Raw genomic sequence first — 56545 nt, 5'->3', positions numbered from 1 at the left:
GCCGAACTGCGGGGAGTGCTGGAGGAACGGGGAGCGGGGCTTCCTGCGGGCTAGGCATCGCGGGTTCTGGTTGCGGGGTTGATTCCGGCACGGCGGAGCGGAACACGCGACTCCGGGCGAGCTGCCAGCGTGGCATCGCAGGCTTTGTCTCAGACGGAGGTTCGCGAGCCGCGCTTTCCAGCAGCAGTCCAGGCCTCTCCGCTTCTGCGACGTGCCCGGTGCGACGCCGCGCAAGCCGGGTGCGGAACCCCGGCGGAGTCCGGTGCCCGGCTCGTCAGCGCAGGGGCCAGATCCTGCGACGTGCCAGGCACAACGCCGCGCAAGCCGGGTGCGGAACCCCAGCGGAGTCCCGTACCCGGCTCGTCACTGCAGGGGTCAGATCTTCCCGGCCGCCGCGGCGATGTCGGAGGCGAACGTGCTCACCTCGGTGTACACGCCGGGTGCGTGGGCCCTGGCGCAGCCGTCGCCCCAGCTGACGATGCCCACCTGGATCCATTCGCCCGCTCCGTCGCGGCGGAACATCGGGCCGCCGGAGTCGCCCTGGCAGGTGTCGACTCCGCCGGTGTCCAGCTTGCCCGCGCACAGTTCCGCGTCCGGCTTCAGGTCGGCGTAGTCGCCGCCCTGGGACTGGCACGTCGAGTCGTCCACGAAGGGGACCTCGGCCTTCAGCAGGTAGCGCTGCTGCGCGCCGCCTTCCTGGGCCGCGCCCCAGCCGACGATGGTGAAGGTGCCGGAGTTGTTGTCGGCGTTCTTCGCGATCGGCAGCGTCGGGATTCCGCTCACCGGGCTCGCCAGCTTGATCAGCGCCCAGTCGCCGCCGGTGGAGTCGTACGTCGGGGAGCGGTAGACGTAGGTCGAGCGCACCTTTTTCGCGCTCGAGCTCTGCAGATCGACCACGCCGAGCGTCGCGGTGATCGACGAGTCCGCTCCGGTGCGGTCGACGCAGTGCGCGGCGGTCAGCACGATCTGGTCGGTGTACAGCGCGCCGCCGCAGCCCATCGAAAGCCGGACCATCCACGGGAATTCCCCTTGGTCGGCGCGGGTCCCGCCGACGACCTGAGGCTCCGCACCCGGCGACGGCGGCGTCGACGCGACGGCGGGTGTCGCCAGTCCGGCGGCGGCCGCGAGTGCTGCCGCGCCTGCCAGTACTCGCGTGAGCATGCTGAAGTTTCGCTTGTCGGCCAAGGGGATTGTCCTTCCGGTGTCCACAGTGGAGCTTCCGCTCCCGGGGGCGGGGAGGTGTCGTGCGTGACGAATCGACTACACCAGAGCGGCGGTAAGTGGACAACCAACTTTCTTCGGATCTTTCGGATTCTTCACCGGATCCGGCAGATTTCGCCGCCGCAGACGACGCGAAAAAGCAGCCTTGACCTGGGGATGTAGGAGAATCGGAGTAACCCGCCGGAGACGGCGCGAGGGGGACTTTCGCGCACCGCCTGCTGCGCACGAGCCGGAATCCCGTGCGAGAAAGCCAAAACTCAGCGCGCAACCCCTCGGCGGCGCACCAAGTACGCCACCACTCCGAGCCCCAGCACCAAACACCCGCTGATCACCGAGGCGACCGGCAAACTGAACGCCAGCACCGCGCACCCCGCCAGCCCACCGGCCGCGACCACCTTCGGCGCTGCTCCCTCGTCCCGGCGCAGCGTCAACGCCGAAGCGTTCGCCACGGCGTAATAAGCCAGCACCGCGAACGACGAAAACCCAATCGCACCACGCAAATCCGTCGTCGTCGCCAATACCGCCACCACCACGCCCACCGCCAGTTCAGCCCGATGCGGCACCGAAAACCGAGGATGCACCGCGGCCAAGAACCGAGGCAGATGCCCGTCCCGCGCCATCGCGAGCGTCGTCCGCGAAACGCCCAGCACCAGCGCCAGCAACGATCCCAACGCGGCCACCACGGCACCGACTCGAACTACCGGCGACAGCGACGGCACGGCGGAAGCGAGCGGATCGGGACTCGCGCCGATCCCGGCTGGCCCCAACGTCACCAGCAGCACCACCGCTACCACGGCGTACACCACGAGCGTCAGTCCCAAAGCGAGCGGAATGGCCCGCGGAATCGTGCGGGCTGGATCACGGACTTCCTCGCCCAGCGTGGCTAGCCGGGCGTAACCGGCGAATGCGAAGAACAGCAATCCGGCGGCCTCGAGCACGCCGCCGCCGTGAAACGGAGTCCACGGCGAAACGTGCGGGCCGGAAAATCCGAAAACCGCGACCAAGGTAAGCACGAGGAGAGTGATGCAAACGATCACCCGGGTAGCCAAAGCGGACCGGTGCACGCCGAGATAGTTCACGCCAGTGACCAATCCGATCACGCCCACCGCGAGAATGCTCCGCCAAGGCTGGCCGAGCCCGGGCGCGGCGTAAGCGACGACGGTCAAGGTCATGGCCGCGCAGCTCGCCGTTTTCCCAGCGACGAAGCCCCAACCCGCTAAGTATCCCCAAAATTCACCCAGGCGAGCGCGTCCGTACACATACGTGCCACCGGATTCCGGGTACAGCGCGGCAAGCCGGGCGGAAGAAGTCGCGTTGCAGTAGGCGACCAGCGCGGCCACGGCGAGCGCGGGCAGCAATCCCGCACCCGCGGCGCGCGCGGCCGGGGCGAACGCGGCGAAAACGCCCGCGCCGATCATCGAACCGAGTCCGATGAATACGGCGTCGGCGAGGCCTAACCGGCGGGCCAAAGGCATTGCGGGGTCCTCCCGTGGGGTCAGTTCGCGAGACAGCGAACCACGCGCCGCGCGACTGGCATAGGCTCGGGTCTCGTGCCCACGTCTTCGCCGCTGTCCCGCCTGTCCGCCGACGGACCGGTCCGCGACGGCATCCCGGATCACGGCCGCGTGCCGCGCTACTACGCGGTGAAGGTCGAACTGCTGGCCGTCATCGCTGAACTGGGCGAGGGGAGCGCGCTGCCCACGGAACGCGAACTGTGCGAACGGTTCGAGGTATCCCGTGCGACGGTCCGGCAGGCGGTCGGCGAGCTGGTCCTCGAAGGCCGGCTGTCGCGACGGCAGGGGAGCGGCACGTACGTCGCCGCGCCGAAGCTGGTCCAGCCGCTCGCGCTTGTCAGCTACACCGAAGGCCTGCGCCGCCAAGGAATCCGGCCGGGGCGCACGGTGATCACGCTCGAACGCCGCGCCGCGGGCACCGGACTGGCCGCCGACCTGCGGATCGAACCGGCCGCCGAGGTGATCCACCTGGAACGCGTCCTGCTCGCCGACGACGAACGCGTCGGCCTCGAATCGACCTTCCTCCGCGCCGACAGGTTCCCCACGCTGCCGGAGGATTTCGACCCGGAGCAGTCGCTGTATGCGTATCTGCGCGACGAACTGGGTGTCGTCTTCGACGGGGCCGAGGAACGCGTGGAGACCGTCCTCGCGACGCCCCGCGAGGCGCTGCTCATCGGCACGAACCCGGCGCTGCCGATGCTGCTGATGCACCGCGTGTCGTGGGGCCCGGACGGCGAGCCGTTCGAGCGGGTCCGGTCGCTTTACCGCGGGGACCGGCTGAGTTTCGTCACGCGACTGAGCCGCGTCGAGTAGCTGTCACAGTCCGTTCCGCCGGTTCGTTCCCTCTGCATCGAACGGAGGGACAACCATGGACATCGCATTGTGGACCGCGCAGGCGGCTCTCGCCTTGCTCTTCGCTTTGTCCGGCGTGCTGAAGTCGGCGATGTCGCGCGAGCGGCTGCTCGAAACGGGGCAAACCGGGGTGGCGGCCTATCCGATGCCGGTCGTGCGCTTCACCGCGATCTGCGAACTCCTCGCGGCGGCCGGTCTGATCCTGCCCCGGCTGACCGGGATCGCCCCGGTGCTCACCGGGTGGGCGGCGGTCGGCCTGGCCGTGGTGATGATCGGGGCGATGGCGGGGCACGCGCGGCTGGCGGTCACGGAACACCGCCCGAAGGAGTACCGCAACGTCGCGGCGAATGTCGTGATCCTGGCGGTCTGCGTGTTCGTCGCAGTCGGCCGGCTCTGAAGATAACGGAACGGTAACTCATCTGGTCCAATATTCGAGGCTGCTTCACCTGGCGTTCCCCGTGCCGACAGGCTCCGTTGAGCGCGGGCGGCGACTGTTGCGGCCGTGCGAATCCTCATCGTTGGCGGCGGCGTGCTCGGCACCCAGCACGCCTGGCAGGCCGTGGAACGCGGCCACGAAGTCCTTCAGCTCGAACGCGAGCCGGAGGCGCGCGGAGCGTCGGTCCGCAACTTCGGGCTGGTCTGGGTCGGCGGGCGGGCTGCCGGTCCGGAGCTGGAGACGGCGGTGCGCGCCCGGGAACTGTGGGAGCGGATCGGCGAACGCGTGCCCGCGCTGGGTTTCCGGCCCAACGGCTCACTGACGGTCGTCCGGACCGACGCTGAGCTGGCTGTCGCGCAGGAGGTCGTCGCCGGGCCGGAGGCGGCGGAGCGCGGCTTCAAGCTCCTCGACGCGAAGGAAACCCGGGCGCTGAACCCGGCTTTGCGCGGCAACTTCACCGGCGCGCTGTGGTGCGAGCGCGACGCGGCGGTCGAACCGCGGACCGCGCAGCCTGCGCTCCGTGAAGCGCTCAAAGCGAGCGGGCGTTACGAGTGGCTGCCGGGCCGCGAGGTGCGGAACCTGACCGAAAACGGCGTCGTGGACGATCACGGTGAGCGCCACGAAGGCGACGTCGTGGTGTTCTGCACCGGCGCGTGGCTCGGCGGGCTGGTCCGCGAGATCGCGGGCGAGATCCCGGTGCGGCGGGTCCGGTTGCAGATGGCGCAGACCGAACCTCTCGACGAGCCGTTGCCCACCAGCGTCGCGGACGGCGACAGCTTCCGGTACTACCCGGCCTACCGCGGCGCCGCGCTCGACGTGATGAACGAAGGCCAGCCACAGGGCGAAATCGCCGCGCAGAACGCGATGCAGCTGCTCATGGTGCAGCGCCGCGACGGCTCGCTCACCATCGGCGACACGCACGAGTACGCGCAGCCGTTCTCCTTCGACGTCACCGAAGACCCGTACGAACACCTCGCCGAAGTGGCGGGTGCCCTGCTCGGCCGTCCGCTGCCGCGAATCCGCCGCCGTTGGGCAGGCGTCTACGCCCAGGCAACCGACTCGGCCGCGGTGGTGCACCGGGAACGGTTGTCCGGCAACGCTTTCCTCGTCACCGGTCCTGGCGGCCGGGGAATGACCTGCTCGCCCGCAATCGCCGAAGACACCGCAAAGGAGCTGGGCTGGTGACCACCGAACTCGTCGTGCTCGACATGGCCGGAACCACCGTCGCGGACGACGGACTGGTCGAACGCGCCTTCACCGCGGCGATCGCCGCCGCCGGAGTGTCCGAAGAGGACGAACAGTACGCCGGAATGCTCGACTACGTTCGGGAAACCATGGGTCAGTCGAAGATCACCGTGTTCCGCGCGCTGCTCGGCGACGAAGACCTCGCCCAGCGCGCGAACGCCGAATTCGAGGGCTCGTACGGACGGCTGGTCGCGGCCGGGGAGTGCAAGCCGATCCCCGGTGCCGAGGAAACCATCCGCGGCCTGCGGGAGAACGGCATCCGGGTCGCGTTGACCACCGGATTCGCGCCCACGACGCAGCGCGCGCTGCTGGACGCGCTCGGCTGGCACGACCTCGCCGACCTCGCGCTCGCTCCCGGCGACGGCGTGCGCGGCCGGCCGTATCCCGACCTGATCCTCGCCGTCGCGCTGAAACTGTAGGTCACCGACGTCCGCAACATCGCGGTGGTCGGCGACACCCCCACCGATGTCCGCACCGGTCTCGCCGCCGCCGCCGGAATCGCCGCCGGAGTGCTCACCGGCGCCAGCAACCGCGCCGACCTGGAAGCAGCAGGCGCGACCCACGTTCTCGACTCCGTCTCCGCCCTCCCCGCCGTACTCGAAGGAGCCACCCAGCCATGAGAATCCGGAAAGCGACCGTCGTCGCTCTCGTCGCGGCCCTCGCCGGCCTGCTGTCCGCGTGCGGCGGCACGGCGGGCGGCGCGTCCGGCGACCAGACCGTCACCGTGTACACCGCGGACGGGCTCGAGGACTGGTACAACGCCCGGTTCGCCGAGTTCAAGCAGCAGACCGGGATCACCGTCCAGGCCGTCACCGCCGGTTCCGCCGAGGTCGTTTCGCGTGTGGGCAAGGAAAAGGCCAACACCCAGGCCGACGTCCTCGTGACGCTCCCGCCGTTCGTCCAGCAGGCGGCGAAGGAAGGCCTGCTCGCGGCGTCCGCGCCGAAGGGCGTCGACCAGGTTCCGGCCGCGCAGAAGGACCCGCAGGGCCGCTACTACGCGATGATGAACAACTACCTGAGCTTCATCTACAATCCGCAGCAGGCAAACCCCGCCCCGAAGACCTGGAACGACCTTCTCGACCCGAAGTACAAGGGCAAGCTCCAGTACTCGACGCCGGGCGAAGCGGGCGACGGCACCGCGGTGCTGCTGCAGGCCCAGCACGTGTTCGGCGAGCAGGGCGCGCTCGACTACCTCGGTCGGCTGCAGGCGAACAATGTCGGGCCGTCGTCGTCCACCGGCAAGCTGCAGCCGAAGGTCGCGAAGGGCGAGATCCTGGTCGCCAACGGAGACCTGCAGATGAACCTCGCCGAGATCGACAAGAGCGGCGGGTTCTCGGTGTTCTTCCCGGCCGATGCGCAGGGCAAGCGGTCCACCTTCGCGCTGCCGTACTTCGCCGGTCTGGTCAACAACGCTCCGCACGCGGACAACGCGCGCAAGCTGCTCGACTTCCTGTTCTCGCCGGAAACCCAGGTGAAGGCCAGCGACGCGTACGGCATCCCGGCCCGCTCCGACGTCAAGCCGCAGGGCCCGAAGGCGGAGAAGATCACCGCCGCGATGTCCGGAGTGGACATTTGGACCCCGGACTGGAACTCCGTCCTCGGCCGTCTCGACGCCGACCTCACCGCGTACCGGAAGGCCACCGGACTGTGACTCCGGCAGTAGAGTTCCGCGGCGTATCCGTCCACTTCGGAGCGACGCAAGCGCTTGCCCCGCTGGATCTCTCGGTAGCGCGCGGCGAAACCCTCGCGCTGCTGGGGCCGTCCGGTTCCGGCAAGTCGACCGCGCTCAAGGCGCTCGCCGGGTTCCTTCGGCCGAGCGCCGGACGGGTGCTGCTCGACGGCCAGGACGTCACCGATCTGCCGCCGCATCGGCGCGGTCTCGGCGTGGTGGTGCAGAGCTACGCGCTGTTCCCGCACCAGCGGGTCGCCGACAATGTCGCGTTTGGACTGAAGGCGCGGAAGATGCGCCGGGGGGACGTGGTGAAGCGCGTCGGCGAGGTGCTGGAACTGGTCGGGATGAGCGAGTACGCGCGCCGGTATCCCCGTGAGCTGTCCGGCGGGCAGCAGCAGCGGGTCGCGCTGGCGCGGGCGCTCGCGATCCGGCCCAACGTGCTGTTGCTCGACGAGCCACTGTCCGCATTGGACGCCGCGCTGCGTGAGGACATGGTCGCGGAACTGCTGCGGCTGCGGGCCGAATTGCCGGACACGACGCTGATCTACGTCACTCACGACCAAAGCGAAGCGCTCGCGCTCGCCGACCGGATCGCGGTGCTGCGCGACTCCCGGCTGGTCGAACTCGGTCCGTGCGAACAGCTTTACCGCCGTCCGGCCACCGAGTTCACCGCGAGCTTCCTCGGCGCGGCGAACCTGATCCCGGTCGAACTGGTGCGTGCGGACGGGACTGTCGCGACGGTCCGGCTGGCCGGGCGCGAGCTGTCCGCCGAACCGTCCGGCACGCTTCAACCGGAGCGGCCGGTGGCGCTCGGCGTGCGTCCGCACCGGATTTCGGTCGGCGAACTCGGACCGGGCACCTTCCCGGCGCTGGTGCGCGGCGTGCAGTGGCGCGGTTCCGGATACCGGCTCGACCTGCGGCTTACCGACGAGGTGTGCGACATTCGCGCCGAGGTGCCGGACAGTCCGGTGCTGCCCGCGGTCGGCGACCGGGTCGGAGTGTCCATTCCGGACGGTTGCCCGTTGGTGGGGGTGGGCGGATGACCGGCCTCGCCCTCGGCACCGCCGCGGTCGCCCCGGCCCGCCGCAGCACGCGGCCCCGCCGGTACCGGATCGGCTGGCTGCTCCCGCCCGCGATCGTGGTCGCCGGGTTCTTCGGCTATCCGCTGGTGCTGGTGATCCTGCAGTCGTTCACCGCGCAGGACGGCAGTTTCGGGCTTTCGGTGTGGGCGCAAGTGCTGTCGTCGCCGGAATTCGGCCGCGCGGTGTGGCAGACAGTGTTGCTGGCCTTGGGTTCCACCGTCGGTTGCGTGCTGCTCGGCGGATTTCTCGCGCTGGTTGTCGCGTTCGTCCCGTTTCCCGGGGCGACGCTGCTCGCCCGCCTCGTGGACACGGTGCTGGCGTTCCCGTCGTTCCTGATCGCGCTGGCCTTCACCTTCCTTTACGGCGGCGCGGGAGTCTTCGGCACCGCCGGGTTTCTGTACTCGCCGTGGGGCGTCCTGCTCGCCGAGATCACCTTCTACACGCCGTTCGTGATGCGGCCCGCTCTTGCGGCGTTCAACCAGGTTCCGTCGGCTCAACTGGATGTCGCGGCGAGCCTCGGCGCGCGGCCGGGCCGGGTGCTGTGGCGCGTGGTGCTGCCGGAAGCGTTGCCGTCGCTCGCGTCCGGTGCGTGTCTGGTGCTGCTGTTGACGATGAACGAGTTCGGCATAGTGCTGTTCCTCGGCGCCAAGGGCGTCTCGACGTTGCCGATGCTGGTGTACGGCAAGGGAATCGTCACGTTCGACTTCCCGGCCGCATCCGTGGTCGCGGTGGTGAACGTGGTGCTGTCGCTGGTGCTCTACACGGTTTACCGGCGAGTCGTCAGGGGAGGAGGCCGTCGTGCTGCTGTGGACGCGGCGTAGCCGGTTGCTGGTGTGGCTGGTGTTCGGCGTGGTTTTCCTCGGGGTGGTGGCCGCGCCGCTGGTGATGATCGTGCTGGCGTCGTTCGCCGGAAGTTGGACGGGCGTGCTGCCCAGCGGACTCACCGGAGCGCATTACGCCGACGCGCTGTCCGGCGAGACGTTCGCGAGCTTGTCGGTGAGCGTGCAGACCGGGGTGATCACGTCACTGGTCTCGGTGGTGCTCGGCACCTGGGCCGCGCTGGCCGTCGACCACGCGCCGCCGCGGCTGCGCCGGATCGCGGATTCGCTGTTCCACCTCCCGATCGCGGTGCCGTCGGTGGTGCTGGGGCTCGCGTTGCTGGTGGCGTTCAGCCGTCCGCCGGTGGCGTTCAACGGCACGCGCTGGATCGTCCTCGCCGGACACTTGATGATCCTGCTGCCCTTCGCGTACAGCACGGTTTCGGCCGCGCTGCAACGTGTTGATCCGCTGCTCGCGCAGGCCGCGGCGAGTCTCGGCGCGCGTCCGTTGCGAGTGCTGGTGCGCGTGCGGTTGCCAGTGCTGCTGCCCGCGATGTCGGCTTCGGCCGGTTTGGCGCTGGCGATGTCGATGGGCGAATTGGGCGCGACGATGATGCTGTACCCGCCCGACTGGCGGACGCTCCCGGCGACCATTTTCTCCCTCACTGACCGGGGACAGGTGTTTCTCGCGTCCGCGAGCACGGCGCTGTTGCTGGTGGTGACACTGGCCGGGGTGGTGCTGCTGGGGCTGGTGCGGGGGAAGGCTGCGGCCCGGTGAAATAGTTTCCCGCCCGGATGCAACCTTCCGGGGCGCGATTCCGTCCGCGTTGCATGCGGACTACAGGGAAAATCGTGGGAGCGAGCGCGCTGCTGCTGACGGTCGCGGCGTGCGGGGGCAACGGAACCGTGGCTGCGCCGGTTTCCTCGGGACCGCCAGCTAGTTCGACGTCGGTTTCCTCGCCGCCGTCTTCTTCGCCGTCGGTCTCCCCGCCGCCGGCTTCAGCGCCGCCGAAGAGCCGTCCGACGCAGGGCGTGCCGCCGGGGGACACTGCGCCTGCTGCCGGGCAGATCAACGCCTCGGCCCTTCCGGCTGGCTATCCGCACGATGTCACGCTCGCTGAGGGCGGCTCGGTCGTGGTGATCCACGCCGAGGAAGGCGGATGCGACAAGCTCAGCGCGAAGGCGGGGGAGCAGACGGCGACTCAGGTTGTCGTGCTGGTGACGCTCACCAAGGCGCCGCACGGGCAGATGTGTCCGATGCACATCCGGGAGATTTCGTTGCCGGTACGGCTCGCCGCGCCGCTGGGCGGGCGGGAATTGGTATTGAAGCCCGGTCCGTGAAGATCGGGTGCAACCCGGCGGGGCGGTCGGTCCGTCCAGGGATCATGAGGTACTCGACGAAGCTGATCGGAACGACACGACTGGCGGGCGCGGCACTGGTGCTCACGATGGCAGCCGCGTGCGGCAGTCCGACGAGCATGGCGAACGCACCAGCGTCCGGGACCGAGACTGCGCCGCCGAGCGGCAGTGCTTCGGCGCCGCCGTCGTCGCCGGGCAAGCCCCAGTTCAACCCGCCCGCGGGGGCGGTGCGGGTTCCGGACAAACAGGTGGACGGGGCTGCGTTGCCTAAGACGTTTCCCAAGGAGGTTTATTCGGACAGCGGGGGGAAGGTGCTCGTGGTGCGGGCTGAGGAAGGCGGGTGCGGGCATGCGCTTGGGTCCGCTGTGGAGCAGTCTGCGCAGCGGGTGGTGGTGGATTTGAGCGAGACCAAGGCGCAGACCGGGCAGATGTGCACGATGGATTTGCGGCATCCGGTGATTTCGGTGCCGTTGGGGGCGCCGTTGGGGGAGAGGACTGTGGTGTTGAAGCAGTCTCCGCCTCGGTGAGGTCGTGGGGTGAGGGGTCGGACGGCTTCGTCGGGGGGTCGTTCGGCTCGTCGCCTGGCGGCGACATTGCGCCTTGAGGTTGGCCACCACCCCTCAGCCTGATTGTGACTACGGCGCGGAGGTGCTTGTCAAGGCGGGAAAGATGCCTTGACAAGCACCTCCGCGCCGTGTTTTTGGCTGTGTATCGGGGTTGGGGGGGTGTGGCTGCCTTGATCGTTGGGGTGCATCGGGTGCGGGAGGGGGTGGACTTCCTTCGGAAGTCCACAGTGGACTTGTTTGTGTGCGTCGATGGCAGGGGGAGGGGTGCGGCCTTAGGCTGCGTGAATGGGTACTCGCCAGGTTTCGCGCAGTGCTGTTGTTGCTGCGGCGCCGGAACGGATTTTCGCGTTGCTCGTCGATCCGGCGCAGCATCCGCTCATTGACGGGTCGGGCACGGTGCGGGCCAGTCAGGGGTCGGCGCCGGCGCGGTTGTCGTTGGGGGCGCGGTTCGGCATGGAGATGCGGATGGGGGCGCCGTACCGGATTCAGAACACCGTGGTCGAGTTCGAGGAGAATCGGCTGATTGCTTGGCGGCACTTCTCCGGGCATCGGTGGCGTTGGCTGCTCGAGCCGACCGAGGACGGGCGCACCGAGGTCACCGAGACCTTCGACTGGTCTACTGCTCGGTCGCCGCTGGCTATTCGGTTGCTCGGGTTTCCCAAGCGCAACGCCGAGGCCATCGAGAAAACTCTCGCCCGGTTGGGCGGGATGTTTCCCGGATGACCTCGGCGTCGGCCGGAATCAGCGGAAGCTGATCTGCAGGACCGGTTCGCTGGTTTCGGAGAAGAAGTCGTTGCCCTTGTCGTCGATGACGATGAACGCGGGGAACTCTTCGACCTCGATTTTCCAGACCGCTTCCATGCCGAGTTCGGCGTACTCGAGCACGTCGACCTTCTTGATGCAGTCCTTCGCCAGCCGCGCGGCCGGGCCGCCGATCGAGCCGAGGTAGAAGCCGCCGTGTTCCTTGCAGGCCGCGGTGACCTGCTTCGAGCGGTTGCCCTTCGCCAGCATCACGAGCGAACCGCCCGCGGCCTGGAACTGGGCGACGTACGAGTCCATCCGGCCCGCGGTCGTCGGGCCGAACGAGCCGGACGCGTAGCCGTCGGGGGTCTTCGCCGGGCCCGCGTAGTAGACCGGGTGGTCGCGGAGGTACTGCGGCATCTCCTCGCCGGCGTCGAGGCGCTCGGCGATCTTCGCGTGGGCGATGTCGCGCGCCACGACCAGCGGGCCGGTCAGCGACAGGCGCGTCTTCACCGGCAGTTGCGCCAGCTGGGCGCGGATCTGGTCCATCGGCTGGTTCAGATCGACCGACACGACCTCGTCGGACAGGTCTTCCTCGGTGACGTCCGGCAGGAAGCGGGCCGGATCGCGCTCGAGCTGTTCGATGAACACGCCCTCGCTCGTGATCTTCGCCTTCGCCTGGCGGTCGGCCGAGCAGGACACCGCGACGCCGACCGGGCAGCTCGCGCCGTGCCGGGGCAGGCGGATCACGCGGACGTCGTGGCAGAAGTACTTCCCGCCGAACTGGGCGCCGATGCCGAACTGGCGCGTCATCTCCAGCACCTGCTGCTCGAGGTCGCGGTCGCGGAACGCGTGGCCCAGCTCGGAACCCTCGGCGGGAAGGTTGTCCAGGTAGCGCGCGGAAGCCAGCTTCGCGACCTTGAGGTTGAACTCGGCCGACATGCCGCCGACGACGATCGCCAGGTGGTACGGCGGGCACGCGGCGGTGCCCAGGCTGCGCAGCTTCTCGTCCAGGAACCGGGCGAGCCGCTTCGGGTTCAGAACCGCCTTCGTTTCCTGGTACAGGAACGTTTTGTTGGCGCTGCCGCCGCCCTTGGCCATGAACAGGAACTCGTACGACGGGTCCGTCGCGTCGGTGTCCTTGTGGTACAGCTCGATCTGCGCCGGGAGGTTCGTGCCGGTGTTGCGCTCTTCCCAGAAGTTAATCGGGGCCATCTGCGAGTAGCGCAGGTTCAGCTGCTGGTAGGCGTCGAAAATGCCCTGAGACAGCGCGCGCTCGTCGTCGCCGCCGGACAGCACGCCCTCGGTGCGCTTGCCGATGACGATCGCGGTGCCGGTGTCCTGGCACATCGGCAGCACGCCGCCTGCCGAGATGGCCGCGTTGCGGAGCAGGTCCATCGCGACGAACCGGTCGTTGCCGCTGGCTTCGGGGTCGTCGACGATCGCGCGCAGCTGCTGCAAGTGTGACGTACGCAACAGGTGCTGGATGTCGGTGATCGCCGTGCGCGCGAGCGTCGTCAGCGCTTCCGGATCGACCTTCAGAAACTTCCGCCCGGCGGCTTCGACGGTCTCGACGCCGTCGGCGGTGACCAGCCGGTATTCGGTGGTGGTGTCCTTGCCGAGCGGCAGGACTTCGGTGTGCTGGAACGTGGTGGGCGGCACAGCGAGGCTCCTTTGCCCTGATCGGGATTGGCTCACGGTACTCAGCGGGTTCCGCCCGGTCGCACGGGCGCGGGGACGCTGTGGGATAGCGCACGCCAGCGGTGCTTCCCGCGGGTTTCGGGCAGGCATGGTCGGGAGGCCGGGCCCACCCCGACGGACCCGACCTCCCGGGGAAAGCGGACCGGATGCGCACACACCCGCCCCGCGTGACCAACGGGACCCCCGCCGGCGCGTTGACCGGACGCCGCACAGCGGGGGTCGCGAACGCTTGCTACCCACTGCCCAGAACCGCCAAACGCGAACGAGACGCGAATTCCACGAACGGGTGCGCGGAGTGGTGACGGGGTTGCGGTGGGTGTCAGGACGAATCGGGTCAAGGGGAGGAAACGGGGCACGGAAGGTGGAGGGTGCGCTCAGAAGGGGCTTAAGTGGCTGGTGAGGCTCAAGTGGCTGGTGGGGCTGGTGGTGTTGATGAGGCGATTTGTCGGCAATTCGACGTTGCCCTCGGCGGGGCAGCGGTCAGGGCGGCAGGCGGGGGAAATCGGGGCTGGGCACGACAAAACCCCCGGTCCGAAAGCCGAACCGAGGGTCTTGCGCAACCAGCGGCACGAACCGCTGCCCATCGAAACAATCTGTGGTCGAAGAGTCCCCGTCCCGCCTGACCGGGCCCCACCCGGTCCCCACGGAAAACCCTGACCGTGCCTGTCCGCGTGCTTGCCGCGGCCGGGCTCACCGGACCCCGCGCCCGGTCAGTCCGCCGCGCCAGCCCGAATGCTCGCTGACCGGCTTCTCCGCCCTCCCCGGAACCCGGAACCCGAGCCCGAAACCCCGGGTCCGGAGAGGGAAGAAAACTCAGCTGGCGTACGCCCGCAGCCGGTCGGCGCGCTCGCCCTGGCGCAGCTTCGCCATGACCTCGCGTTCGATCTGCCGCACGCGTTCGCGCGACAGGCCGAAGTGCTTGCCGATCTGGTCGAGCGTGCGCGGCTGGCCGTCGTCGAGGCCGTAGCGCAGGCGGATGACGTGCTGTTCGCGGTCGTCCAGCGTGGCCAAAACCCGACGGAGGTCGTCTTGCAGCAGGCCGGAGATCACGGCGCTCTCGGCGTCGGTCGCCTCCGAGTCTTCGATGAAGTCGCCCAGCGGGGCGTCTTCCTCGGTGCCCACCGGCATGTCGAGGCTCACCGGGTCGCGCGACTGGTCGAGCAGGTCCGAGATCTTGTGCACCGGAATGCCCGATTCGGCGCTCAGTTCCTCGTGCGTCGCGTCGCGGCCCAGCTGCTGGTGCAGGTCGCGGCGGATCCGGGCCAGCTTGTTCACCTGTTCGACCAGGTGGACCGGCAGCCGGATGGTGCGGCCCTGGTCCGCCATGCCTCGGGTGATGGCCTGGCGGATCCACCACGTGGCGTACGTGGAGAACTTGAACCCCTTGGAGTAGTCGAACTTCTCCACCGCGCGGATCAGGCCCAGGTTCCCCTCCTGGATCAGGTCGAGCAGCGGCATGCCCCGTCCGGTGTAGCGCTTCGCGAGCGACACCACGAGCCGGAGGTTGGCCTCCAGCAGGTGGTTCTTCGCGACGTGGCCGTCGCGGACCAGCGCGCGCAGTTCCTTGCGGCGCTGCGGCGTGAGGCCCTCGGCGGTGTCGAGCATGTGCTGGGCGAAGACCCCGGCTTCGATCCGCTTCGCCAGCTCGACCTCGTCGGCCGCGGTGAGCAGCGCGGTCTTGCCGATGCCGTTCAGGTACACGCGCACCAGGTCGGCGGCGGGGCTCTGGGCGTCGAGGTCGGCGTCGGTGAGCGCCCCCACGCTCACCCGCTCCTCGGTCTGCTGTGCTGGAATCCCGCGCTCGCGAATCCCGCGCGCTTCGCGTTCGAGAGTCTGGACTGACATTCTGCCTCCCCGGTCACGGGCTGAACGTGTCTCGCCGGCGCCTGCGGGACGGGGCCTGTGGAATCCCGTGTCCGCGGGCCCAGCCGGCTTGGCTGGACACTGGTCTCAACGCTCCGGGTAGGTGAAACGTTCCCGGCTCGCTGAAATGAGGACGGGCGTACCCGCCTCGCGGTTGCTCCACCAAAACTGAGGTTTTGCTGAGAACCGCTGCGCTCCGGGGAATGCGCTCGAATCGCGCTCCGTGCCTTCGATGTTACGCGGCCTTCTCCAATGTGGTCTAGACCTCAACGAGAACGGTGAACGGGCCGTCGTTCACGCTTTCCACCGCCATCTCCGCGCCGAACCGTCCGGTCGAGACGGTCGCGCCGCGGCCGCGCAGTTCCGCGACCACGGCGTCCACCAGGGGTTCGGCGATTTCCGGCCGGGCGGCGGCGGTCCACGACGGGCGGCGGCCCTTGCGGGTGTCGCCGTAGAGCGTGAACTGCGACACCACGAGCAGCGGCGCGCCGGTCGTCGCGCACGATTCCTCGTCGCGCAGCAACCGGAGCTCGTGCAGTTTGCGGGCCATCGTTTCGGCTTTCCCGGGATCGTCGTCCCGGTGCACGCCCAGCAGCACGAGCAGTCCGGGTTCCTTGATCTCTCCGGCAATCTCCCCCGCGACGGTCACGCTCGCGCGGGTGACCCGCGCCGCCACCGCCCTCACCGCGGCGAACCCGGCACGAGCATGCCGTGCCGCACAAGTTCGCGGACGATCGGCAAAGCGGCGGCGGTCAGTTCGGCCGAATCGAGGCCCTGCGCGGCGGACAGCAGGTCCAGCAGATCCGACAGCGGCAACGCGCCGCGGCAACCCGCGAGAAGGCGCGTGGTGAGTTCGTCGACCTCGTGCTGCCAACCGGGTCCGTCGGTGCGATGCAACCGCCGCACGGTTGTTTCCCAGCCCTCATCTCCGGGAGAGTCGACGCGTTCGAGCAGCACTGTCTCGGGTACCCGAAACGCTACGTCCAACACATTGTCGCCGTGCGTACGCAGCCACTCGACGCGGTCGAGCCAGTTCGCTGCTTCGGGGCCCAGCGGGTCGTCGTAAGCCTGTCGCAGATCTTCGCAGACAACAGTCGGCGTCTGACCGTTCGCGCGCCGCAGCGTCACAAAGCCGAATCCGATGCCCTGTACGTCGTTTTCGGTGAACCAGTCGAGCCACGCGGCGGCTTTCGCGCGGCCTTCGGGTGAGCGTGGGTCGATGCCTTCGTCGCGAAGCCAGGTGCCGACGTACAGCCCGGGGTCGGCGACGTCGCGCTGTACGAACCAGGCGTCGGTCTCAGGCGGCAGCCAGCGCGCGACGCGGTCGCCCCAGTCTTCGCCGCGACGGTGCAGCCACGACGCGAGGAGCTGACCCGTGCCGCCGTCGTTGAGGAAGCTCGGCAGCTGACGGACGACCAGCGCGCTCGCGTCGTCGCCGGCCAAGCCGGAGTCGCGGTACGTGTAGTCGACGCGCGGCGGACCGACCACGAATGGCGGATTGCACACGATCTGGTCGAAGCGGCGGCGCGCGACGGGCGCGAACCATTCGCCGCGCAGCAGTTCGACGTCAAGCTCGTTCAGCCGGAACGTGCCCGCGGCCAGCGCGAGCGCGCGGGCCGACACGTCGGTCGCGGTGACTCGCTGCGCGTGCCGGGTCGCGTGCAGCGCTTGGACGCCGTTGCCGGTGCCCAGGTCGAGCAGGGTGCCGACGGGGCGGCGGCTGGTCGCGCGGATCAGGCTCAGCGACGCGTGCCCGACGCCGAGCACGTGGTCCTCGGGCACGACGTGGCCGAGCATGTCGGCGTCGAGGTCGGAGACGACCCACCACGAACCGTCCTCGTCGCCGTGCGGGCGGATGTCGAGCGCGGCGCGGAACTCGTCCCCGGCCGTCCGCAGGATGCCCGCGGCCACCGCCTCGTCCGCGCTGAGCGGGGCGAACGCCGACGAGACGGCCTTCTCCGGCTCGGCGAGCCCGAGCAGGAACAGCCGGATGAAGACGCCGAGGTCGCCGGCGTCGAGGCTCGCGCGGCGGGCTGGTTCGGGCTCGCCGCGGCCGAGCGCCGTGTGCGCTGCGCCGCCGAGCGCGTCGACGACGCCGTCAGCGTCGTAGCCGGTGCGTCGGAACGCTTCGCGCAGCCGCGCGCAGACGTCGTCGGAAAGGTCAGGAAGAGGCGTGTTCGTGCTCACGGTGGGTAAGCCTGCCACGATGAGCATCGTGACCACCGAGACCACCGAGCGTGTCCTGGCTCCGCTTGAAGCGGCACTGCCGGAGCTTGAAGCGCTGTACGTCGATCTGCACCGTCATCCCGAGCTGGCGTTCACCGAAACCCGCACGGCAGCCGAGCTGGCCCGACGGCTGACTGAAGACGGCTTCGAGGTGCACACCGGCATCGGTCGCACCGGTGTAGTCGGCGTCCTGCGCAACGGCGAAGGACCGACTGTGCTGCTTCGTGCGGACATCGACGCGTTGCCGGTCGAGGAGCAGACGGGGCTCTCGTACGCGAGCACTGCGCGCGGCGTCGACTCCGAGGGTCGCGAAGTGCCGCTGATGCACGCCTGCGGGCACGACATGCACGCGACGTGGCTCTCCGGTGCCGCGCATCTTCTCGCGGCTTCGCGGGACGAGTGGTCCGGCACGCTGCTCGCGCTGTTCCAGCCTGGGGAAGAGGCCGGGGACGGGGCTGCCGGAATGGTCCGCGACGGTCTCTTCGACCGGGTCGGCCGTCCCGACGTGGTCTTCGGGCAGCACATCGTGCCTGGTCCGGCCGGGTGGGTGCTGACCCGGCCGGGCGTGATCATGGCGGCGACCGACACCTTGCGGATCACCCTGCACGGTCGCGGCGGGCACGGGTCGCGGCCGGAAACCACAGTCGATCCGGCGGTGCTGGCGGCGTCCGTGGTGCTCAAGCTGCAGACGATCGTGTCGCGCGAGATCGCGGCGACTGAGCCTGCCGTGGTGACTGTCGGCTCGATGCATGTCGGGACCGCAGCGAACGTGATTGCTGACCATGCCGTGCTCGAGGTCAATACCCGTGCCTTCGACGACGCCGTGTTGGTGCGGCTGCGCAAGGCGATCGAGCGGATCGTGAACGGTGAAGCCGCGGCCGCGGGGGCCCCTCAGCCGCCGACGGTGGAGGTCGTCGCGTCCTATCCGGTCACGGCGAACGACACTGCCGCGTCGGACGAGTTGACTGAGGTGTTTCGCGGGCACTTCGGTGCGGAGGCGACGATGCCCGCGCCGCTGGTCACCGGCAGTGAGGACTTCAGCGAATTCGGCCGGGCGGCCGGGGTGCCGTCGGTGTTCTGGCTGGTCGGAGGGTTCGACGCGCAGCAGGTGATCACGGCGATGACCGAGGGGCGGTTCGAGACCGACGTGCCCTCGAATCACTCGTCCAAGTTCGCCCCGGTGCTGCACCCGACACTGCGGACCGGGGTCGAGACGCTGGTCGTCGCCGCGTTGTCCCGGTTTGCCCGCCCGGGTGTCGCGGAAGGCCGGTGAGTGAGACGATGGAACACGGAGGTGGTGCTGTGAACGCACCCCACGGAGCCGATCCCCGCCCCGAACCTGTGTTGATCACCGAGGCCGAGCCGTCGCTGGACGATCAGCTGGCGGCGCGGAAGCGGAAGTACGTCATCATGATGGTGTGCCGGATTCCCTGTCTTATTTTGGCCGGGCTGACTTATCACACGTGGTGGCTGGCTATTTTGTTTTTGGTGATTTCCGTGCCGTTGCCTTGGATCGCTGTGCTGATCGCTAATGACCGGCCGCCTAAGAAGTCGGAGAAGGTCAATCGGTATGCGCGGGATGCTCGGCAGATTGAGGGGCGGAAGCATCGGGTGATTGACGGGTGATCGGCTCGTCGCCTGGCGGCGACATTGCTTTTGAGGGTTGCGTGGGGCACCCCGAAGCTTGATTGTGCTGACGGTCTGAGGGTGCTTGTCAAGGCGGGAAAGATGCCTTGACAAGCACCCTCAGACCGCAGATGAGCTTCGTATCGGGGTGCGGGGGTGGTGTGGGTGCCTCGCTGGTTTGGGTGCGTCGGCTGCCGGTTCTCAGGTGGGGCTAGCGCCCCAATGTGGCATTGGGCGCATGTGACGCACCCAATGTGGCGTTCGGTGCGTTTGACGCACCCAATGCCACATTGGGGCGCATCCCGGGCGGCGAGGGTGGGGCCGTGAGGGGGCCCTGACGGAATCTGGGGCTGTCAGGGGTCCCCTCGCGGGCCTTTGTTTTAGGGTTGCGGGCCGATTCGGCTTACTGCCAGTGCGCCTAGTTGGGTGCCTGTGCGTAGTACGTCCACTGTGGACTTTCCGGCTAGCCAGGTGGTGAGGACGCCTGCGTCGAAGGCGTCGCCTGCGCCGGTGGAGTCCACGCAGGTTGTTTCTACTGCTGGGACTGAGGAGACGCCGGTTGCGTCGATCCAGCTTGCGCCGTCCAGGCCTGCGGTTACTACTACTGCGCCTACGGTGTTCAGCAGTTCGGTGGCCGAGGAGGGGTCTGCGGAGCCGGTCAGGGCGACTAGTTCTTCGGTGTTCGGCATGAGCAGGTCGGTGCCGCGTACGTCGTCCAGGAAGGCTGACGGGTCGTGGATGTGGGCGGCTGCTTGGGGGTCCACGGAGGTGGTCAGCCCGGCTTTCTTCGCGGCGGCCAGTGCGGCTAGGCCTGCGGGGCGGGAAGACGGGTCCAGCAGGACATAGCCGGACAGGTGCAGGTGGGTGGAGCCGGCCAGGGCCTCGGGCGTGACGTCTTCGGGGGCGAAGCGTTTGTTCGCGCCTCGGTCGGCGAGCATGCTGCGTTGGCCTTCGCCGTCTACTAGGACTACTACGCAGCACGTCGGGGCTTCCGGATCGGTCGCGAAGGCGCAGCGGACTCCTGCGGCTTCCAGCTCGGCTCGGATCAGGCGGCCGCCCGAGTCGTTGCCGATTCGGGCGATCAGGGTGGTTTCTGCGCCCAGGGAGCGCAGCCACAGGGCGGTGTTCGCTCCGGCACCGCCGCCGGTGAAGCGGATTGCTGCTCGGGCGTCGCCGCCGTGGGGGAGGGGCTGGTCGTGTCGCGCGACGACGTCTAGGCCCGCGTCGCCGACTACTACGATTCCGGTCACGACAGGGCCACCGCCACCTCGGTCGCGAGTTTGGCGTTGGACAGCACCAAAGCCTCGTTCGCGTCGATGCTGACGCCTTCGCTGGCGGTGTGGAAGTGTTCGAGCAGCACGGGGGTCACGTCCGCGCCGTGTACGTCGCCGTCGGCCAGTTTTGCCAGGCCCTCGCGCAGCAGGCGGTCGTGCAGCGCACGGTCCATTTCGGACTCTTCCGGGATCGGGTTTGTCAACAATACGCCCGAATTCGCGTACCGGCGGTGCGCGGAGATGACCGCGGCGGCCTGTTTCGGGTCGTCCACGCGCCAGCCGACGGGGTGGCCGGACGAGCGGAGGTAGAACGCGGGGAAGTCGTCGGTGCGGTAGCCGAGGACGGGCACCGAGTTCGTTTCCAAAACTTCCAGGGTCGCGGGGATGTCCAGGACGGACTTCACGCCGGAGCACACGACCACGGTCGGCACCTTGGCGAGGACGCCGAGGTCGGCCGAGACGTCCCAGCTCTGTGCCGCGCCCAGGTGCACGCCGCCGAGGCCGCCGGTGGCGAAGACGCCGATCCCGGCTGCCGCGGCGAGCGCCGAGGTGCCGGCGACGGTCGTGGCGCCGGAGCGGCCGAGGCCGACTGCGGGGCCGAGGTCGCGCAGGGACAGCTTGTCCAGGCCGGCGTCGGGGGCGCAGACGCGCTCCAGTTCGGCGGGGGACAGGCCGATGACCGGCCGTCCGTCCAGTACGGCGATGGTGGCCGGAACGGCGCCGCCGTCTCGTACGGTTTGCTCGATACGGCGGCCGACGTCGAGGTTCCGTCCGTACGGGAGGCCGTGCGAAAGGATCGTGCTCTCGAGCGCGACGACGGGGTGACCGTCACGCAACGCCGAGGCGACTTCCTCGTGGACGAACAGGGGAGTGGTCTGGGTGGTCACGAACGGACATCATCTGTGATCGCCGCGCACGCTGCGGCATCGGGTCAGCTCTGCCTGCAGATTCTGCCGCGCGGCGGCTTCCCAGCGTGAGCGCGCGCTTTCGGTGAGGTACAGCGCGGGCCGCGCGAGGAGGCTTTCCAGCACCGCGGCGCGGCCGGTTGCCCAGGCATCGTCGGGATAGCGCGCGTACTCCTGGCGCACGTTGTCCACGTACGCGGCGTACACAGCGGGCGATGCGCCGAGGATGGCTAGGTCGGCGTCGAGGAGGGCTGCTGCGGCTAAGTCGCCTTCAGGGGCCTCGTGGGCGGCGGTGGCGAGGACGAGGGCTTCGGCTCGCTCGATGTGTGCGTCGGCAATCCCTGCGCGCGTGAGCCAGCGGCGAAGCCACTCCGCGCTGCGCTGCTCGTCTTCGCCGGGTACGGCGTCGTAGACCACGTCGTGTGCCCACGCGGCGAGTACGACGACAGCGCGTTCGTGGAAGGGCAGGTCGACCGCTAGCTGCTCCGCGTCGTGTGCGACGGCGGTGGCGTGGGCGAGGTCGTGGTAGCGGCGGCGCGGTTCGGTGTAGCGCGTTTCGAGGTCGGCCCAGGCGTCGTGGCCGACGCGGTGGTCGCCGCCGAGACGGGTGAGGCAGCTGTGCCAGCGGGGTGCGGACTCGTGCGGCATCCGGGCTCCTGAGGGGTCCCTTGGCAGGTCAGGCGAGCCTAGCCGGGCATTACCGCGGGCGCGGTGCTGAGGCATGATGGTGGGGTGAGCACCGAAACGCTGACCAAGCCGGAGACCGACAGCACCGAGTCGACCGACGACGACTCGCCGAAGATGTTCCACTACGTGCGCAAGAACAAGATCGCCGAGAGCGCGGTCATGGGCACGCACGTCGTGGCGCTCTGCGGCGAGGTCTTCCCGGTGACGAAGTCGCCCAAGCCGGGGTCCCCGGTCTGCCCCAAGTGCAAGAAGATCTACGAGGGCCTCCGTCCCGGCGGCGACGACTGAGCGCGCTTCCCGCGCGTCCCGGTGCGCGGGAACAAAGGTGAAAATCCTTCACTCGGTGGCTGTGCACCCGGGGAGGAACTGGTAGACCTGCAGTCCGGCCAGTCGCCTCCCCGCAGGAGTGTCCCCGCATGCGCGCAACCGGGATCGTGCTTTCCCTCGTCGTCCTGATGTCCGCCTTCAGCGCCGTCGCGGCGGGCGCCGCGGACGCGGTGACCGGATGGACCACCGTCGGCTCGGACCGGGCCCGTCCGCTCGACGAGAGCCAGGGCCTCGCCACTGTCGAGCGCTCGTCCGGCACCAGCATCCGCTACACCGGCATCGGCACCGTCGACCCGGGTCTGGCCTCGAAGGGCTGGAACCACATCGGCGACCCGGGGTCGGCGAAGGGCTGGTACGTCGAGCCCTATCAGCGCGACGACCGCGGCGCGAAGCTCTTCCGCGTCGAAGCCCCGGACGGCTCCCGCGCCGACTACCAGCACGCGCTGGAATCGTGGGAGGCCAACAACAACTCGTTCGCCGCGGTGTCGCCCGACGCGCGCTGGCTCGTGTCCGGCGAATGGGGCACGATGGACCGTCTGCTCGTCTACCCGATGCCCGGCGTCGCGGCCACCGACCCCGGCCAGAACCTGCCGTACGCCTCGGCGATCCGGCTCGACCACCAGGTACGCGACGTCCAGGGCTGCGATTTCGTCTCCGCGACCCGGCTCATGTGCTCCTCCGACGACCCGGACGGCAGCCTCTTCGGCACCACCAAACCGCTGCTGCAGGTCGATCTCTCCGGTTCGGTCTCCGGCTCCGATGTCACCGGGCACGTCACCTCGCTCGGCCAGCTGCCGCTGGAAAGCGGCTGCGGCGGCAACTTCGAGGTCGAGGGCATCGACTACGACGAACGCGACGGCGGCACCCTGCGCGTGGTCGTGATGTCGCCGAGCGTCTGCATCGCCTTCGACAGCAAGACGTGGCGGTTCCGCCAGGGCTGACCTCAGCCCTGCTGCGAGCGCGGTTCCGAGCCGGAAGAAGGCTCGGAGCCGCGCTGGTCCGGGGCACGCTCAGGCCGCGCGAGCTGCACGGTCTCCGATTCGGGGCGCTGCACCTCGGCGCCGTTCGGCTCGTCGTGGCCGGTCTCGGACTCGGCGGTGTCGTCTTCGGGGTGCCGTTTCGGCCGGCGCAACGGCATCGTCGTGCGGTCCCACAGGCGGCGGCCCTCCTCGGCCCGCATCCGCTCGTTCGCGCGTTCCATCTCCAGCCGCCGCCACTTGCGCCGCTGCCGCCGGGTCGCCTTCGCGGGCCAGAGCTCCTGGATCGCGCTGTTGAAATACGCGCCGCCGACCACCGCGAGGCCGATGAAGAACATCAGCAGCAGGAACGCGATCGGCGCGGCCAGCGCGCCGTAGGTGTAGCCGGTCTTGGTGATCCAGTTCAGGTAGATCCGCAGCCCGATGCTCGACACCAGGAACACCACGCCGGCCAGCATCGCGCCCGGCAGCCCCCGGTGCCAGGGCAGCCGGCGCGGCAGCGCGAGCTTGTACAGCGTCGTCAGCGCGAGCGCGATCATCACGCCCAGCACCGGGTAGTAGAGCGTGCCGACCCAGGACGAGACCGTCGGCCGCCAGTCGACCGGGAAGAACTCCGGCAGCAGGTCCGGCCCGATCGCCAGCAGCGGAAGCCCGATCACGAGCCCGATCAGCGCGCACAGGTACAGCAGCAGCGCGAAAATCCGCTGCCACACCTCGTTGCGGACGCCGTACTGGTCGTGCGCGACGGTGATGGCGTCGACGAACGACGACATCGCCGACGAACCCGCCCACAGCGAGATGACGAAGCCCACGGACACGATCTCGCCCTTGCCGACGGTGAGGATGCTGTTCACCGTCGGTTCGATGATCTCCTGCACGGCGTTGGCGCTGAAGATGGTGTGGCTGAAGGTGATGATCCGGTCGTGCACCGCGGTGACCACGTTCTGGCCGAACCACTCGCCGATGAACCCGACGCTGCCCAGCAGCCCGAGCAGCAGCGGCGGGAGCGACAGCGTCTGCCAGAACGCCGCCTCGGCGGCCTCGGAGAAGATGTTGCCGTCCCACGCTTTCGCGAGCGTGCGGGTGAGCAGCCGCCACGGCCCCCTGCGCACGGTCTTCTCCGGCACGCTCTTCTTCGGCACTGCCTTGCCGTCCGGCTCTGCCTCGCCGGCGTCCGGTGTCACCTCGCCCATGGTGTGTCCCAGCATGGTCCATGCGCGCGGTTTTGGCTCGTCACCCCCGCCGAGAGGGGGCGTGTCGGAGGACACCACCCGTGGCGGTGGCGGGCGCCCGGGGACTCGGAAGGTAAGCTGGCCGACGTGCCCTCATCGCGGCGCCCGGCGGCGAAGCCGGTGCCACAGTGGGGGTTTTCGCACGTCACGGCCGCGCGGAGCGGCCCGAGGAGGGGGTGAACCGAGTTTTGTCCGAGACGACCCAGCCGGTCCTCGGGGCGCCGCCCGCAGCGACGGACTCCACCGCGCGCCCGCTGCGCGCCTGGCAGCGCCGAGCGCTCACGAAGTACCTGTCGAGCAAGCCGAAGGACTTCCTCGCGGTCGCGACGCCGGGCGCGGGCAAGACCGTCTTCGGCCTCCGGATCGCCGCCGAACTGCTGTCGGACCGCACGGTCGAGGCGGTCACGATCGTCACCCCGACCGAGCACCTGAAGCACCAGTGGGCGGCCTCGGCCGCGGCGGCGGGCATCCCGATCGACTCGAACTTCCGCAACACCACCGGCGTCACGTCGTCGGACTACCGCGGCGTCGCGGTCACCTACGCGCAGGTCGCCGCGCACCCCACGCTGCACCGGGTGCGCACGGAGAACCGCAAGACCCTGGTGATCCTCGACGAGATCCACCACGCGGGCGACGCGAAGTCCTGGGGCGACGCGACCAGCGAGGCGTTCACGCCCGCGGTGCGCAGGCTCGCGCTCACCGGGACGCCGTTCCGCAGCGACGACTCGCCGATCCCGTTCGTCACCTACGAACCGGACGGCGGCGGGTTCCAGCGCAGCAAGGCCGATCACTCCTACGGCTACTCCGACGCCCTCGCCGACGGCGTGGTCCGGCCGGTCGTCTTCCTCGCCTACTCCGGCGAGGCGTCGTGGCGCACCAGCGCGGGCGAGGAGTTCACCGCGCGGCTCGGCGAGCCGCTCACCGCGGAGCAGAACGCGCGCGCTTGGCGCACGGCACTCGATCCGGCGGGCGAGTGGATCCCGGCGGTGCTGCAGGCCGCCGACACGCGGCTCAGCCAGGTACGGCAAGGAATCCCGGACGCGGGCGGCCTGGTGATCGCCACCGACCAGGAAACCGCGCGCGCCTACGCCAAGATCCTGGAGCGGATCTGCGGCGAAACGCCGACGCTGGTGCTGTCCGACGACCCGAAGGCGTCCGGGCGGATCAAGGAGTTCTCCGAGACCAAGGAACGCTGGATCGTCGCGGTCCGGATGGTGTCCGAAGGCGTCGACGTCCCGCGGCTGGCCGTCGGCGTGTACGCGACCAGCGCGTCCACCCCGCTGTTCTTCGCACAGGCCATCGGCCGCTACGTGCGGGCCCGGAAAAAAGGCGAGACGGCGAGCATCTTCCTGCCGAGCGTGCCGGTGCTGCTGGAACTGGCCAGCGAGCTGGAAGCGCAGCGCGACCACGTGCTCGGCAAACCGCACCGGGAGAAGGAAGGCTGGGACGACGAACTGCTCGCCCAGGCCAACCGCACCGAGGACGAACCGGGCGAGGAGGAGAAGGCGTTCACCTCGCTGCACGCCTCCGCCGAGCTCGACCAGGTCATCTACGACGGCAACTCGTTCGGCACCGCGGTCTTCTCCGGTTCCGACGAGGAGCAGGAGTACCTCGGCCTCCCCGGGCTGCTGGAGCCGGACCAGGTCCGCGCGCTGCTGCGCAAGCGGCAGGAAGAGCAGATCTCCGACGAGAAGCGGCGCAAGCCGAAGGACGAGCAGCCGGCCGCGCCGCCGGTCCGGTCGCAGTCGGTGAGCGAACGGCTCGGCGCGCTGCGCAAGGAGCTCAACGCGCTGGTCGGCGTGTACCACCACCGCACGAAGAAGCCGCACGGCGCGATCCACAACGAACTGCGCCGCCAGTGCGGCGGCCCGCCCACCGCGATGGCGACGGTGGAGCAGCTCGAAGAGCGCATCGTCACGCTGCGCTCCTGGTAGTTCTCCGGGCGAAACAGCGGGGCGCACGGCGGGTCCGTGCGCCCCTTCCCCAGGTAGAACGGTTCGTCCGGTTCGATCCGGGCGCCTGAACGGGCACCCCTGCCCTGTGGACCGGACAAGACCGGACAAGTTCTCGTTACGCTCGGTGCGTGGCAGGGATCACTCAGTCAGCGCAAGCCCTTGATGAGGGCTGCGTTGCCGAACCGTGTCCATTTGGTGTCGGTTACTCGATCCCGCCATCTTCCGCAGAGCCGCTCCGCGGCATATGTTGTCGGCCACAACATATCTGCGACGGTGCACGGGGACCCCTCCCGATCACCCCGCGAGCATGATCGGAGAAGGAACGAGGATGCGCACCAGAACACTTACCCTCCTCGCCGCGACGGTGAGCGCCGGCCTGGCGCTTTCGGCGTGCGGCGCCAACAACGCGGGCTCCGGCAACTCGGGGGACAGCAAGAGCTCCGCCTCCGCCCCGGCAGGCGGCGGCGCCAACGGCAAGGTCGGCGTGATCCTGCCGGAGACCGCCACTTCGGCCCGCTGGGAAGCCTTCGACAAGCCGATGCTGCAGGCCGCGCTCTCCGCGCAGGGCTTCAGCGCCGACATCCAGAACGCCCAGGGCGACAACCAGAAGTTCTCCACCCTCGCCGACGGCTTCATCAGCTCGGGCGTCAAGGTGCTGGTCATCGCCCCGTCCGACCCCGCGGTCGGCGCGGCGATCGAGGCCAAGGCCAAGAACGCCGGCATCCCGGTCATCGACTACGACCGCCCGAGCCTCGGCGGTTCGGCCGACTACTACGTCTCGTTCGACAACGAGAAGGTCGGCGAAATCCAGGCGCAGGGCCTCGCGGACGCGCTGAAGAGCAAGCCGGGAGCCAACGTCGTCCAGATCGAGGGCGCGCCGACGGACAACAACGCGACCCTGTTCGCCAACGGCCACGACAAGGTCCTCAAGCCGCTGTACGAGTCCAAGGCGCTGAACCTCGTGCAGAAGCAGCCCATCGACAACTGGGACGCCCAGGTCGGCGGCACGACGTTCGAGCAGATCTTCACCCGCGTCGGCGGCAAGGTCGACGGCGTCGTCGCGGCGAACGACGAGCTGGCGGGCGCGGTGATCACCGTGCTGAAGAAGAACGGCCTCAACGGGAAGGTCCCGGTCACCGGCCAGGACGCGACCGCGGCCGGTCTGCAGGCGATCCTGCGCGGCGACCAGACGCTGACGATCTTCAAGCCGATCAAGGAAGAGGCCGAGAACACCGCGAAGCTGGCCGCCGCGCTGGCCAAGGGCGACAAGGCCGCCGCCGACGCGATCGCCACCGGCAAGCTGCACGACCCGAAGAACAACCGCGACCTGAAGTCGGTGCTGCTGCAGCCGCAGCTGATCACGATCAAGGACATCAAGACCGTCGTCCAGCAGGGCTACGTCAAGGCGTCCGACATCTGCACCGGCGACCTCGCCGCCAAGTGCACCGAAAACGGCATCTCCTGACGCAGCAGTAACTCCCCGCCAGAGCAGCCGGGCCGGGACGCGTTCCCCCGACGCGCGTCCCGGCCCGGTATCCACGCGAGAGACAAGCGAATCCCATGAGCGAGCCCATTCTCGACATCACCGGCCTGAACAAGAGCTTCGGCCCGGTCCACGTCCTGCACGACGTGGACTTCGCCGTGCGGGCGGGCGAAGTGACCGCGCTCGTCGGCGACAACGGGGCCGGCAAGTCCACTTTGGTCAAATGCATCGCGGGCATCCACCCGTACGACACCGGAGCCGTGCGGTTCAACGGCGCGGACGCGCACATCCGCGGCCCCAAGGACGCCGCCGAACTCGGCATCGAGGTCGTCTACCAGGACCTCGCCCTCGCCGACAACCTCGACATCGTGCAGAACATGTTCCTCGGCCGCGAGCGCGGCAGCAGCTGGCTGCTCGACGAGGCCAGCATGGAGAAGGCCGCGCGCGAGACGCTGGCGTCGCTCGGCGTGCGCACGGTGAAATCCGTCCGCACCCCGGTTTCCTCGCTGTCGGGCGGTCAGCGCCAGACGGTCGCGATCGCGAAATCCGTGCTGTGGAACAGCAAAGTCGTCATCCTCGACGAACCGACCGCGGCGCTCGGCGTCGCGCAGACCAAGCAGGTGCTCGATCTGGTGCGCCGGCTGGCCGAACAGGGCCTCGGCGTGGTGCTGATCAGCCACAACATGGCCGACGTGTTCGAGGTCGCGGACCGGATCGCGGTGCTGTACCTCGGCCGGCTGGTCGCGGAGGTGCAGACCGGCGACGTGACGCACAGCCAGGTCGTCGAACTCATCACCGCGGGCCGATCGGGCGATCTCGGCCTGGCCCGTCCCGAAGCTGTCGCGCTGTGAGCGAGAAAGAACCCGCCATGACCGAAACTTCCGAGAAGCCGCAGACGCCGGACGCGCCCTCCGGGGCGATCGCCGACTTCGGCATCGACACGACCTCGCTGTCCACCGGCGAGGCGATCAAGGACTACTTCGCGCGGATGAAGGACGGGCAGCTCGGCTCGATTCCCGCCGTGCTCGGCGTGATCGTGCTCGCCGTCCTGTTCAGCGCGCTGTCCGGCGACTTCTTCACCCTGCAGAACATCGCCAACCTGCTCGAGCAGGGCGCGGGCCAGACCATCATCGCGATGGGCATCGTGTTCGTGCTGCTGCTGGGCGAGATCGACCTGTCCGCGGGCACCGCGTCCGGCGTCTGCGCGTCGCTGATGGCGCTGCACTATGTCCACAATGGAAACCTGCTGGGCTCCATGGGAACCGGCGTCTTCATCACGTTCATCGCGGTGCTCGTGCTCGCGGTGGTGCTGGCGCTGCTGCAGAAGATCTGGGCCGGGGCGGCGGTTTCGCTGGTCGGCATCGTGGTGATCATGGTCGGCGCGCCGGTCAACGCGTGGGTCGAAATGCTCATCGCGGTCTGCACCGGCACCGCGATCGGCTGCATCACCGGGTTCCTGGTGTCGAAGATCGGCATGCCGTCGTTCGTCGTCACGCTGGCGCTGTTCATCGTCTGGCAGGGCGTGATCCTGCAGTTCGTCGGCGAAGGCGGCACGCTGCCGATCAGCACGAGCGACACGCTCAACGCGGTCGCCAACGGCAACCTCTCGATCGTCGGCAGCTGGGTGCTTTTCGTGGTCGCGGCAGGCGGATACGCGGTGCTCGCGCTCGGGCAGCACTTCTCGCGGCTGAAGCGCGGGCTGGTGGTCCAGCCGACGCCGATCGTGCTGGCGAAGGTCGGCGCCATCGCGGTCGTCGCCGCGGTCGCGACCTATCTGCTCACCATCAACCGCGCGTCGAACGACCTCGTCGTGATCGCGGGCGTGCCGTACGTGGTGCCAATCGTCCTGGTCCTGCTGGTGGCGGGCACCTACGTGCTCAACCGCACGAAGTACGGCCGGCACCTGTACGCGGTGGGCGGCAACAAGGAAGCCGCGCGCCGCGCCGGCATCAACGTGCCGAAGCTGCGCACCAGCGTGTTCGTGATCAGCTCGTCGTTCGCGGCGATCGGCGCGATCGTGTACTCGTCGAAGGTCGGTTCGGTCAGCGGCCAGTCCGGCGGTCTGAACACCCTGCTGTTCGCGGTCGGCGCGGCGGTCATCGGCGGCACCTCGCTGTTCGGCGGCAAGGGCCGGATCATGGACGCGGTGATCGGCGGCGCGGTGCTGGCGATCGTGAACAACGGTCTCGGCCTGCTTCAGCAGAAGGCCGCGGTGGTCAACATCATCACCGGCCTGGTGCTGCTGCTGGCCGCTTCGGTGGACGCGTTGTCGCGACGGCGGGCTGAGGCGTCAGCACGCTGAGGGCAGATGGGAAGATGATCCGGTGAGCAGCCCGCCCGTCGCCCGCCCGGACGAGGTGCGCCGGCACAACCGCACGACTCTGTTGCGCCTGCTGCACGTCGGCGGGCCCAGTACGCGGGCTGCCCTGGCCACCGAACTGGGGCTCAACCGGAGCACCATCAAGACCCTCGTCGACGGTCTCGCCGAGGCAGGCGTGGTCGAGGAAAAAGTGCCGAGGCCAGGGCGAGGGGCGGGCCGCCCCTCGCTCCTGGTCCTGCCGCAGCCGCACGCCGCGGTGGTGCTCGCGGTCGATTTGCAGGTCGAACACGTGGCGATCGCGCTGGTCGGGCTCGGCGGGCAGATCCTCGGGCGCAACAGCTGGAACCTGCACACCCGGACGCGGACCGCGGACGAGGTGATCACGCACGTGATCGAGTCGACCCGGGTCCTGGCGAGCGACCTCGGCGTGGAACCGATCGCGGTCGGCGTGTCGGTGCCCGGGGTGGTGCGACGGGCCGACGGGCTGGTGCACGAAGCGCCCAACCTGCGGTGGACCGATGTGGCGCTCGGGGACCGGCTGTCGGCGGTGCTGCGAATTCCGGTGCTGGTGGCCAATGACGCCGAACTGGGCGCGGTTGCCGAGCATTTGCGCGGGGCGGCTCGGGGATCTTCGGACTCGGTGTACGTGTCCGCGGACGTCGGCGTCGGCGGCGGGGTGATTTCGCAGGGGTCTTCGCTGCGCGGCGGCGCTGGGTATGTCGGCGAGATCGGGCACATGGCGATCCGGCCTGGCGGGCGGGCTTGTTACTGCGGCAGCCGCGGATGCTGGGAGACCGAGATCGGCGAGGCCGCGCTGTGCCGGGCCCTGGGGTTGCCGGAGGACACGCCGCGCGGGGTGATTCTCGTTGAGCTGCGGGAGCTGGGGCTGGATGCTGTCGCGGCTTCTTCCCGGTTGGCTGAGTATGCGGAATGGCTGACGTTGGGGCTGGTCAACGTGGTCAACCTGCTGGGGCCGGAGCTGGTGGTGCTGGGGGATTTGCTGACTGTGCTGCCGGAATCGGTGATGCGGGCGGTTGCCGAGGAGGTTCGGGGGCGGAGTTTGGTGTCTCGGGCTGTTGGGGGGACTCGGATCGTGAGCTCGGCTTTGGGGGCGGATGTGAAGCTGCTGGGGGCTGCTGAGGTGGCTTTTGAGGTGGTTCTGGATACGGTTTGACGTCCTCTTCGGCTCGTCCTCTTCGGCTCGTCGCCTGGCGGCGACATTGCGCCCGTTGGTTGCGTGGGGCACCCCGAAGTTTGATTGTGCTGACGGTTCGGGGGTGCTTGTCAAGGCGGGAAAGATGCCTTGACAAGCACCCCCGAACCGCAGGGGAGCTTCGTATCGGGGTTGGGGGAGGGGCTGGGTGCCTCGATGTTTGGGTGCATCGGCTGCGGTAGAGAGGGGCTGGGTGTCTCGATAGCGGGTGCATCGGCTGCGGTGGAGGGCTGGGTGCCTCGCTCGTTGGGTGCACCGGCTGCGGTTTGGGCTGGGTGCCTTGATGCTTTGGGTGCATCGGCTGCGGGAGCGGATTGGTGCCTCCTCCACCGTCGGATGCACCAGCTTCGGTCTCGTGGGTGGTGGCGGCTAGCGGCCCCAATGCCACATTGGGTGCGTGGGATGCACCCAATGTGGCGTTCGGTGCGTGGGATGCACCCAATGTGGCGTTCGGTGCGTGGGATGCACCCAATGTGGCGTTCGGTGCGTGGGATGCACCCAATGTGGCGTTCGGTGCGTGGGATGCACCCAATGCCGCATTGGGGGCGCATCGCTGGCGGGGCTGCGGCGAGGGTGGTCCGTGAAGGGCTCCTTGAGGGAATCTAGGTCCGTGAAGGGGCCCCTCACCGCCGGTGGCTGGTCGTGAGGGCCACCCTGAGGGAATCAGAGTCAATGAGGGTTCCCCTCATTGACGTGGGGGAAGCGTCTCGGATGCGGAGCGTGCATTGCCCGGTTGACGGGGGCAGGAACGCGGCGAGGTGGGGGTCCGGCGCGGTGCGGAGGTCAGCACTTGCCGCCGTGGCGGGCGTGCGGGGCCAGTGCGGAGGCCTAGGACTCGCTCAGGCAGCCGAGTGGAGCCGGTTCGCGCCTCAAGTGCCTGACGCGGCCACAGCAAACCGAGTGCGTAACTCGGCCCGAAAAACGCCGGAGGCGGCAAGCGCGCTGCGCCTGCCGCCTCCGGGTAGCTGTTGTCGGGTGAGCGAACTTACTTCTGGATCTCCGCGGCCAGTTCCTTGAGCTTGGCCTCGTGCTCTCGGGCGTGGTGCCCGCAGAAGAGCAGCTCGCCTCCGGAGCTGAGGACAGCGCGTACCTGAGCTGCTGCTCCGCACCGGTCGCATCGGTCGGCTGCGGTCAATTCGGGGCGGGTGAGCGTCGGCGTTGTCATGGGGGTCTCCCTCCGTCCCGGCACCGGTCGCCCGGTGCCTCGATCCAGCTACGCCCACTTCGGTGTCGATGCCTTCGGCGGGGATCGCTTCCGGCTCCGCTGTGTTCGTGCTTCCACTCTTGCAGACGTTTGGCGGCCCGCAAGTGTTCCCGCGCCGGTGGGAGGTGCGTCACGCCGAATTAGCCCGGTTGCCGCAGCGGCGTCCCAACCCGTAGGACCAGACCACCCGGCGCTCGACGTTTTCCGTGGTCAGGCACCATGCGGGAGTGGGCATTGCACTCTCCTGGAAACGCGTGAACGCGATTCCGGCACCGGTCTTGTTCGTTCTCAGCGGAATTTCCATGTATGCCGGTGCGGCCATCGCGGTCGACCTTTTCGGGCACGCCACGCCCTCCGGGGTTGCGTGGCTGCGCTGTCTCGGTGCGGCCGTCGTGCTGCTGCTGTGGCGGCGGCCACCGAAAGCAGCCTGGCGGGGCAAGCGGCTGCTGCTCGCGGGCGCTTTCGGCGTCGTCACGGCGGGGATGAACGTGGTCTTTTACGAGGCCATCGCGCGATTGCCGCTGGGCACGGTCGTCGCGCTGGAGTTTGCCGGTCCGGTGGTCGTAGCGGCGATTGGGTCACGGACCCGGCGCGATTTGATCGCGCTGGTCCTGGTGGCGCTCGGGGTGGTCGCGATCGCGGACGTGCGGATCGCGGGCAGTCCCCTCGGCGTCGTGTTCGCGCTGGCCGCGGCGGCTGCTTGGGCTGGGTACATCGTGCTGGGCAAGCGGGTCGCGATCGGCGGGGACGGGCTGGATTCGCTCGCGGTCGGGTTCGTGGTGGCGACCGTCGTGCTGTCGCCGCTCGCGCTGGGCACCGGCGAAGTGTGGGGTTCGCCACGCATGCTGCTGCTCGGGATCGGCGTCGGCGTGTTGTCCACAGTTGTGCCGTATGCGCTCGACCAAGTGGTCCTGCGCCGTCTCGGGCAGGCGCGGTTCGCGGTGCTGCTCGCATTGCTGCCGGTGACAGCGGGGGTCGTCGGGTTCGTGGTGCTCGCGCAGGTGCCGAGCGTCGTCGAAGCGATCGGGACGCTCGCCGTCGTCGCGGGAGTGGCGTTGCGCAGCCGTGACGACGCCGGGCCGGTCACTGAGCCGCCTGGGTGAACATTCGCGGATGGCCCGGACGGCGCGGGCCCGCGATACTGATCCCGAGGAGGTTGCCATGACCAAGGCGGCGTCGGCGGCGGCGAAAGACCTGGCCGCGGCGGGGGTCGGTGGCGTCCACCTGGCCTGGGCGGACAACAACGGCATCCCGCGCTCGCGGGTGGTCCCGGTCGGCGGGCTGGCCGACGCGGCGGTCCGCGGCGTGGGCGCGACCTCGCTGTTCGCGGTCTTCGACAGCCACGACGCCATCACCTACGCCCATTCCGGTCTCGGCACTCCGTCGGGCGACATCCGGCTGGTGCCGGTCGTGGAACGCCTCCGTCGCCTTGCCGGGCAGCCTGCGCTGGCTTGGGCACCGGTGCGGCAGATCGCGGCGGACGGTTCGCCGTGGCCGTACTGCCAGCGTTCCGTGCTGGAGCGGCAGGTCGCCGAGGCAGCACAACGTGGTCTCGAGTTCCGGGCGGGGTACGAGCTGGAGTTTTCCGTAGCGCCAGCGGGCAGCGAGGACGTCGTGTCCGCGCCGGGACACCGCGGTCCGGCTTACAGTCCGCACGCGCTGATCGGCCTGGACGACTTCATTGCCGCGCTGCTGCACGATTTCTCCGCGAACGGCCTGCAGATCGGCCAGCTGCACGCGGAATACGGCGTGGCGCAGCTGGAATTGTCGCTTGCCGCCACGGATCCGGTCTCCGCGGCGGACGACCAGCTTCTGGCGCGCCAGACCATCCACGCGGCCGCGCACGCACACGGGCTGGTGGCGACTTTCGCGCCGATGATCGGCCTCGGAGCCGCGGGAAACGGCTGGCACTTGCACACTTCGGTCCGTCGCAAGGGCCGCAACCTCCTGGCTGGCGACGGGGTGCCGGAAGGCGAAGGCGCGGCGTACCTCGGCGGGCTGCTGCGGGATTTGCCCGCGCTGACGGCGATCACCGCGCCGAGCGTGCCGTCGACGATGCGGTTGCGGCCAGGGTTTTTCGCTGGTGCGTATGCGTTTTGGGGCGTCGAGAACCGCGAAGCGCCGCTGCGGTACGTCCCGGGCACAGCGCTGCTCGGGACGGAGCACGCGAATGTCGAGCTGAAGACGTCGGACGCGTCGGCCAATCCGTATCTCGCGCTGGCGGTAGTGCTCGCTGCCGGAATGGCCGGGATCGAGGATTCGGCGGTGCTGCCGGAGCCGATCGCAGAGGACCCGGGCGGCTGGAGCGAAGGGGAACGGAACACCGCGGGCGTGCTGCCGCTGCCGGCGAGTCCGTCCGAACAGGACACTGCGCTGCTGGCGAATCCGCGCGTGTCCGGGGCGCTGGGGGACGAGCTGCTCGGCGCGTTCCGCGCGGTGCGCGCCTCGGACGCGGCGTGGGCCGCCGAGCGGGCGCCTGAGGAGATCGTGGCGGCGCATCTGTGGCGGTACTGAACACGGGGCTTTCCGACGTCCACTGGCTTCCCGGCGGTGCGCGCCTGGTCGCCGAGGCCCGGGCGGAACTGCCGCAGAAAGACGGGTTGGCGGCGGCCTTCACCGGGCTCGTGACGCTGCGCGCGGCGGACATCGCGGTGCCGGACCAGGACGAGGTCGCGATCGCTGCCGGGACCGTGCGCGCATCGCCCAGTCGTCCGGCAGGTGCGTTGTCCCGCAACGACTTCCGCCTTCCGGTGCCGTTCGACGAGACAGCTGCGGGCACCTCGCTGGACGGCTTGGCCGCAGCCATCCGGACGCTGTCGGAAGAGAAGCTGGCGGTGGTACCGGCGCTGGGGGAGTGGAGCGCGGCGGCGGTCTCGGATTTGCTGCTGGGCCTGTGGGAATTGCCGCGAGTGGCGGTGCTGGCGCGGGTCGACCCGGCGGAACTGGGATCTCCGGACACGCCGGAACGAGCGCTGCTGGACTACCTCGACACCGGCATTCCTCCACTGTGGACGAACCGGTGGCGGCCGCCCGCGCCGCATCACGTGCTGATCGCCGGAGTACGGCTCGGCGCGGAGGGAACGCTGCTGTCCGTTGTGGACACTTACCGCGAACTGGGCGACGACGGCGTGCACGACCAGCCGGTGGAATGGATCGCGGCGGGGCTCGAATCGGTGCTGCTGGTCGCGGATTCCCGGTATGCGGAGGCGTTGGCGCAGGCGGTTTCCTACGCCGGGTTGCGCACCGGCGCGGCGTAGCGCTCCTGCGCGTCCAGCAGTTCTTCCCAGTGCTCGGCGACCCAGCCGTACACCGTCTTCATCGGCTCCAGCAGGCTGCGGCCCAGCGGCGTCAGCGCGTATTCGACGCCTGATGCCGGGTCGGCGTGCGCCGTGCGGGAGACGAGGCCGGAGCGTTCGAGGCCGCGCAAAGTCTGGGTCAGCACCTTCGGCGTGACGCGATGCAGCGGCACCCGCAGTTCGGAGAACCGGCGCGGCCCGTCCTCCAGGCAGCGGATGACCAGTGCGGACCACTTGTCCCCGAACCGGAACGGCACCAGCGCGGACGGGCACAGCTCCTCGAACAGGTCGGGAGGCAATGGCTGCCGAACGGTCATCGCGGTCTCCTCTCGAAGTATCCCGGAGGGAACCGGCCCCCTGGCTACCTTCCAGAGCATCGACACCCCAGGAGGTATTCCCACGATGAGCAAGATCGTTGTTTTCGGGGCGGGCGGCCGGGCCGGACGGCAGGCGGTCGCGGAGGCACAGCGGCGCGGGCACGACGTCACCGCGGTGGTCCGCGATCCCGCGCGCTACCGCGACTTGGCCGACGTCGTCGCAGGCGATGTCACCAGCGCGGCCGATGTTGCTGCCCTGGCCGCCGGGCACGACGCGGTCATCAACGCGGCCGCGGTCTACGGCGAGGGCACCGACCCGCACGCGTTCTTCACCAACTCTGCACACGCTCTCGTCGCCGGATTAGCGCAGGCCCGGCTGGTCGCGGTCGGGCTGTCCGTGCTGCTGCCCACCGCTGACGGAACCCGGGCGCTGGACTCGGGTCCGGCGGAGTTCCGGCCCTTCTGCCTGGCACACGCGGCGGGGCTCGAGGTGTTGCGCGCCGAAGGCGCCGGGCTGGACTGGGTGTACGTCAGCCCGGTCGGCGACTTCGACCACGATGGCGAGCGCACTGGCCGCTACGAAATCGGCGACCAGTTCGACTTCTCCGCCAAGATCTCGTACGCCGACTTCGCCGTGGCGCTGCTCGACGAGGTCGAGAACCCGCGGCACCACCGCGTGCACCTGGCAGTGGCCTGAACCTACTTGGCGAAGCGGGAGTGCTTGCGGCCGTAGAAGAAGTAGATCAGCAGGCCGATCACGAGCCACGCGGCGAACCGGATCCAGGTCATCACGTCGAGGTTCAGCATCAGGTAGAAGCACGCCACCGCGGCGATGATCGGCACCACCGGCGAGAATGGCACGGTGAACGGGCGCTTCAGGTCCGGGCGGCGCTTGCGCAGCACCGGCACCGCGACCGCGACGATGATCATCGCCGACAACGCCCCGATGCTGACCATGTCGGCCAGCGCCGAAATCGGCACGAACGCCGCCAGCACGGCGATCAGCGCGGCCCCGCCGATGGTCATCCGGTGCGGCGTGCCCCAGCGCGGGTGCGCCGTGCCGATCGCCTTTGGCAGCAGGCCGTCGCGGCCCATCGCGAAGCCGATGCGGCCGATCGTGACCAGTTCGACCATCATCACCGACGTCAGCCCGGTGACCGCGCCCAGCGAGATCAGCGCGCCGACCCAGTGCTGGCCGACCCGGTCGAACGCGTCCGCGAGCGGCGCGCCGGAGTCGATGTCGGTGTAGTGGACCATGCCGGTCAGCACGATCGAGACCCCGATGTAGAGCACCGCGCACACGGCCAGCGCGCCGAGGATGCCGACCCGGAGGTCCTTGCGCGGGTTGATGGTCTCCTCGCCGAGGTTGGCGAGCGCCTCGAACCCGGTGTAGGCGAAGAACACGACCGCCGCGGCGGTGACCATGCCGGCGATGCCGTACACCGACTGCTCGAGCCCGAGGACGGCCTGGACCACCGGCTGGTGCAACGCGTTCGCACTGCTCGACGGCGGCTGCGCGGGCGGGACGAACGGGGTGAGGTTCGCACCCTTCACGAAGAACACGCCGACGGCGAGGATGAGCACGCAGACCGCGACCTTGACGAGCACCAGCAGGTTCGTGAGCCACGAGGACTCCTTGATGCCGACCACGGCCACGACCGTCAGCACCGCGATGATCAGCACCGCGCCGACGTTGACCGTCGCGCTCTCGCCGAACCAGTCCGGCGACAGTCCGAGCAGGTTCGCGAGATAGCCGGACCAGCTGCGCGACACCACGGCCGCGCCGAGCGCGAACTCCAGCAGCAGGTCCCAGCCGATGATCCAGGCGAAGACCTCGCCGAGGGTGGCGAAGGCGTAGGTGTAGGCGCTGCCCGCGGTCGGCACGCTGGAGGCCAGCTCGGCGTAGCAGAGCGCGGCGAGGCCGGCGACCACCGCGCCGATCACGAACGAGAGCGTCACCGACGGCCCGGCGTGCGTTTTCGCCTCGACCCCGGCGAGGGTGAAGATCCCGGTGCCGATGATGATGCCGACGCCGAACCCGATCAGGTCGCGTCCCCTGAGCCGCCGCTTCAGCTCGCCGGATTCCTGTCGCTTGAGGACTTCGTCGACGTCGAGAGTTCTCCGCTCACCCATGGGGGAACGTTAGAAGGTGACGGCCCGACGCGCAGATCGGCTATCCGGGTGGAGTGAGGCCGTGGTCCTGGGCGAGCATCGTCGCCTGGACGCGCGAGCGCGGGCTGAGCTTGGCGAGCGCCCGGGAATCGTGGGTTTTCGCGGTGGCTTCGCCGGAGGCGCGGGTCCGCTATCCGGGCGGCTCGATGCCGTGGTCCTGGGCGAGGATCGCCGCCTGCACCCGGGACCGCAGGCCGAGCTTGGCCAGCACCCGGGAAACGTGCGTTTTCACCGTCGCCTCGCCGATGTACAGCCGGGCGCCGATCTCGGCGTTCGAGAGTCCCGCGCCGAGGCAGCCGAGCACCTCGCGTTCGCGTTCGGTGAGGTCGGCGAGACCGGTCGGGGCGGGCGACGGTCCGGCCGGGGTGCTGGCGAACGCGGTGATCAGCCGCTTCGTGACCTGCGGGGCGAGCACGCCCTCGCCCGCCGCGACCAGCCGGACTGCCTCGATCAGCCGCGGCGCCTCGACCGACTTCAGCAGGAACCCGGCGGCCCCGGCGCGCAGGGCGGCGTGCACGTACTCGTCGAGGTCGAAGGTGGTGAGGACGAGGACTTCGGCGAGCCCCTCGGCGATCAGCTGGCGGGTGGCGGTGATCCCGTCGGTGCCGGGCATCCGGACGTCCATCAGGACGACGTCCGGCCGCAGCGCGCGGGCCTGGCGCAGGGCTACCTCGCCGTCGGCGGCCTCGCCGACCACTTCGATGCCCTCGGCGTTGCCGAGGATGAGCGCGAGCCCGGCGCGGATGGCGCCGTGGTCGTCGGCGACGAGGACTCGGACGGTCATGACGGCTCTCCGGCAAGGGGAAGTTCGGCGTGGACAAGCCAGCGCGGCCCGGACGGTCCTGCTCGCAGGGTGCCGCCGACGGCGTGCGCGCGCTCGCGCATGCTCAGCAAACCGTGCCCGCCGCTGTCGGGCTGGGTCGGCGCGCCGAGCAGTTCGTTGCCGATTTCGACGGTCAGCGTGCTGTCGGCCACGCGAAGCCGCACCGTCACCCGGCCGCCCGGCGCGTGTTTGACCGCGTTCGTCAGCGACTCCTGCGCGATCCGGTACGCGGTGAGGTCGACCGCGGTCGGCAGTTCTTCGTCCACAGTGGAATCTACGGTGACCGTCATGCCAGCCGCGCGTGCCGATTCCACCAGCCTGGCCAGTTCGGCCAGCCGGGCCGGAGCGGTCACCTCGTCCTCGGCGGATTCCGAACGCAGCAGGCCGATCATCGCGCGCATTTCCTCCAGCGCACGCACGCTGTTCTCCCGCACCGCGACGAGCACGGTCTGCGCGGTCTTCGGATCGTCCGCCATGGACAGTGCTGCCTCCGACTGGATGGCGATAGCCGACAGATGCCCGGCAACGACGTCGTGCAGGTCGCGGGCCATCCGCGCGCGTTCGGCTGCCACCGCTGCCCGCCGGTCCAGCGCGGCGATTGTCGCGAGCTGTTCGGCGTTGGCACGTTCGCTCGCCGCGATATCGCTCTGCTGGCGCACATTCGCGCCCCACCACACCGGGACCAGCAGGAACGACAGCATGCTGAACGCGCCCAGCGCCGCCGCCCGCCAGCCCGCCACGGCCAGGAACACGAACAGCACGGTGAGCGTGACGGTGGCGGTCACGCCGACCAGCACCCGGGTCGTCCAGCGTGAACCGTGCAGCATCGCGGAGTACAGGAAGTCCGTGTACGCGATGACGATCGGCAGCGACAGGCCCAGCGCGACGTCGACGCCGACGATCCCGGTGGCGGCCAGCAGCCCCCACGGCACCGTCCGGCGCAGGAACGCGGCGAGGCACATCGCGCCGAGTTCGGCGAACCGGACCCAGAGCGGGAACGGGTCGCCGTTCGGCAGCAGCTGGTGGCCGCCGGTGAGGTACAGCATCGTGCCGCCGGCGAACACCGCGAGCGCGACGAGGCCGTTCTGCTGCCACGGCGGCAGTTCGCGCGGCCGGGGGAGGGCCGAGCGCAGGTCTCGCAGGCGCACCCGACCATGACAGCACACCGCGGCGGCCCGGTCGTCCTACGAAATGATGACCCCCCGATCGTGCCGTCCGCTGACGCGCGCGGACGCCCGAGCCCGCGACAGTGAAGCCATGGACGAGTTTCTGAACAGCCCGTTGACCGCGGCCATCGTGGCGTGCGAGATCGGGTTCTGGGTCTTCATCGCGGCCGGGCTGCTGACCCGGTACGCGCTGCGCAAGCAGAAGGCCAGCACCGTGCTGCTCGCGCTGGTGCCCGTGGTGGACCTGGTGCTGCTGGTGATCACGGTGATCGACCTGATGAACGGCGCGACGCCGAACGTGACGCACGGGCTGGCCGCGGTGTATCTGGGCTTCTCGGTGGTGTTCGGCCCGTCGATGGTGGAGTGGGCCGACGTCCGGTTCGCGCACCGCTTCGCCGGCGGTCCGCGGCCGGAGAAGCTGTACGGCCGCGCGAAGGCTCGCAAGGAATGGCGCGAATGGGGCAAATGCGTGCTGGCCTGCGCGATCAGCGCCGGGCTGTTGCTGCTCGCGATCGTGGTGGTCGGCAAATCGGGCCACGTCGAGCCGCTGTGGGGCTGGCTGCCGCGGCTGGGCACGGTCACCGGTCTGTGGTTCGTGTTCGGACCGCTGTGGCAGGAGATTTTCGGTTCCTCCGCGCCGAAAAAGGAGGTGTCGCGATGATCGAGCTGATCGGCGTTCTCCTGGTGGTGCAGGGCGCGGGCGGGCTGATCAACCGGATCGCCGGATCCGAGCACCCGAGCTGGTTCCTGCAGTTGCACGTGCTGCCGCCGCAGCTGCACGTGATCGCCAGCATCGTCCTGCTCGGCGCGGGCGTGGCGGTGCTGTTCGCGAACCGGGCGCGCAACCGCCGCCGCGGCTAAACTCGGGAGCATGGCGGCCGGTCCGGTTCTGCTGTTCGCCGTGGTCAGCGTGGCCCCCTCGGCGTTGTTCTGGGCTGCCCTCCGCGTTCCCGCGCTCTGCCGCTGGCTGCGTCGGCGACGTGCCGTTCCCGTGCCGTCCGCACCGCCGGTGGAGCAGGTGGCCGCGGACTTGCGCCGAGTACGCCGGACCCTCGCGCAGCTTCCCGCCGGAACGCCCGCCGCACGCCGGATCGGCACCCGGCAGGCGTACGACGAACTGCTCGTCACCGCCTGCCGCGAGATCGGCGTCGAACACCGGCTCGACGGCTTGCGCGAGGGTGCCGACCGGGATCTCGAACGGCTGCGGATCGAGGAATCGCTGAGCCGTAAAGGATTAGTGCTGTCCTGAGCGGAGTGGCAGGATGCCCCGGTGGACTTCCAGCCTCAAGACCGGCCCTCGGACGCGTTCCAGCAACCTCTCTCCACCGACCAGATCGAACTGCTGTGCCGCCGCGCGCTCGGCACCAGCGTGCGGTCCGCCGTCGAAATCGGATGGGGCGGCTACAACAACACCTACCGAGTGGAGCTGGCCGACGGCCCGGCGATCCTGCGCGTCGCCCCGGAACCGGAGCGGCAGACCCGGATCGAGCCCCAGTTCATGCGCAACGAATACCTTGCCGCGCCGTACTTCGCGCCGATCTCGCCGCTGATGCCGCGCACGCTCGCCGCCGATTTCACGCACCAGGTCATCGGCCGCGATTACGTGCTGCAGGCCGTTCTCCCCGGAGAGCCCGGCCCGGAAGTCCTCCGGGGCTTCGAGCCGGAGGAACGGGCGCCGTACTTCCGCCAGCTCGGCGAAATCACCCGCGCTATCCACGACGTGCGCGGCCCCGGCTTCGGTCTCGTGGCCGGGCCGCATTTCCCGACCTGGAGCGAAGCGCTGATCGCGTACTTCGAGGACAACGCCGCGGACGTCGAAGACCTCGGCCTCGACGGATCGGACCTGCGCGAGGTAGCCGCTTGGGCGAAGCGCGACGCCGCGCTGCTCGACGAGATCGCCGAACCGCGCCTGCTGCACGGGGATCTGTGGCACGTGAACGTGATGCTGACGCCGGAACTGGAGATCGTCGGGGTGTTCGACCACGACCGCAGCTGGTGGGGCGACCCGGCGGCGGACTGGACGATCCGCATGGCGTCAGCGAAAACCGGCTCGAGGCGGGACTGGTTCTGGGACACCTACGGCCAGCCGGACGCATCCCCGTCGGCGCGGAGGCGGGCGTTGTACTACGAAGCCCGCCATCTCGGTGCGGTCCGGTTGGAGCGGTATCGGCTGGGCAAGGAGGGGAAGGTCGAGGAGTCGTATCCGGAGGTGGCGGAGATCCTGACGGCGCTCGAGTCATCGGAGTAGCGGTTTCGCCATCGCCGCCGCCACACCGAGGATGACTGCGCCGGTAAGGAACGTCGAGGTGGTCGTTCCGTGGTCGACCAGGAGACCGGCGGTGGTGGAGCCTGCCGCGGTGCCGAGGTTGTTGGCGGTGTTGACCCACGTGCTGGCTTCGGTGCGCTGGTGTTCGGGAACCAGCTTGTCCGCAGCCAGGTAGGACACGATGAACAACGGCACCACGGCCAGGCCGGCGGCGGCCATGACGATGCCGAGCACCACCAGGTTTTCCGCGGTGGCGGCGAGCGCGATTCCTGCGGCGAGGACGAGGATCAGCCCGGTCAGCTGGGTGGACGCTGGCCGCTTGTGTTTCCGTTGTCCCCAGGCGAGCCCGCCGAGGACGCTCCCGGCGGCGAGCGCGGCTTCGAGGTATCCGGCGGCTCCTGGATTGCCGTGTTCTTGCGCGCGGGCGGCGACGGTGGTGACGGCGATGCCGGTGCCCGCGGCGGTGATGAGGATGATCGTGGCGAGCGCGGAGAATCGGCGGCTACGCAGCGGTCCGAGGCTCCAGCTGAGCGGTTCTGCCGACACGGCCGCCCGAGTGGACCGGACCACTGGCGTCGCGCAGAGCGCCAGCGTCCCGCCGAACAGCAATCCCGCGGCGGCGAGCAGCGCGGCAGCCGGGAAGGCTGTCGCGACTATCGCGCCGGTGATGACCGGACCCGCGAGATAGAGGGTTTCCTCGCAGGCAGAGTCCAGGCTGTAGGCGCGCTCGAGGAGCGCGGTGTTCGCGGTGAGGCTTCGCCAGAGCATCCGCATCACTGGCCCTAACGGCGGGGCACAGACGCCGAAGAAGATGCTGAGCAGCAGATACGGGGCCGAGGCAGTGACGCCGGACCAGGCCAGCAGCGCTAGTGCGGCGAGTGGGGCGGCAGTGGCGGTGGCGAGAACGGGAAGGGTCCGAGCTGGCCCGAAGCGGTCGATGACGCGGGCTTTGAACGGCATGAGGATCGAGGAGAGCCCGAAGCAGGCGACGGCGGAGCCCGCGGCGGTGAAGGATCCGGTGGCCTCTTGGACGGTGAACAACAACGCAAGCGGGAGCACCCCGAACGCGAGACGGCCCGTCAATGCCGCGCCGAAGGTCGCGGCGGCATGCGGGATCGTCAGGACAGCACGGTAGCTCCCAGCACTCGATGTGCTGGACAAGAACAACTCCTGGGAACGGCGACACGGCCGCAGGGGACTGCGGCCTTCAGGACAAGGCAGGGTCGCGAGGGACGGGTAGACCCGTCCGGGTTCCTAGGGCCGTTCGAACGACATGGCGCGACTGTAGCAGCGAATCCGCTCAGAGTGACGGGTCCGAGCCGCGCAAAGCGGCCCACCAGAACCCGAACGCCGCGATCAGCACGCTGACCGTCAGCCAGCCCGCGAATCCGCTCCCGTCGACCAGCGCCCAGAACGCGCCCACCACCGGGGCGACCGCCAGCACCGGCAGGTCGGCACGGAACTGCCGCGCGAGCCGTACCGGCGTGGCAGCGGCAAGTGCGCGTTCCTCGTCCGGCTCGGAAGGGTTGTCCAGGCGACGGCCGCGAGGCTCGCCCGTGCGCACCGAACCCGCTGGGTACAGCACCTCGTCGTTGATCCGGACGGCAACGTGGCGGTCCGTACGCAGGTCGCCCAGCACCTCGACGCGCGAAGGCGACGGCAGGCCGATCAGCGTCGGCGAGAAATACACCGGGATCCAGCGCGGCGTCGCGGTGTCGGTCTCCAGCCACGACCGCGTCAGCAAGCCGCGCTGCACCTTCACCCGGCGCATCGGCACCGACGCGCTCGCCTTGCGCCGAGAGGGCTGCACGAATCGCGTGAAGAGCAGGAAGCCGTTCACCGCCAGCATCGCGAGCACCGCGACCACGGTGACGGTCGCGTACGTCGAGGCACGGTCGGCGGTCACCAAAGCCGAAGCGCCGGTCGTGACCGCGCGCGAGGGGGCCGACGGGTCGTAGCGCACCGGAACCTTCGTGCCCAGCGGCGGGGGAGTGGTGTCCAGTTCGACCGCCGCGCTCGCTTCCGGCTGGTTCGGCACCGGGAACCGCACGGTGACCGTGTTGTCGTCGACCCGCGAGACGATCCCGGTCGCGTTCACCGTCAGCCCCTGCAGCCGCGGCCGGGCGCTGTTGAATTCCAGCAGCTGCACCACGAACACCGCGGCACATGCGACGAGCACGACCGCGCTCGTCACCAGGATGTGCCGCACCGGCCGCAATCGCAGGAACTTCCGCACAAGGATCACCTTAACTGTCCAAAAAGGAAGGAGCGGCGCGGGGAGTCCGCGCCGCTCCTTCGATTCCCGCTGGGGGAGGATTACTTCACGAATCCGATCTTCGGGTAGTCGTACGGGTTGTTCGCGTAGCCCGGCGAACCGAAGTTGGCCACCGTCTTGCGGACGGCGAAGGCTCCGACCGACTGGAAGATCGGAAGCTGGTGGCCCAGCGCCCAGATCTCCTTGTCCGCGGCGTTGATGTCCGCGGCCCGCTTGGTGTCGTCCAGTTCCTGCGCGGCGGTGTCGAGCAGCTGGTTTTCCTTGTCGCTGCCGATCCGGCCGTAGTTCTGGTTGACGTTCTTCGGGTCGAGGTAGTAGATGCCCTTGCTGCCGCCGATCGGGAACGAGTTCGAGATCCAGCGGAACAGCGTGAGGTCGAAGTTGCCGACGTTCACGTAGTTCTTGAAGAACTCGGTCGACGGGACCGCGACGATGTCGATGCCCACGCCGATCGCCTTCAGCTGCGACTGCAGGATCTGGCCGGTCTGCTGGCTGATCGGGGTGCCCGACGGGATGACCAAGCGCAGCTTCAGCTGCTTGCCGTCCTTGGCGCGCAGGTCGCCGGACTGCTTCCAGCCCAGCTTGTCCAGCTCGGCCTTGGCCGCGTTCTGGTCGAACTTGTACGGGCCGCTGTTGTCCTCGTAGGTCTTAGATCCCTTGAGGAACAGGTGGTTGCCGATCGGCGTCGTGTCCTTCTGCATCTGGCCGAGGATCGACTTCGCGATGGTCACCGTGTCCACGCCGCGCATGACCGCCAGCCGCAGGTCCTTGTCCGCGAGGATCGAGGACGGGGCGCCGTTGAGCGTCATGTGCGTGTAGTCGGGGTAGGCCGACTGGCGCACCACCGCGTTCGGGTCCGCCTGGGCCCGCTTGAACGCGTTGATGTCGTTGTTCAGCGGGTAGAAGTCGATCTGCCCGTTGGCGAACGCGTCCGCCAGCGCGGGACGGTCCACGACCTTGTAGGTCACGGTGTCCAGCTTCGGCTTGTCGCCCCACCAGTTCGGGTCGCGCTCGAACACCGCGGTCTTGGCGGTGTAGTCGACGCTCTTGATCTTGAACGGACCCGCGGTGATCTGGGCCTTCTGCGCCCAGCCCTTGTTGAAGGTGTTGGCGTCGGCCATCGCCTCCTTCGGGTACAGCGGCGAGAACAGCGACTTCCACTCCGCGAACTTCTTCGCGAAGGTGACCTTGACGTCGAGGTCGTCAGTGCCCTTCTCGACCTTGGCGATGTCCTCGTAACCCGTGGTGCTGGACACCTGGTAGGCGGTGTCCTTGCCGTTCAGCGCCTTCGCCATCGCGGCGAAGTCCTCCCAGGAGAACTGGCGCCCGTTGCTCCACTTGGCCTTCGGGTTGATCTTGTACTCGATGACCTGCGGGTCCTTGCTGACGATCTCAGCAGAGGTCAGGTAGTTCTTGTCCAGGCCGACCGTCGCGTCCGCGTTCTGCGGGAACGGGTAGGGCAGGATCGCGCCGAACATGCTCGCGCCGTCCAGGACCGTGCCGTCGACCTGGTAGTAGTTCCAGTTGTCCGGCAGCTGGTCGACCGGCCACTTGAAGTCGCCGCCGTCCTTCACCTTGTCCATCGGCTGCGCGTTGATGTCGGCGGTCTTGACGCCCGAGGAACCGGTGTCCTGCAATCCCTTGTCGCCGCCGCCGCTGCCTCCGCCGCAAGCGGCGAGCAGGAGCCCCAGAGCGGCAACGGGGGCCACGATCGCGGCCATTCTCCGTCGCATGTGTTTACCTTCCTTCTTCTGGTGTGCCAACGGATCGTGGCTACACGACTTCGCGGGTTTTGGCGTAGTGGCACGCGACGTCGTGGTCCTCGGCGCGGGATTCGCGCGGAGGTTCGACGTCGACGCACTTCTTCTTGTCCTCTTCGGACAGTTGGGAGAAGACGAAACACCGGGTGCGGAACCGGCAGCCCGACGGCGGGTTCGCCGGGCTGGGCAGGTCGCCGGTGAGGATGATCCGGCCGCGTTCGCGTTCCTTGGCCGGGTCCGGGATCGGAATCGCGGACAGCAGCGCCTGCGTGTACGGGTGCTGCGGCGCCTCGAAAACCGTGCGGACGTCGCCGATCTCCACGATCTTGCCGAGGTACATCACCGCCACGCGGTCGGCGATGTGCCGGACCACCGACAGGTCGTGCGCCACGAACAGGTACGACAGGCCCAGCTTGGCCTTCAGCTCGTCCAGCAGGTTGATCACGCCGGCCTGGATCGACACGTCGAGCGCGGACACCGGCTCGTCGAGCACGATCAGCTTCGGCTCCAGCGCGAGCGCCCGCGCGATGCCGATGCGCTGGCGCTGCCCGCCGGAGAACTCCGCCGGGTACCGGTCGGCGTGTTCGGGCCGCAGCCCGACCAGCCCGAGCAGTTCCGGCACCCGCTGGTCGATGCGCTCCTTCGAGAACCCGTGCGTCACCATCGGCTCGGCGATGATGTCGCCGATCGGCAGCCGGGGGTCGAGCGCGGCCATCGGGTCCTGGAAGACCACCTGGAGGTCGCGGCGGATCGACTTGCGGTCCTTGCCCGCGAGCTTCGCCACGTCCTTGCCGAGCACCGCGACCGAACCGTGCGACGGGGCCGCCAGTTCGAGGATCTCCATCAGCGTGGTCGACTTGCCGCAGCCGGATTCCCCGACCAGGCCCAGGGTTTCGCCCTCGACGATGTCGAAGGTGATCCCGTCGACCGCGCGCACGACGCCGACCTTGCGCTTGAAGACGGTGCCCTTGCTGACCGCGTAGTGCTTCTGCAGGTCCTGCACGTCCAGCACGGTCGAGCGCTCGGTGCGCGGCAGGGACGCGACCTCGGCCTCCTCGATCACCTCGGCCCCGTAGACCTCGGCGGCGTCCGCGTCGGGACGGGCGAGTTCCTCGGTGCGGATGCAGGCGGCCCGGTGCGTCGTGTCGACCGGCGCGTTCGGGTTGCCCGGCGTGATCGTGAACAGCTCCGGCTCGGCCGTCCGGCAAGCGTCGATCGCCAGCGGGCAGCGCGGCGCGAACGGGCAGCCCTGCGGCAGGTTCACCAGCGACGGCGGCTGGCCCTCGATCGGCACCAGCGGCTGCTTCTCCCGCGCGTCGACGCGCGGAATCGAACCGAGCAGGCCCAGCGTGTACGGCATCCGCGGCTGGGCGTAGATCGTCTCGACCGGACCCTGTTCCACCGCGCGCCCGGCGTACATCACCATCAGCCGGTCGGCGAACCCGGCGACCACGCCGAGGTCGTGCGTGATGATCACGATGCCCGCGCCGGTGACCTCCTGCGCGGTCTTCAGCACCTCCAGCACCTGCGCCTGCACCGTCACGTCGAGCGCGGTGGTCGGCTCGTCGGCGATGATCAGGTCCGGGTCGTTGGCGATCGCGATGGCGATCACCGCGCGCTGGCGCATGCCGCCGGAGAACTCGTGCGGGAACGCCTTCGCCCGCGCCGCCGCGTTCGGGATGCCGACCAGGTCGAGCAGTTCGACCGCGCGGTTGTTCGCCTGCTGCTTGGTGATCGTGCCCTTGCCGTGCACCAGCAGCGCTTCGGCGATCTGCGCCCCGACGGTGTACACCGGGGTCAGCGCCGACAGTGGGTCCTGGAAGACCATCGAGATCTTCTTGCCGCGGATCTTCGACAGCTCGGTGTCGGACTTGCCGATCAACTCGCTGTCCTGGAACCGGATCGAGCCCGACACGCGCGCCTGCGGCGGCAGCAGCCCCATCACCGCCAGAGACGACACCGACTTGCCCGAACCGGACTCGCCGACGATGCCGAGCACCTCGCCGGCCTCGACCTGGTAGTTCAGCCCGCGCACCGCGTGCACGCGGCCGGACTCGGAGGGGAAGGACACTTCGAGGTCGGAAACCTCGAGCACGGTGCCAGTCGGCTTGCCCGTTTCCGCGCTCAGTTCGAGTGCGGCGCTCATGCTTCTGCTCCCACGGTCTGCGTCGACGCGGTCGACTTCGTCTTTTCTTCGATCCGCTTGCGTTCCTTGCGCCGCGAACGGCTGGACGACGGGTCGAGCGCGTCGCGCAGGCCGTCGCCGACGAAGTTCACCGCGAGCACGGTGAACACCAGGAAGCCGGCCGGGATGTAGAACAGCCACGGGAACGTCCGGACCGCGTCGGAACCCGCCGAGATCAGCGTGCCCAGCGAAACGTCCGGAGCCTGCACGCCGAAGCCGAAGAACGACAGCGACGTCTCCATGATGATCGCGACGCCGACGTTGATCGTCGCGTCGATGATCAGCAGCGAAGCCATGTTCGGCACGATGTGCTTGAAGATGATCCGCCACGGGGACTGGCCCATGAACTTGGCGGCCTTCACGAACTCGCGCTCGCGCAGCGTCAGCGTCATGCCGCGGACGATGCGGGCGGTGATCATCCACTGGAACAGCGCGATCAGGCCGACCAGGATCAGCCAGGTCTTGCCGCGGAAAGCAGGCGACAGGATCGAGATGATCAGGAACGGCGGCAGGATCAGCAGCAGGTCGACGACCCACATCGACACCCGGTCGGTCCAGCCGCCGAAGTAGCCCGCCGCGGAGCCGACGATCGAGGCCACGCCGGTGGAGAACAGCGCGGCCAGCAGGCCGATGGTCAGCGATTTCTGGAGCCCGCGCATGGTCTGCGCGAACATGTCGCCGCCGATCTGGTTGGTGCCGAACCAGTGCGTGCCGTCCGGCGGCATCAGCGTCGAGGTCGGGTCCAGTTCGTCGTAGCCCCACGGCGAATACCAGCTGTAGGTGAACGCCAGCACGTAGAACAGCAGGATCACGACGAGCCCGACGAGGGCCAGCTTGTTGCGGAAGAACCGGCGGGCGACGAGCCTGCCCCGGCTGGAGGACTTCCCGGTCTGCTGCGAGGCGTCCGTTTCGGTGGCGGCGACGGCCGAGTCGGCGAGGTCGGCCTCGTTCAATGGGGCGGCCATCAGATCCTCACCCTCGGGTCGAGCGCGGCGTAGAGCACGTCCGCGAGCCAGCCGGCGAGCAGCACGCAGATCGCGATGAACAGGGTCACGGTGGTGACGATGTTGGTGTCCTGCTTCTGGATGCCGGTCACCAGCCAGTCGCCCATGCCGTACCAGCCGAAGATCTTCTCGGTGAAGACGCCGCCGGTGATGAGCAGGCCGAAGCCGAACGCGAACAGCGTCGCCATCGGGATCAGCGCGGTGCGCAGGCCGTGCTTGAACAGCGCGCGCCTGCGGGTGAGGCCCTTGGCCTGCGCGGTGCGCAGGAAGTCCGAGCCGAGCACGTCGAGCATCGCCGAACGCTGGTAGCGGCTGTAGTAGGCGACCTGGGTCAGCACGATCGCCAGGGTCGGCACGATGATGTGCTGCAGCCGGTCGAGCAGGACGTCGCCGAAACCGCCGTCGACCGCGCCGCCCTCGCCCTGCACGATGAAGAACTGGTAGCCGTCGAGCAGGTTGTCGTTGACCGACTGCGCGCCCGCCTTGAGGATCGTGGCGATCACGAACACCGGCGTCGACAGCACCACGAAGGAGAACGTGGTGGCGATGTAGTCGCTGATCTTGTACTGCCGGATCGCGCTGACCACGCCGACCAGCACGCCGATGATGATGCCGATCGTGATCCCGAGCAGGAACAGCCGCAGGCTCACGCCCGCGCGGCGGAACAGTTCGTCGGTGATCGCCTGATCGGCCACGGTGCGGCCGAAGTCGCCCTGGAACACGCCGCCCAGCCAGGTGAAGAACCGGTGCGGGATCGCCTGGTCCAGGTGCAGCTCGGCGGCCTTGGCGTCGATGGTCGCCTGCGGAGCCGGCGGATTGCGCAGCTTGAGCGCGTCCAGCGGGCTGAACGACAGCGACGCCAAGGAGAACGCCGCGAAAGTCGCGACGAGGCACAGGGCGATGTAGTTGACGAGTCTGCGGAGGAGGAACCCGATCACAGTTGCCTCGCTTCACCGGGGCCGGAGGATCCGCTCCGCGCCGCCGGGCATCCCTGGCTCGCTCGCGATTGAGTTTTCGTCGAAAACACTGGGCGGTGCTGCCTTCCAATACTGACGCTCGTTGTGGGCGCAGCTTAATGGCGATCACTCGTTGCGATCTTCGTTTTCAGGCAACCAAACAATCACGATTTCCGTGTTCGGGCAGAGAACAACCGACTTTCGCCTCTTGCCCGGGTCCCAGTGTCGCGGTGGGTGCGCGACTGTGCACCGGCGATGAGTATTCCGGAACGGTTCCGGGGGTTCCGGGTGAACGGTTGTGAACAGGAAACGGACACGCGCGCAACACCGCCGCGCCGAGTCGCCGCGGACTTGCATGTTCGGGTGCACGTTCGCCCGCCGCGATTCACTGCGCGGATTACCCTTGCGCCGCAGCGTAATTCGCATCGGGATCCGGTGTCGCCGGGTTTTCCGGAGTCGTCCGCGTCCACTGTGGTCAGACGAAGGAAGGATTTCGCGGAAATGCCGGGCCGATCCCGCGGCGGCGTTGTCGGTAAACGCAGAAACCCCGCCGCCGCGTAGTGCGGGGCGGGGTTTCTCGCGGGAACCGGAGAAGCTCAGTCCAGGTAGTCGCGCAGCACCTGCGAACGCGACGGGTGACGCAGCTTCGACATCGTCTTCGACTCGATCTGCCGGATCCGCTCGCGCGTGACCCCGTAGACCTGGCCGATCTCGTCGAGGGTGCGCGGCTGGCCGTCGGTGAGGCCGAAGCGCAGCCGGACCACGCCCGCCTCGCGCTCGGACAGCGTCTGCAGCACCGACTGGAGCTGGTCCTGCAGCAGCGTGAACGACACCGCGTCGACCGCGACGACCGCCTCGGAGTCTTCGATGAAGTCGCCGAGCTGCGAATCGCCCTCGTCGCCGATGGTCTGGTCCAGCGAGATCGGCTCGCGCGCGTACTGCTGGATCTCCAGGACCTTCTCCGGCGAGATGTCCATCTCCTTGGCGAGCTCCTCGGGCGTCGGCTCGCGGCCGAGGTCCTGCAGGAGTTCGCGCTGTATGCGGCCGAGCTTGTTGATGACCTCGACCATGTGCACCGGGATGCGGATGGTGCGCGCCTGGTCGGCCATCGCGCGGGTGATCGCCTGGCGGATCCACCACGTGGCGTACGTCGAGAACTTGTAGCCCTTGGTGTAGTCGAACTTCTCCACCGCGCGGATCAGGCCGAGGTTGCCCTCCTGGATCAGGTCCAGGAACGCCATGCCGCGGCCGGTGTAGCGCTTGGCCAGCGACACGACCAGCCGGAGGTTCGCCTCCAGCAGGTGGTTCTTGGCCCGCTCGCCGTCGCGCACGATCCACTTGAGGTCGCGGCGCATCTGGGTGACGAGCTTCTCGCCCTCCTCCTCGGCGGTGCGCACGCGCTCGGCGGCGTAGAGCCCGGCCTCGATCCGCTTGGCGAGCTCCACCTCCTCCTCGGCGTTCAGCAGCGCGACCTTGCCGATCTGCTTGAGGTAGGCGCGGACCGAGTCGGCCGACGCGGTGAGCTCGGCGTCCTTGCGCGCCTGGCGCAGCGCCTCGGACTCCTCCTCGTCCCACACGAAGTCCGGGTTGTCCGAGGACTTGCCGCCCTTCTCGGCGGCGCTCGCGCGGCGGCGGGCGGCGGTGGACGTCGCGGCGCCCGCGGCCCCCTCGGTCGCCTCGGCCTCGTCCTCGGAGTCGTCGTCATCGTCGTCGGTCTCGTCGTTGACCGTCTCGTCGACGACGTCGACCTCGACCTCTTCGAGATCGGACAGATCCGGGCTGTCGAGTTCGGCCTCGTCGAGGTCGACCGGGCCGTCGGGATCGCCGTCGTCGGTCTTCGGACCCTTCGCGGCGGCCTTCTTCGCCGGAGCCTTCTTGGCCGGAGTCTTCTTCGCGCCCGCCGGCTTCGCGGCGGTCTTGCGCGCCGGGGACTTCGCCGCTCCGGTGGCTGCCTCGTCGGCCGGCTCGCCGGCTTCGGTCGCTGTCTTCGTCCCGCCTCGGGTTGCGGTTCTTGCGGCTGCCACTTACGCCCTTTCGCAGCGGTCGATCATGACGAGCCGAGATGTCGCCACCTCAGCTGCCTCACATTCGGGGAACACGCCTCGGCCTGCGGTTTTGCCTCCGCAGCTCCTGCGCCGTGTTCCATTGTAACGACGTCGGCCCACTGCGTCGCGAAGCGATCACCCTCCGGCCCCCTTCCCGGCGCCTCCCGGTGACCGGTCCGAGACCCGGCGCGGACCCGGCGGTCAGTGCCCGGCGCCCTCCGCGGCGGCCGCGGCGGCCCCGACGATGCCCGCGTTGTTCTGCAGCGACGCGACGACCACCGGCGTGCGGATGTCCAGCAGCGGCACCCACTTCTCGGCCTTCTTGCTGACGCCGCCGCCGACGATGAACAGGTCCGGCCAGATCAGGTTCTCCAGCACCGAGAGGTACCGGTGCACCCGCTTGGCCCACTGCGGATACGACAGGCCCTCGTTGTCCTTCACCGAAGCGGCGGCGCGTTTTTCCGCGTCGTGGCCGTCGACCTCGAGATGGCCGAATTCGGTGTTGGGCACGAGCTTGCCGTCGTGGAACAGCGCGCTGCCGATGCCGGTGCCGAAGGTGAGCAGCGCGGTCACGCCGGTGCGCGCGGCCGCGTCGCCGAAGCGGATCTCGGCGAGGCCCGCGGCGTCGGCGTCGTTGAGCATCGTGACCTCGCCGACGCTCTTGCCGAGCCGCTTCGCGAAGAGCGCCTCGGCGTCGGTGCCGATCCACTTGTGGTCGATGTTCGCCGCGGTGTGCGCGGTGCCCCTCTTGACCACCGCGGGAAGCGTCACGCCGACCGGGCCGTCCCATTCCGCCGCGCGGACGATCTCGGCGACGACGTCCGCCACCGCGTCCGGCGTCGAGGGCTGCGGCGTTTCGATCCGGTGCCGGTCCCCGATGAGCTGTCCCTGTTCCAAATCGACCAGCGCGCCTTTGATCCCGCTGCCGCCGATGTCGATTCCGAAACCTCGGGTCGCCGTCACTGACGTGGTCCCTTCTCGCACGATTCAGAAGTCTGCTGCGGAGACTTTAACCGGATGTGGTGACATGGCGGGCGTGGGAGTTGACGAGGCGATGCTGAACGACCTGAAGAACACCTCCGAACAGGTCGCGGTCGAGGCCGCGCACCTGGTCCGGACGGCCTGGGTGCGGATGCGGTCCGGCGGCGAGGTCGCGGTGGACACGAAGTCCGCTGAGACCGACGTGGTGACCGCGGTGGACCGGGAGTCGGAGGAACTGGTCCGCGCCCGGCTGGAGCGGATCCGGCCCGGGGAACCGGTGCTCGGCGAGGAAGGCGGGGGAGCGCTCGGCGGCGGGGTCACCTGGGTGGTCGATCCGATCGACGGGACCGTCAATTTCCTGTACGGCCTGCCGGCCTTCGCGGTGTCGATCGCGGCGCAGATCGACGGGGTGTCGGTCGCGGGAGCGGTCGTGGAGCCGGTGAGCGGCCGGCGCTGGACGGCCGTCCGCGGCGGCGGTGCGTGGCTCGACGGCGAACGGCTGTCGGTGTCCGCGGCGGACCGGCTGGACCTGGCGCTCGTCGGGATGGGCTTCTCCTACGCGCGGGACCGCCGGATCCGGCAGGGCAAGCTGACCGCGGATCTCGTCGGGCAGGTGCGCGACATCCGCCGCCGGGGCGCGGCTTCGCTGGACCTGTGCGCGGTCGCGGCCGGATGGCTGGACGGATTCTTCGAGCACGGTCTGCACCGCTGGGACTGGGCGGCCGGAGCGCTGGTGGCGCAGGAGGCGGGCGCGACGGTGCTGCTGCCGGGCGAAGCGGCGGATCTGGGGGAGGACGCGACGTTCGCGGCGTCGCCGGGGATCGCGACGGAACTGCGCGCGGCGCTGGTCGCGGGAGGTGCGGCGGAGGTGTGACCGCGGGCCGGGCCTGCTGACCTCGTCCGCGGGGTCAGCAGGTGACGGAGCGCGCCGAGGCCAGGAGCGTCTGGTCGATCACCGGCGCGCCGGGGCTGGCGGACTGCTCGCTGCCGCCGCCTCCTTGGTGCGCCTGCGACCAGGCGGTGAGCTGCTTGAGGATCTTGACCGCCTCGGGCCGCGGCTGGACGTCGGTGAAGAGCTTGCCGGTGGCCAGGTCGACGGAGGCGTCCTTGCGGGTGTCGTGCACCAGTTCCGCGCAGGGGACCACCAGGCTGACCGTGCGGGCCGCGGCGGCGCCGTTGTCGCCGTACCGGATCTGGCCGCGGCAGCGCGCGTCGCCCTTCGGGTACGCCGGGTCGTTGGCGGGATCGCCGATCGCGGTGAAGCCGAGTTCGCGCAGCGCGTTGGTGGCGATGCTGCCCTGCCCGCGCGTGCTGCTGGCGTTGAGCACCTTCAGCGCGACCTTGTCCGGGGGCATCGGCGACCGGTCGTCCAGGCCGTTGTGCGGGACCGAGGTGTAGGTGATCCCCGGCGGCGCCTTGGGCTCCGGGCTGCAGCGCACCGCCTCGTCGATGTCGCCGCGGCCGACCACGGCGTTGACCCAGACGAACACCGCGCCGAGCGCGAGCACGCCGATCACGATCAACGCGGGCAGCGGACGGTGCTTGCGGTAAGGCCGCGCACCACGGTTCCCCGCCCCGTTCCCCGACGCCACCTGCCCCGTCCCTTCCCCTCGCAGAACCGGCCGCGGTCGCCCCGCCGCGCCTCGCGGTAACCGCCAGCGTACGCACCGGCGTGGTAGCCGGTGAGCCTAGGCGCTGTTCGCGACGCGCGGTGTCGCGGGTCACCTTCACCCGTTCCGCGTAATGCCCCTCGGTGGCGATCGCACCACGGACGGCTCCGCGCGAGCAAGCCGACTCGGCGGCGAGGTGATGTTTACGACGCCGGGGCAACCCGAACGGAGGACAGGCGTCTCACCTGCGCGTTCCCCCTCCCGGGTGACGCTGGACCGGCAATGTCCGACTCGGTGCGAGACGCGTCCGGCGGTGAGCTACCCTTCCCGGGCTCCGGCCGCAGAACGAGGCCCGCCAGGCTGAGACCTGGGTCACTCGCGGGCCGGGCACAAACAGGGGCGCTGGAACGTTGACCAGCGGCACGACCGGTATCGGGCGCCTCCGGAACCGGTGCAGGACGACACGCTGAATCGCAGGGGTGAGGGACACCATGGCTACCGACTACGACGCTCCGCGCCGCAGCGAAGCCGACGAGCTGGCCGAAGACTCGTTGGAGGAGCTGAAGGCCCGGCGGAACGAGAACCAGTCCGGCGTCGTCGACGTCGACGAGGACGCGACCGCGGAGAACTTCGAACTTCCCGGCGCGGACCTTTCCGGGCTCTCCGGGGAAGACATGACCGTGAAGGTCGTGCCGAAGCAGGCGGACGAGTTCACCTGCTCGGTCTGCTTCCTGGTGCACCACCGGAGCAGGCTCGCCGAGGACAACGGCGGCAGGCTGATCTGCCGCGATTGCGCCTGACCTGGGGATTTTCACAGGGAGATCTAGGGGAGATTCACGGGGTCAGCGTTTTCGCGGTCTTGGGAAGACCGGGTAAGCACGGGGGTCGGCCGGTGGTCGGCCCCCTTACTCGTGTTCGGGGGTTNCCTTGCCGTTGTTGTGATTCGGCTCGTCGCCTGGCGGCGACATTGCGCCCGTTGGTTGCGTGGGGCACCCCGAAGCTTGATTGTGCTGACGGTTCGGGGGTGCTTGTCAAGGCGGGAAAGATGCCTTGACAAGCACCCCCGAACCGCAGATGCGCTTCGTATCGGGGTGCGGGGGAGGGGCTGGGTGCCTCGCTCGTTGGGTGCACTGGCTGCGGTTTTAGGGTCGTGAGGGGAACCCTGAGTGAACTGGGCCCCGGAAGTTGGA

General features: G+C 69.2%; 54 protein-coding genes and 1 pseudogene (1 of these 55 cut by a window edge). 31 read left to right on the top strand and 24 right to left on the bottom strand.

Translation table 11 applies throughout. From position 1 onward, the window contains the following. Positions 1-54, top strand: the 3' portion of a protein-coding gene (locus tag EIZ44_RS23160; RefSeq protein WP_037810014.1) for a MarR family winged helix-turn-helix transcriptional regulator. The gene continues 408 nt to the left of window position 1, outside the view; only the last 54 of its 462 coding nucleotides appear in the window; its start codon lies beyond the left edge, outside the window; its stop codon occupies positions 52-54. Positions 55-375: 321 nt separating this feature from the next. Here EIZ44_RS23160 and EIZ44_RS23155 read toward each other — a convergent pair whose 3' ends face one another. Beyond that, positions 376-1185, bottom strand: coding sequence for a S1 family peptidase (locus EIZ44_RS23155; RefSeq protein ID WP_240691384.1), 810 nt, complete (start codon positions 1183-1185; stop codon positions 376-378). Between the two features lie 293 nt (positions 1186-1478). Beyond that, on the bottom strand, positions 1479-2696 hold the full coding sequence (locus EIZ44_RS23150) for an APC family permease (RefSeq protein WP_051728710.1): 1218 nt from the start codon (positions 2694-2696) through the stop codon (positions 1479-1481). A 75-nt stretch (positions 2697-2771) separates the two neighbouring features. On the opposite strand from EIZ44_RS23150, the gene EIZ44_RS23145 reads away from it, so the two are divergent. The 11 genes and pseudogenes from EIZ44_RS23145 to EIZ44_RS23095 all read left to right on the top strand — a co-directional run bounded on the left by EIZ44_RS23145 (position 2772) and on the right by EIZ44_RS23095 (position 11488). Beyond that, a complete protein-coding gene (locus EIZ44_RS23145; RefSeq protein WP_043829271.1) occupies positions 2772-3548 on the top strand; it encodes a GntR family transcriptional regulator in 777 nt (258 codons plus the stop codon). Between the two features lie 55 nt (positions 3549-3603). Further along, positions 3604-3984 carry a DoxX family protein gene (locus EIZ44_RS23140; RefSeq protein WP_037810020.1) on the top strand — a complete coding sequence of 127 codons (381 nt, stop codon included), beginning with the start codon at positions 3604-3606 and terminating at the stop codon, positions 3982-3984. Positions 3985-4089: 105 nt separating this feature from the next. Continuing rightward, complete coding sequence (locus tag EIZ44_RS23135; RefSeq protein ID WP_134731157.1) at positions 4090-5208, top strand: TIGR03364 family FAD-dependent oxidoreductase; 1119 nt, start codon at positions 4090-4092, stop codon at positions 5206-5208. Continuing rightward, positions 5202-5888, top strand: a pseudogene (locus EIZ44_RS23130) (phosphonatase-like hydrolase). The gene EIZ44_RS23135 and the pseudogene EIZ44_RS23130 overlap by 7 nt, the downstream one beginning before the upstream one ends. Beyond that, positions 5885-6919: a 2-aminoethylphosphonate ABC transporter substrate-binding protein gene (locus EIZ44_RS23125; RefSeq protein ID WP_134731155.1), complete on the top strand. Its 1035-nt coding sequence runs from the start codon at positions 5885-5887 to the stop codon at positions 6917-6919. The pseudogene EIZ44_RS23130 and the gene EIZ44_RS23125 overlap by 4 nt, the downstream one beginning before the upstream one ends. Then, the gene (locus EIZ44_RS23120) at positions 6916-7983 is read left to right on the top strand and encodes an ABC transporter ATP-binding protein (protein ID WP_037810023.1); all 1068 of its coding nucleotides are present in this window, start codon (positions 6916-6918) and stop codon (positions 7981-7983) included. The genes EIZ44_RS23125 and EIZ44_RS23120 overlap by 4 nt, the downstream gene beginning before the upstream one ends. Continuing rightward, on the top strand, positions 7980-8843 hold the full coding sequence (locus EIZ44_RS23115) for a 2-aminoethylphosphonate ABC transporter permease subunit (protein ID WP_037810025.1): 864 nt from the start codon (positions 7980-7982) through the stop codon (positions 8841-8843). Before EIZ44_RS23120 ends, EIZ44_RS23115 begins: the two co-directional genes overlap by 4 nt. Continuing rightward, positions 8821-9618, top strand: a complete 798-nt coding sequence (locus tag EIZ44_RS23110; RefSeq protein WP_134731153.1) for an ABC transporter permease — start codon at positions 8821-8823, stop codon at positions 9616-9618. Before EIZ44_RS23115 ends, EIZ44_RS23110 begins: the two co-directional genes overlap by 23 nt. 74 nt (positions 9619-9692) lie before the next feature. Then, the gene (locus EIZ44_RS23105; RefSeq protein WP_107050943.1) at positions 9693-10181 is read left to right on the top strand and encodes a hypothetical protein; all 489 of its coding nucleotides are present in this window, start codon (positions 9693-9695) and stop codon (positions 10179-10181) included. A gap of 44 nt (positions 10182-10225) precedes the next feature. Continuing rightward, positions 10226-10726: a hypothetical protein gene (locus tag EIZ44_RS23100; protein ID WP_235146630.1), complete on the top strand. Its 501-nt coding sequence runs from the start codon at positions 10226-10228 to the stop codon at positions 10724-10726. 324 nt (positions 10727-11050) lie between these two features. Beyond that, positions 11051-11488, top strand: coding sequence for an SRPBCC family protein (locus EIZ44_RS23095; protein ID WP_037810029.1), 438 nt, complete (start codon positions 11051-11053; stop codon positions 11486-11488). A gap of 18 nt (positions 11489-11506) precedes the next feature. Here the strand turns inward: EIZ44_RS23095 and EIZ44_RS23090 are convergent, their stop codons facing one another. The 4 genes from EIZ44_RS23090 to EIZ44_RS23075 form a co-directional block, all read right to left on the bottom strand. Then, positions 11507-13168 carry a fumarate hydratase gene (locus EIZ44_RS23090; protein ID WP_037810030.1) on the bottom strand — a complete coding sequence of 554 codons (1662 nt, stop codon included), beginning with the start codon at positions 13166-13168 and terminating at the stop codon, positions 11507-11509. An 852-nt stretch (positions 13169-14020) separates the two neighbouring features. Next, the gene (locus tag EIZ44_RS23085) at positions 14021-15052 is read right to left on the bottom strand and encodes a sigma-70 family RNA polymerase sigma factor (protein ID WP_037810032.1); all 1032 of its coding nucleotides are present in this window, start codon (positions 15050-15052) and stop codon (positions 14021-14023) included. Positions 15053-15329: 277 nt separating this feature from the next. Continuing rightward, positions 15330-15755 carry a D-aminoacyl-tRNA deacylase gene (dtd, locus tag EIZ44_RS23080; RefSeq protein WP_037810034.1) on the bottom strand — a complete coding sequence of 142 codons (426 nt, stop codon included), beginning with the start codon at positions 15753-15755 and terminating at the stop codon, positions 15330-15332. Next, on the bottom strand, positions 15752-17284 hold the full coding sequence (locus EIZ44_RS23075) for a DUF7782 domain-containing protein (RefSeq protein ID WP_134731247.1): 1533 nt from the start codon (positions 17282-17284) through the stop codon (positions 15752-15754). Before EIZ44_RS23075 ends, dtd begins: the two co-directional genes overlap by 4 nt. On the opposite strand from EIZ44_RS23075, the gene EIZ44_RS23070 reads away from it, so the two are divergent. Together EIZ44_RS23070 and EIZ44_RS23065 are read left to right on the top strand one after the other, a co-directional pair. Further along, positions 17277-18569, top strand: a complete 1293-nt coding sequence (locus EIZ44_RS23070) for an amidohydrolase (protein WP_037810035.1) — start codon at positions 17277-17279, stop codon at positions 18567-18569. The two genes, EIZ44_RS23075 and EIZ44_RS23070, sit on opposite strands and share 8 nt — an antisense overlap. 8 nt (positions 18570-18577) lie before the next feature. Then, complete coding sequence (locus tag EIZ44_RS23065; RefSeq protein WP_051728718.1) at positions 18578-18922, top strand: DUF3099 domain-containing protein; 345 nt, start codon at positions 18578-18580, stop codon at positions 18920-18922. Positions 18923-19302: 380 nt separating this feature from the next. Here EIZ44_RS23065 and EIZ44_RS23060 read toward each other — a convergent pair whose 3' ends face one another. The 3 genes from EIZ44_RS23060 to EIZ44_RS23050 are packed head-to-tail and all read right to left on the bottom strand — an operon-like array spanning position 19303 to position 21749. Continuing rightward, positions 19303-20172, bottom strand: a complete 870-nt coding sequence (locus EIZ44_RS23060; RefSeq protein WP_037819195.1) for a carbohydrate kinase family protein — start codon at positions 20170-20172, stop codon at positions 19303-19305. Further along, a complete protein-coding gene (locus tag EIZ44_RS23055) occupies positions 20169-21083 on the bottom strand; it encodes a pseudouridine-5'-phosphate glycosidase (RefSeq protein ID WP_037819193.1) in 915 nt (304 codons plus the stop codon). The genes EIZ44_RS23060 and EIZ44_RS23055 overlap by 4 nt, the downstream gene beginning before the upstream one ends. A gap of 9 nt (positions 21084-21092) precedes the next feature. Beyond that, entirely contained in the window at positions 21093-21749 is a 657-nt protein-coding gene (locus EIZ44_RS23050; RefSeq protein WP_037819191.1) for an HD domain-containing protein, read from the bottom strand. A gap of 84 nt (positions 21750-21833) precedes the next feature. On the opposite strand from EIZ44_RS23050, the gene EIZ44_RS23045 reads away from it, so the two are divergent. Then, positions 21834-22076: a DUF3039 domain-containing protein gene (locus EIZ44_RS23045; RefSeq protein ID WP_020657970.1), complete on the top strand. Its 243-nt coding sequence runs from the start codon at positions 21834-21836 to the stop codon at positions 22074-22076. Positions 22077-22204: 128 nt separating this feature from the next. Then, positions 22205-23056 (top strand): hypothetical protein, encoded by an 852-nt coding sequence (locus EIZ44_RS23040; protein ID WP_134731151.1) that lies wholly within the window; start codon positions 22205-22207, stop codon positions 23054-23056. Positions 23057-23058: 2 nt separating this feature from the next. On the opposite strand, the gene EIZ44_RS23035 is transcribed toward EIZ44_RS23040, so the two are convergent. Beyond that, positions 23059-24285 carry a YihY/virulence factor BrkB family protein gene (locus EIZ44_RS23035; RefSeq protein WP_051729695.1) on the bottom strand — a complete coding sequence of 409 codons (1227 nt, stop codon included), beginning with the start codon at positions 24283-24285 and terminating at the stop codon, positions 23059-23061. Positions 24286-24512: 227 nt separating this feature from the next. Here EIZ44_RS23035 and EIZ44_RS23030 point away from each other — a divergent pair, with 227 nt between their 5' ends. From EIZ44_RS23030 to EIZ44_RS23010, 5 genes are all read left to right on the top strand, one after another. Next, positions 24513-26258 (top strand): DEAD/DEAH box helicase, encoded by a 1746-nt coding sequence (locus EIZ44_RS23030; protein ID WP_037819238.1) that lies wholly within the window; start codon positions 24513-24515, stop codon positions 26256-26258. Between the two features lie 349 nt (positions 26259-26607). Continuing rightward, on the top strand, positions 26608-27744 hold the full coding sequence (locus EIZ44_RS23025; RefSeq protein ID WP_134731149.1) for a sugar ABC transporter substrate-binding protein: 1137 nt from the start codon (positions 26608-26610) through the stop codon (positions 27742-27744). Between the two features lie 95 nt (positions 27745-27839). Then, positions 27840-28613, top strand: coding sequence for an ATP-binding cassette domain-containing protein (locus EIZ44_RS23020; protein WP_037819184.1), 774 nt, complete (start codon positions 27840-27842; stop codon positions 28611-28613). A gap of 17 nt (positions 28614-28630) precedes the next feature. Continuing rightward, positions 28631-30064, top strand: coding sequence for a sugar ABC transporter permease (locus EIZ44_RS23015; protein ID WP_037819236.1), 1434 nt, complete (start codon positions 28631-28633; stop codon positions 30062-30064). A gap of 22 nt (positions 30065-30086) precedes the next feature. Beyond that, positions 30087-31256: an ROK family transcriptional regulator gene (locus EIZ44_RS23010; RefSeq protein ID WP_043829305.1), complete on the top strand. Its 1170-nt coding sequence runs from the start codon at positions 30087-30089 to the stop codon at positions 31254-31256. 1024 nt (positions 31257-32280) lie between these two features. Here EIZ44_RS23010 and EIZ44_RS23000 read toward each other — a convergent pair. After that, a complete protein-coding gene (locus tag EIZ44_RS23000) occupies positions 32281-32460 on the bottom strand; it encodes a DUF7455 domain-containing protein (RefSeq protein WP_037358805.1) in 180 nt (59 codons plus the stop codon). Positions 32461-32801: 341 nt separating this feature from the next. Between EIZ44_RS23000 and EIZ44_RS22995 the strand changes: the two genes are divergently transcribed. Genes EIZ44_RS22995 through EIZ44_RS22985 form a run of 3 tightly spaced genes read left to right on the top strand, consistent with a single transcriptional unit; the run spans position 32802 to position 35756 of the window. Next, positions 32802-33602, top strand: coding sequence for an EamA family transporter (locus tag EIZ44_RS22995; RefSeq protein ID WP_043838437.1), 801 nt, complete (start codon positions 32802-32804; stop codon positions 33600-33602). 58 nt (positions 33603-33660) lie between these two features. Continuing rightward, positions 33661-35013: a type I glutamate--ammonia ligase gene (locus EIZ44_RS22990; protein ID WP_167754249.1), complete on the top strand. Its 1353-nt coding sequence runs from the start codon at positions 33661-33663 to the stop codon at positions 35011-35013. Further along, positions 35001-35756: a DUF6885 family protein gene (locus EIZ44_RS22985; protein WP_134731143.1), complete on the top strand. Its 756-nt coding sequence runs from the start codon at positions 35001-35003 to the stop codon at positions 35754-35756. The genes EIZ44_RS22990 and EIZ44_RS22985 overlap by 13 nt, the downstream gene beginning before the upstream one ends. On the opposite strand, the gene EIZ44_RS22980 is transcribed toward EIZ44_RS22985, so the two are convergent. Beyond that, entirely contained in the window at positions 35726-36112 is a 387-nt protein-coding gene (locus tag EIZ44_RS22980; protein WP_037819180.1) for a winged helix-turn-helix transcriptional regulator, read from the bottom strand. The genes EIZ44_RS22985 and EIZ44_RS22980 overlap by 31 nt on opposite strands. Between EIZ44_RS22980 and EIZ44_RS22975 the strand changes: the two genes are divergently transcribed. Further along, entirely contained in the window at positions 36012-36809 is a 798-nt protein-coding gene (locus EIZ44_RS22975) for an NAD(P)-dependent oxidoreductase (RefSeq protein WP_276323744.1), read from the top strand. The two genes, EIZ44_RS22980 and EIZ44_RS22975, sit on opposite strands and share 101 nt — an antisense overlap. Positions 36810-36811: 2 nt before the next feature. Here the strand turns inward: EIZ44_RS22975 and EIZ44_RS22970 are convergent, their stop codons facing one another. From EIZ44_RS22970 to EIZ44_RS22955, 3 genes are all read right to left on the bottom strand, one after another. Further along, the gene (locus tag EIZ44_RS22970) at positions 36812-38245 is read right to left on the bottom strand and encodes an APC family permease (RefSeq protein WP_037819174.1); all 1434 of its coding nucleotides are present in this window, start codon (positions 38243-38245) and stop codon (positions 36812-36814) included. Between the two features lie 169 nt (positions 38246-38414). Further along, positions 38415-39068: a response regulator gene (locus EIZ44_RS22960; protein WP_134731139.1), complete on the bottom strand. Its 654-nt coding sequence runs from the start codon at positions 39066-39068 to the stop codon at positions 38415-38417. Next, a complete protein-coding gene (locus tag EIZ44_RS22955) occupies positions 39065-40240 on the bottom strand; it encodes a sensor histidine kinase (RefSeq protein WP_134731245.1) in 1176 nt (391 codons plus the stop codon). The genes EIZ44_RS22960 and EIZ44_RS22955 overlap by 4 nt, the downstream gene beginning before the upstream one ends. A gap of 124 nt (positions 40241-40364) precedes the next feature. On the opposite strand from EIZ44_RS22955, the gene EIZ44_RS22950 reads away from it, so the two are divergent. Genes EIZ44_RS22950 through EIZ44_RS22935 form a run of 4 tightly spaced genes read left to right on the top strand, consistent with a single transcriptional unit; the run spans position 40365 to position 42521 of the window. Beyond that, positions 40365-40934, top strand: a complete 570-nt coding sequence (locus EIZ44_RS22950; RefSeq protein ID WP_037819170.1) for a hypothetical protein — start codon at positions 40365-40367, stop codon at positions 40932-40934. Continuing rightward, positions 40931-41134 (top strand): hypothetical protein, encoded by a 204-nt coding sequence (locus EIZ44_RS22945; RefSeq protein WP_037819169.1) that lies wholly within the window; start codon positions 40931-40933, stop codon positions 41132-41134. The genes EIZ44_RS22950 and EIZ44_RS22945 overlap by 4 nt, the downstream gene beginning before the upstream one ends. Before the next feature lie 10 nt (positions 41135-41144). Then, positions 41145-41522, top strand: coding sequence for a hypothetical protein (locus EIZ44_RS22940; protein WP_134668162.1), 378 nt, complete (start codon positions 41145-41147; stop codon positions 41520-41522). 21 nt (positions 41523-41543) lie between these two features. Beyond that, positions 41544-42521: a phosphotransferase family protein gene (locus EIZ44_RS22935; RefSeq protein ID WP_134731137.1), complete on the top strand. Its 978-nt coding sequence runs from the start codon at positions 41544-41546 to the stop codon at positions 42519-42521. On the opposite strand, the gene EIZ44_RS22930 is transcribed toward EIZ44_RS22935, so the two are convergent. From EIZ44_RS22930 to ppgK, 8 genes are all read right to left on the bottom strand, one after another. Then, the gene (locus EIZ44_RS22930) at positions 42510-43700 is read right to left on the bottom strand and encodes an MFS transporter (protein WP_134731135.1); all 1191 of its coding nucleotides are present in this window, start codon (positions 43698-43700) and stop codon (positions 42510-42512) included. The two genes, EIZ44_RS22935 and EIZ44_RS22930, sit on opposite strands and share 12 nt — an antisense overlap. Positions 43701-43839: 139 nt before the next feature. Further along, positions 43840-44775 (bottom strand): DUF3592 domain-containing protein, encoded by a 936-nt coding sequence (locus EIZ44_RS22925; RefSeq protein ID WP_205673274.1) that lies wholly within the window; start codon positions 44773-44775, stop codon positions 43840-43842. 80 nt (positions 44776-44855) lie between these two features. Next, the gene (locus tag EIZ44_RS22920; protein ID WP_134731131.1) at positions 44856-46547 is read right to left on the bottom strand and encodes an ABC transporter family substrate-binding protein; all 1692 of its coding nucleotides are present in this window, start codon (positions 46545-46547) and stop codon (positions 44856-44858) included. 40 nt (positions 46548-46587) lie between these two features. Then, positions 46588-48720 (bottom strand): ABC transporter ATP-binding protein, encoded by a 2133-nt coding sequence (locus EIZ44_RS22915; protein ID WP_037819153.1) that lies wholly within the window; start codon positions 48718-48720, stop codon positions 46588-46590. Further along, on the bottom strand, positions 48717-49724 hold the full coding sequence (locus tag EIZ44_RS22910) for an ABC transporter permease (RefSeq protein WP_134666457.1): 1008 nt from the start codon (positions 49722-49724) through the stop codon (positions 48717-48719). Before EIZ44_RS22910 ends, EIZ44_RS22915 begins: the two co-directional genes overlap by 4 nt. Continuing rightward, positions 49724-50701, bottom strand: coding sequence for an ABC transporter permease (locus tag EIZ44_RS22905; RefSeq protein ID WP_037819149.1), 978 nt, complete (start codon positions 50699-50701; stop codon positions 49724-49726). Before EIZ44_RS22905 ends, EIZ44_RS22910 begins: the two co-directional genes overlap by 1 nt. A gap of 614 nt (positions 50702-51315) precedes the next feature. Continuing rightward, the gene (locus EIZ44_RS22900) at positions 51316-52743 is read right to left on the bottom strand and encodes an RNA polymerase sigma factor (protein ID WP_134666455.1); all 1428 of its coding nucleotides are present in this window, start codon (positions 52741-52743) and stop codon (positions 51316-51318) included. 222 nt (positions 52744-52965) lie between these two features. Further along, positions 52966-53727, bottom strand: coding sequence for a polyphosphate--glucose phosphotransferase (gene ppgK / locus EIZ44_RS22895; RefSeq protein ID WP_037819144.1), 762 nt, complete (start codon positions 53725-53727; stop codon positions 52966-52968). Between the two features lie 64 nt (positions 53728-53791). On the opposite strand from ppgK, the gene EIZ44_RS22890 reads away from it, so the two are divergent. Further along, positions 53792-54619: an inositol monophosphatase family protein gene (locus EIZ44_RS22890; protein WP_134731129.1), complete on the top strand. Its 828-nt coding sequence runs from the start codon at positions 53792-53794 to the stop codon at positions 54617-54619. A gap of 34 nt (positions 54620-54653) precedes the next feature. On the opposite strand, the gene cei is transcribed toward EIZ44_RS22890, so the two are convergent. Further along, a complete protein-coding gene (gene cei / locus EIZ44_RS22885; protein WP_037819138.1) occupies positions 54654-55337 on the bottom strand; it encodes an envelope integrity protein Cei in 684 nt (227 codons plus the stop codon). Positions 55338-55846: 509 nt separating this feature from the next. Between cei and EIZ44_RS22880 the strand changes: the two genes are divergently transcribed. Further along, a complete protein-coding gene (locus tag EIZ44_RS22880; protein WP_013224476.1) occupies positions 55847-56155 on the top strand; it encodes a DUF4193 domain-containing protein in 309 nt (102 codons plus the stop codon). The last annotated feature ends 390 nt before the right edge of the window (positions 56156-56545 follow it).

This window comes from Amycolatopsis nivea (genome assembly GCF_004522235.1).
GTDB lineage: Bacteria > Actinomycetota > Actinomycetes > Mycobacteriales > Pseudonocardiaceae > Amycolatopsis > Amycolatopsis nivea.
The sequence above is the reverse complement of the archived record's forward strand: the minus strand, read 5'-3'. Positions and strand labels throughout refer to the sequence as shown.

Coding starts and splice junctions, on each gene's coding strand:
- EIZ44_RS23095 (WP_037810029.1), top strand. CDS start 11,051: ATGGGTACTCGCCAGGTTTCGCGCAGTGCTGTTGTTGCTGCGGCGCCG.
- EIZ44_RS23015 (WP_037819236.1), top strand. CDS start 28,631: ATGACCGAAACTTCCGAGAAGCCGCAGACGCCGGACGCGCCCTCCGGG.
- EIZ44_RS22880 (WP_013224476.1), top strand. CDS start 55,847: ATGGCTACCGACTACGACGCTCCGCGCCGCAGCGAAGCCGACGAGCTG.
- EIZ44_RS23050 (WP_037819191.1), bottom strand. CDS start 21,749: ATGCCGCACGAGTCCGCACCCCGCTGGCACAGCTGCCTCACCCGTCTC.
- EIZ44_RS23150 (WP_051728710.1), bottom strand. CDS start 2,696: ATGCCTTTGGCCCGCCGGTTAGGCCTCGCCGACGCCGTATTCATCGGA.
- EIZ44_RS22960 (WP_134731139.1), bottom strand. CDS start 39,068: ATGACCGTCCGAGTCCTCGTCGCCGACGACCACGGCGCCATCCGCGCC.
- EIZ44_RS22920 (WP_134731131.1), bottom strand. CDS start 46,547: ATGCGACGGAGAATGGCCGCGATCGTGGCCCCCGTTGCCGCTCTGGGG.
- EIZ44_RS22990 (WP_167754249.1), top strand. CDS start 33,661: ATGACCAAGGCGGCGTCGGCGGCGGCGAAAGACCTGGCCGCGGCGGGG.
- EIZ44_RS22975 (WP_276323744.1), top strand. CDS start 36,012: ATGACCAGTGCGGACCACTTGTCCCCGAACCGGAACGGCACCAGCGCG.
- EIZ44_RS23115 (WP_037810025.1), top strand. CDS start 7,980: ATGACCGGCCTCGCCCTCGGCACCGCCGCGGTCGCCCCGGCCCGCCGC.
- EIZ44_RS23075 (WP_134731247.1), bottom strand. CDS start 17,284: ATGCTCATCGTGGCAGGCTTACCCACCGTGAGCACGAACACGCCTCTT.
- EIZ44_RS23000 (WP_037358805.1), bottom strand. CDS start 32,460: ATGACAACGCCGACGCTCACCCGCCCCGAATTGACCGCAGCCGACCGA.
- EIZ44_RS22915 (WP_037819153.1), bottom strand. CDS start 48,720: ATGAGCGCCGCACTCGAACTGAGCGCGGAAACGGGCAAGCCGACTGGC.
- EIZ44_RS22940 (WP_134668162.1), top strand. CDS start 41,145: ATGGCGGCCGGTCCGGTTCTGCTGTTCGCCGTGGTCAGCGTGGCCCCC.
- EIZ44_RS23035 (WP_051729695.1), bottom strand. CDS start 24,285: ATGGGCGAGGTGACACCGGACGCCGGCGAGGCAGAGCCGGACGGCAAG.
- EIZ44_RS23025 (WP_134731149.1), top strand. CDS start 26,608: ATGCGCACCAGAACACTTACCCTCCTCGCCGCGACGGTGAGCGCCGGC.
- EIZ44_RS23085 (WP_037810032.1), bottom strand. CDS start 15,052: ATGTCAGTCCAGACTCTCGAACGCGAAGCGCGCGGGATTCGCGAGCGC.
- EIZ44_RS23065 (WP_051728718.1), top strand. CDS start 18,578: ATGGAACACGGAGGTGGTGCTGTGAACGCACCCCACGGAGCCGATCCC.
- EIZ44_RS22890 (WP_134731129.1), top strand. CDS start 53,792: ATGGCGGGCGTGGGAGTTGACGAGGCGATGCTGAACGACCTGAAGAAC.
- EIZ44_RS22980 (WP_037819180.1), bottom strand. CDS start 36,112: ATGACCGTTCGGCAGCCATTGCCTCCCGACCTGTTCGAGGAGCTGTGC.
- EIZ44_RS23070 (WP_037810035.1), top strand. CDS start 17,277: ATGAGCATCGTGACCACCGAGACCACCGAGCGTGTCCTGGCTCCGCTT.
- EIZ44_RS23140 (WP_037810020.1), top strand. CDS start 3,604: ATGGACATCGCATTGTGGACCGCGCAGGCGGCTCTCGCCTTGCTCTTC.
- EIZ44_RS22945 (WP_037819169.1), top strand. CDS start 40,931: ATGATCGAGCTGATCGGCGTTCTCCTGGTGGTGCAGGGCGCGGGCGGG.
- EIZ44_RS22995 (WP_043838437.1), top strand. CDS start 32,802: ATGTATGCCGGTGCGGCCATCGCGGTCGACCTTTTCGGGCACGCCACG.
- EIZ44_RS22910 (WP_134666457.1), bottom strand. CDS start 49,724: ATGGCCGCCCCATTGAACGAGGCCGACCTCGCCGACTCGGCCGTCGCC.
- EIZ44_RS22970 (WP_037819174.1), bottom strand. CDS start 38,245: ATGGGTGAGCGGAGAACTCTCGACGTCGACGAAGTCCTCAAGCGACAG.
- EIZ44_RS23040 (WP_134731151.1), top strand. CDS start 22,205: ATGCGCGCAACCGGGATCGTGCTTTCCCTCGTCGTCCTGATGTCCGCC.
- EIZ44_RS23020 (WP_037819184.1), top strand. CDS start 27,840: ATGAGCGAGCCCATTCTCGACATCACCGGCCTGAACAAGAGCTTCGGC.
- EIZ44_RS23125 (WP_134731155.1), top strand. CDS start 5,885: ATGAGAATCCGGAAAGCGACCGTCGTCGCTCTCGTCGCGGCCCTCGCC.
- EIZ44_RS23100 (WP_235146630.1), top strand. CDS start 10,226: ATGAGGTACTCGACGAAGCTGATCGGAACGACACGACTGGCGGGCGCG.
- EIZ44_RS22950 (WP_037819170.1), top strand. CDS start 40,365: ATGGACGAGTTTCTGAACAGCCCGTTGACCGCGGCCATCGTGGCGTGC.